This is a genomic window from Stenotrophomonas maltophilia (assembly GCF_039555535.1).
Classification (GTDB): Bacteria; Pseudomonadota; Gammaproteobacteria; order Xanthomonadales; family Xanthomonadaceae; genus Stenotrophomonas; species Stenotrophomonas maltophilia_Q.
On record NZ_CP154630.1, the window covers coordinates 3,945,910 to 4,000,847 of the forward strand.

56 protein-coding genes, 1 tRNA gene, 1 other RNA gene and 1 pseudogene (2 of these 59 only partly in view) are annotated in these 54,938 nt (G+C 67.4%); 31 read left to right on the forward strand and 28 right to left on the reverse strand.

Features of this window, described 5'->3' with window-relative positions; all coding sequences use genetic code 11:
• From selB to selD, 3 genes are all read left to right on the forward strand, one after another.
• Positions 1–1,928 carry the 3' portion of a selenocysteine-specific translation elongation factor gene (gene selB, locus AASM09_RS18185; RefSeq protein WP_049426706.1) on the forward strand. The gene continues 4 nt to the left of window position 1, outside the view, so 1,928 of the gene's 1,932 nt are visible here — the last part of the coding sequence; its start codon lies beyond the left edge, outside the window; its stop codon occupies positions 1,926–1,928.
• A gap of 24 nt (positions 1,929–1,952) precedes the next feature.
• Positions 1,953–2,048: transfer RNA gene (locus tag AASM09_RS18190), tRNA-Sec, on the forward strand.
• 26 nt (positions 2,049–2,074) lie between these two features.
• The gene (gene selD / locus AASM09_RS18195; protein WP_049426701.1) at positions 2,075–3,154 is read left to right on the forward strand and encodes a selenide, water dikinase SelD; all 1,080 of its coding nucleotides are present in this window, start codon (positions 2,075–2,077) and stop codon (positions 3,152–3,154) included.
• 57 nt (positions 3,155–3,211) lie between these two features.
• Here the strand turns inward: selD and AASM09_RS18200 are convergent, their stop codons facing one another.
• Positions 3,212–4,072 (reverse strand): YicC/YloC family endoribonuclease, encoded by an 861-nt coding sequence (locus AASM09_RS18200; RefSeq protein ID WP_049426700.1) that lies wholly within the window; start codon positions 4,070–4,072, stop codon positions 3,212–3,214.
• Positions 4,073–4,196: 124 nt separating this feature from the next.
• Between AASM09_RS18200 and rph the strand changes: the two genes are divergently transcribed.
• The 8 genes from rph (at position 4,197) to AASM09_RS18240 (ending at position 11,682) form a co-directional block, all read left to right on the forward strand.
• Entirely contained in the window at positions 4,197–4,922 is a 726-nt protein-coding gene (gene rph / locus AASM09_RS18205) for a ribonuclease PH (protein ID WP_049426699.1), read from the forward strand.
• Complete coding sequence (locus tag AASM09_RS18210) at positions 4,919–5,308, forward strand: VOC family protein (protein WP_049426698.1); 390 nt, start codon at positions 4,919–4,921, stop codon at positions 5,306–5,308. The genes rph and AASM09_RS18210 overlap by 4 nt, the downstream gene beginning before the upstream one ends.
• On the forward strand, positions 5,305–5,901 hold the full coding sequence (rdgB, locus tag AASM09_RS18215; protein WP_049426697.1) for an RdgB/HAM1 family non-canonical purine NTP pyrophosphatase: 597 nt from the start codon (positions 5,305–5,307) through the stop codon (positions 5,899–5,901). The genes AASM09_RS18210 and rdgB overlap by 4 nt, the downstream gene beginning before the upstream one ends.
• 58 nt (positions 5,902–5,959) lie before the next feature.
• A complete protein-coding gene (gene hemW, locus AASM09_RS18220) occupies positions 5,960–7,186 on the forward strand; it encodes a radical SAM family heme chaperone HemW (protein ID WP_049426696.1) in 1,227 nt (408 codons plus the stop codon).
• A 120-nt stretch (positions 7,187–7,306) separates the two neighbouring features.
• The gene (locus AASM09_RS18225; protein WP_049426695.1) at positions 7,307–9,583 is read left to right on the forward strand and encodes a DUF1631 family protein; all 2,277 of its coding nucleotides are present in this window, start codon (positions 7,307–7,309) and stop codon (positions 9,581–9,583) included.
• Positions 9,580–9,954, forward strand: a complete 375-nt coding sequence (locus AASM09_RS18230; RefSeq protein WP_049426705.1) for a PilZ domain-containing protein — start codon at positions 9,580–9,582, stop codon at positions 9,952–9,954. The genes AASM09_RS18225 and AASM09_RS18230 overlap by 4 nt, the downstream gene beginning before the upstream one ends.
• A 75-nt stretch (positions 9,955–10,029) precedes the next feature.
• Positions 10,030–11,361, forward strand: coding sequence for a Xaa-Pro dipeptidase (pepQ, locus tag AASM09_RS18235; protein WP_100443673.1), 1,332 nt, complete (start codon positions 10,030–10,032; stop codon positions 11,359–11,361).
• 57 nt (positions 11,362–11,418) lie between these two features.
• Complete coding sequence (locus AASM09_RS18240) at positions 11,419–11,682, forward strand: hypothetical protein (protein WP_157804705.1); 264 nt, start codon at positions 11,419–11,421, stop codon at positions 11,680–11,682.
• 244 nt (positions 11,683–11,926) lie between these two features.
• On the opposite strand, the gene AASM09_RS18245 is transcribed toward AASM09_RS18240, so the two are convergent.
• Together AASM09_RS18245 and AASM09_RS18250 are read right to left on the reverse strand one after the other, a co-directional pair.
• Positions 11,927–13,249, reverse strand: coding sequence for an aminopeptidase P N-terminal domain-containing protein (locus tag AASM09_RS18245; RefSeq protein WP_100443692.1), 1,323 nt, complete (start codon positions 13,247–13,249; stop codon positions 11,927–11,929).
• 5 nt (positions 13,250–13,254) lie between these two features.
• Entirely contained in the window at positions 13,255–13,803 is a 549-nt protein-coding gene (locus AASM09_RS18250) for a UPF0149 family protein (protein ID WP_049428299.1), read from the reverse strand.
• Positions 13,804–13,957: 154 nt separating this feature from the next.
• Here AASM09_RS18250 and AASM09_RS18255 point away from each other — a divergent pair, with 154 nt between their 5' ends.
• The 8 genes from AASM09_RS18255 (at position 13,958) to AASM09_RS18290 (ending at position 18,028) form a co-directional block, all read left to right on the forward strand.
• Entirely contained in the window at positions 13,958–14,179 is a 222-nt protein-coding gene (locus AASM09_RS18255) for a TIGR02449 family protein (protein ID WP_005410898.1), read from the forward strand.
• Positions 14,176–14,472, forward strand: a complete 297-nt coding sequence (locus AASM09_RS18260; protein ID WP_049428297.1) for a cell division protein ZapA — start codon at positions 14,176–14,178, stop codon at positions 14,470–14,472. Before AASM09_RS18255 ends, AASM09_RS18260 begins: the two co-directional genes overlap by 4 nt.
• A gap of 97 nt (positions 14,473–14,569) precedes the next feature.
• Positions 14,570–14,755, forward strand: a non-coding RNA gene (gene ssrS, locus AASM09_RS18265) — 6S RNA.
• A gap of 83 nt (positions 14,756–14,838) precedes the next feature.
• The gene (locus AASM09_RS18270; protein WP_049428294.1) at positions 14,839–15,432 is read left to right on the forward strand and encodes a 5-formyltetrahydrofolate cyclo-ligase; all 594 of its coding nucleotides are present in this window, start codon (positions 14,839–14,841) and stop codon (positions 15,430–15,432) included.
• Entirely contained in the window at positions 15,429–15,908 is a 480-nt protein-coding gene (locus AASM09_RS18275; RefSeq protein WP_100443674.1) for an EVE domain-containing protein, read from the forward strand. Before AASM09_RS18270 ends, AASM09_RS18275 begins: the two co-directional genes overlap by 4 nt.
• 23 nt (positions 15,909–15,931) lie before the next feature.
• Entirely contained in the window at positions 15,932–16,579 is a 648-nt protein-coding gene (gene rpiA, locus AASM09_RS18280) for a ribose-5-phosphate isomerase RpiA (protein ID WP_006389802.1), read from the forward strand.
• Positions 16,580–16,600: 21 nt separating this feature from the next.
• On the forward strand, positions 16,601–17,047 hold the full coding sequence (locus tag AASM09_RS18285; protein WP_049428291.1) for a DUF192 domain-containing protein: 447 nt from the start codon (positions 16,601–16,603) through the stop codon (positions 17,045–17,047).
• Positions 17,048–17,182: 135 nt separating this feature from the next.
• On the forward strand, positions 17,183–18,028 hold the full coding sequence (locus AASM09_RS18290; RefSeq protein WP_005410904.1) for a SirB1 family protein: 846 nt from the start codon (positions 17,183–17,185) through the stop codon (positions 18,026–18,028).
• A 78-nt stretch (positions 18,029–18,106) separates the two neighbouring features.
• Here AASM09_RS18290 and AASM09_RS18295 read toward each other — a convergent pair whose 3' ends face one another.
• Entirely contained in the window at positions 18,107–18,331 is a 225-nt protein-coding gene (locus AASM09_RS18295; protein WP_014038358.1) for a rubredoxin, read from the reverse strand.
• A gap of 34 nt (positions 18,332–18,365) precedes the next feature.
• Here AASM09_RS18295 and thiE point away from each other — a divergent pair, with 34 nt between their 5' ends.
• Both thiE and hemL read left to right on the forward strand, forming a co-directional pair.
• Complete coding sequence (gene thiE, locus AASM09_RS18300) at positions 18,366–18,992, forward strand: thiamine phosphate synthase (RefSeq protein WP_049428288.1); 627 nt, start codon at positions 18,366–18,368, stop codon at positions 18,990–18,992.
• A gap of 16 nt (positions 18,993–19,008) precedes the next feature.
• Positions 19,009–20,298 carry a glutamate-1-semialdehyde 2,1-aminomutase gene (gene hemL, locus AASM09_RS18305; RefSeq protein WP_049428286.1) on the forward strand — a complete coding sequence of 430 codons (1,290 nt, stop codon included), beginning with the start codon at positions 19,009–19,011 and terminating at the stop codon, positions 20,296–20,298.
• Positions 20,299–20,472: 174 nt separating this feature from the next.
• Here hemL and azu read toward each other — a convergent pair whose 3' ends face one another.
• Entirely contained in the window at positions 20,473–20,922 is a 450-nt protein-coding gene (gene azu, locus AASM09_RS18310) for an azurin (protein ID WP_049428283.1), read from the reverse strand.
• A 122-nt stretch (positions 20,923–21,044) separates the two neighbouring features.
• Between azu and AASM09_RS18315 the strand changes: the two genes are divergently transcribed.
• On the forward strand, positions 21,045–21,647 hold the full coding sequence (locus AASM09_RS18315; protein ID WP_049428280.1) for an HAD-IA family hydrolase: 603 nt from the start codon (positions 21,045–21,047) through the stop codon (positions 21,645–21,647).
• Between the two features lie 93 nt (positions 21,648–21,740).
• Here AASM09_RS18315 and AASM09_RS18320 read toward each other — a convergent pair whose 3' ends face one another.
• Positions 21,741–22,967: an acetylornithine transaminase gene (locus AASM09_RS18320; RefSeq protein ID WP_006467246.1), complete on the reverse strand. Its 1,227-nt coding sequence runs from the start codon at positions 22,965–22,967 to the stop codon at positions 21,741–21,743.
• A gap of 63 nt (positions 22,968–23,030) precedes the next feature.
• Between AASM09_RS18320 and AASM09_RS18325 the strand changes: the two genes are divergently transcribed.
• The gene (locus AASM09_RS18325) at positions 23,031–23,903 is read left to right on the forward strand and encodes an ion transporter (protein WP_049427291.1); all 873 of its coding nucleotides are present in this window, start codon (positions 23,031–23,033) and stop codon (positions 23,901–23,903) included.
• Between the two features lie 62 nt (positions 23,904–23,965).
• Here the strand turns inward: AASM09_RS18325 and AASM09_RS18330 are convergent, their stop codons facing one another.
• The 3 genes from AASM09_RS18330 to AASM09_RS18340 all read right to left on the reverse strand — a co-directional run bounded on the left by AASM09_RS18330 (position 23,966) and on the right by AASM09_RS18340 (position 26,853).
• A complete protein-coding gene (locus AASM09_RS18330; protein ID WP_049427307.1) occupies positions 23,966–24,931 on the reverse strand; it encodes a YiiG family protein in 966 nt (321 codons plus the stop codon).
• A 17-nt stretch (positions 24,932–24,948) separates the two neighbouring features.
• Positions 24,949–25,941: a YiiG family protein gene (locus AASM09_RS18335; protein WP_049427293.1), complete on the reverse strand. Its 993-nt coding sequence runs from the start codon at positions 25,939–25,941 to the stop codon at positions 24,949–24,951.
• 93 nt (positions 25,942–26,034) lie between these two features.
• Positions 26,035–26,853, reverse strand: coding sequence for an SDR family oxidoreductase (locus AASM09_RS18340; RefSeq protein ID WP_049427294.1), 819 nt, complete (start codon positions 26,851–26,853; stop codon positions 26,035–26,037).
• A 108-nt stretch (positions 26,854–26,961) separates the two neighbouring features.
• Here AASM09_RS18340 and AASM09_RS18345 point away from each other — a divergent pair, with 108 nt between their 5' ends.
• Positions 26,962–27,645: a hypothetical protein gene (locus AASM09_RS18345; protein WP_049427297.1), complete on the forward strand. Its 684-nt coding sequence runs from the start codon at positions 26,962–26,964 to the stop codon at positions 27,643–27,645.
• A 51-nt stretch (positions 27,646–27,696) separates the two neighbouring features.
• Here AASM09_RS18345 and AASM09_RS18350 read toward each other — a convergent pair whose 3' ends face one another.
• On the reverse strand, positions 27,697–28,185 hold the full coding sequence (locus AASM09_RS18350) for a DUF2867 domain-containing protein (RefSeq protein WP_219632240.1): 489 nt from the start codon (positions 28,183–28,185) through the stop codon (positions 27,697–27,699).
• A 14-nt stretch (positions 28,186–28,199) separates the two neighbouring features.
• Complete coding sequence (locus AASM09_RS18355; RefSeq protein ID WP_049427303.1) at positions 28,200–28,862, reverse strand: serine/threonine-protein kinase; 663 nt, start codon at positions 28,860–28,862, stop codon at positions 28,200–28,202.
• An 85-nt stretch (positions 28,863–28,947) separates the two neighbouring features.
• On the opposite strand from AASM09_RS18355, the gene AASM09_RS18360 reads away from it, so the two are divergent.
• Complete coding sequence (locus AASM09_RS18360) at positions 28,948–30,945, forward strand: bifunctional DedA family/phosphatase PAP2 family protein (RefSeq protein ID WP_100443675.1); 1,998 nt, start codon at positions 28,948–28,950, stop codon at positions 30,943–30,945.
• Between the two features lie 178 nt (positions 30,946–31,123).
• Here AASM09_RS18360 and AASM09_RS18365 read toward each other — a convergent pair whose 3' ends face one another.
• The 3 genes from AASM09_RS18365 to AASM09_RS18375 form a co-directional block, all read right to left on the reverse strand.
• A complete protein-coding gene (locus AASM09_RS18365) occupies positions 31,124–31,702 on the reverse strand; it encodes an LON peptidase substrate-binding domain-containing protein (protein WP_049429929.1) in 579 nt (192 codons plus the stop codon).
• Positions 31,699–33,063 (reverse strand): UDP-N-acetylmuramate:L-alanyl-gamma-D-glutamyl-meso-diaminopimelate ligase, encoded by a 1,365-nt coding sequence (mpl, locus tag AASM09_RS18370; protein ID WP_049429930.1) that lies wholly within the window; start codon positions 33,061–33,063, stop codon positions 31,699–31,701. The genes AASM09_RS18365 and mpl overlap by 4 nt, the downstream gene beginning before the upstream one ends.
• Before the next feature lie 327 nt (positions 33,064–33,390).
• Positions 33,391–33,954, reverse strand: coding sequence for an adenylate kinase (locus AASM09_RS18375; protein WP_014038375.1), 564 nt, complete (start codon positions 33,952–33,954; stop codon positions 33,391–33,393).
• Between the two features lie 136 nt (positions 33,955–34,090).
• Here AASM09_RS18375 and AASM09_RS18380 point away from each other — a divergent pair, with 136 nt between their 5' ends.
• Together AASM09_RS18380 and AASM09_RS18385 are read left to right on the forward strand one after the other, a co-directional pair.
• Positions 34,091–35,347: a 6-phosphofructokinase gene (locus AASM09_RS18380; RefSeq protein WP_343368557.1), complete on the forward strand. Its 1,257-nt coding sequence runs from the start codon at positions 34,091–34,093 to the stop codon at positions 35,345–35,347.
• 114 nt (positions 35,348–35,461) lie between these two features.
• Positions 35,462–35,851, forward strand: a complete 390-nt coding sequence (locus AASM09_RS18385; RefSeq protein ID WP_049429932.1) for a DUF488 domain-containing protein — start codon at positions 35,462–35,464, stop codon at positions 35,849–35,851.
• A gap of 72 nt (positions 35,852–35,923) precedes the next feature.
• On the opposite strand, the gene AASM09_RS18390 is transcribed toward AASM09_RS18385, so the two are convergent.
• A complete protein-coding gene (locus AASM09_RS18390) occupies positions 35,924–36,427 on the reverse strand; it encodes a hypothetical protein (RefSeq protein ID WP_049429933.1) in 504 nt (167 codons plus the stop codon).
• Positions 36,428–36,735: 308 nt separating this feature from the next.
• Between AASM09_RS18390 and AASM09_RS18395 the strand changes: the two genes are divergently transcribed.
• Positions 36,736–38,763, forward strand: coding sequence for a sodium-translocating pyrophosphatase (locus AASM09_RS18395; RefSeq protein ID WP_049429934.1), 2,028 nt, complete (start codon positions 36,736–36,738; stop codon positions 38,761–38,763).
• An 86-nt stretch (positions 38,764–38,849) separates the two neighbouring features.
• On the opposite strand, the gene AASM09_RS18400 is transcribed toward AASM09_RS18395, so the two are convergent.
• From AASM09_RS18400 to AASM09_RS18420, 5 genes are read right to left on the reverse strand one after another with little or no spacing between them, the layout of a single operon-like run.
• Entirely contained in the window at positions 38,850–39,569 is a 720-nt protein-coding gene (locus AASM09_RS18400; protein WP_049429935.1) for an energy transducer TonB, read from the reverse strand.
• Positions 39,566–39,991, reverse strand: coding sequence for a TonB system transport protein ExbD (gene exbD, locus AASM09_RS18405; protein ID WP_049429936.1), 426 nt, complete (start codon positions 39,989–39,991; stop codon positions 39,566–39,568). Before exbD ends, AASM09_RS18400 begins: the two co-directional genes overlap by 4 nt.
• Before the next feature lie 9 nt (positions 39,992–40,000).
• The gene (gene exbB, locus AASM09_RS18410) at positions 40,001–40,729 is read right to left on the reverse strand and encodes a tonB-system energizer ExbB (RefSeq protein WP_049429937.1); all 729 of its coding nucleotides are present in this window, start codon (positions 40,727–40,729) and stop codon (positions 40,001–40,003) included.
• Positions 40,716–41,183, reverse strand: coding sequence for a YbaN family protein (locus tag AASM09_RS18415; RefSeq protein WP_049429938.1), 468 nt, complete (start codon positions 41,181–41,183; stop codon positions 40,716–40,718). Before AASM09_RS18415 ends, exbB begins: the two co-directional genes overlap by 14 nt.
• A 31-nt stretch (positions 41,184–41,214) precedes the next feature.
• Positions 41,215–41,802: a biliverdin-producing heme oxygenase gene (locus AASM09_RS18420; RefSeq protein ID WP_049429939.1), complete on the reverse strand. Its 588-nt coding sequence runs from the start codon at positions 41,800–41,802 to the stop codon at positions 41,215–41,217.
• A 106-nt stretch (positions 41,803–41,908) separates the two neighbouring features.
• Between AASM09_RS18420 and AASM09_RS18425 the strand changes: the two genes are divergently transcribed.
• Positions 41,909–42,166 carry a DUF2789 domain-containing protein gene (locus tag AASM09_RS18425; protein ID WP_049429940.1) on the forward strand — a complete coding sequence of 86 codons (258 nt, stop codon included), beginning with the start codon at positions 41,909–41,911 and terminating at the stop codon, positions 42,164–42,166.
• A gap of 138 nt (positions 42,167–42,304) precedes the next feature.
• Here the strand turns inward: AASM09_RS18425 and AASM09_RS18430 are convergent, their stop codons facing one another.
• The 4 genes from AASM09_RS18430 to AASM09_RS18445 form a co-directional block, all read right to left on the reverse strand.
• The gene (locus tag AASM09_RS18430; protein ID WP_049429941.1) at positions 42,305–45,223 is read right to left on the reverse strand and encodes a TonB-dependent receptor; all 2,919 of its coding nucleotides are present in this window, start codon (positions 45,221–45,223) and stop codon (positions 42,305–42,307) included.
• 210 nt (positions 45,224–45,433) lie between these two features.
• Positions 45,434–46,366 carry a FecR family protein gene (locus tag AASM09_RS18435; protein ID WP_049429942.1) on the reverse strand — a complete coding sequence of 311 codons (933 nt, stop codon included), beginning with the start codon at positions 46,364–46,366 and terminating at the stop codon, positions 45,434–45,436.
• 104 nt (positions 46,367–46,470) lie between these two features.
• Entirely contained in the window at positions 46,471–46,971 is a 501-nt protein-coding gene (locus tag AASM09_RS18440) for an RNA polymerase sigma factor (protein WP_049429943.1), read from the reverse strand.
• A 72-nt stretch (positions 46,972–47,043) separates the two neighbouring features.
• On the reverse strand, positions 47,044–47,517 hold the full coding sequence (locus AASM09_RS18445) for a hypothetical protein (protein ID WP_049429944.1): 474 nt from the start codon (positions 47,515–47,517) through the stop codon (positions 47,044–47,046).
• 184 nt (positions 47,518–47,701) lie between these two features.
• On the opposite strand from AASM09_RS18445, the gene ppa reads away from it, so the two are divergent.
• Positions 47,702–48,238: an inorganic diphosphatase gene (gene ppa / locus AASM09_RS18450; RefSeq protein ID WP_005410935.1), complete on the forward strand. Its 537-nt coding sequence runs from the start codon at positions 47,702–47,704 to the stop codon at positions 48,236–48,238.
• A gap of 151 nt (positions 48,239–48,389) precedes the next feature.
• The gene (locus tag AASM09_RS18455) at positions 48,390–49,511 is read left to right on the forward strand and encodes an HDOD domain-containing protein (RefSeq protein WP_049429945.1); all 1,122 of its coding nucleotides are present in this window, start codon (positions 48,390–48,392) and stop codon (positions 49,509–49,511) included.
• A 56-nt stretch (positions 49,512–49,567) separates the two neighbouring features.
• Here the strand turns inward: AASM09_RS18455 and AASM09_RS18460 are convergent, their stop codons facing one another.
• From AASM09_RS18460 to AASM09_RS18475, 4 genes and pseudogenes are all read right to left on the reverse strand, one after another.
• The gene (locus AASM09_RS18460) at positions 49,568–49,774 is read right to left on the reverse strand and encodes a hypothetical protein (RefSeq protein ID WP_049429946.1); all 207 of its coding nucleotides are present in this window, start codon (positions 49,772–49,774) and stop codon (positions 49,568–49,570) included.
• Between the two features lie 179 nt (positions 49,775–49,953).
• Positions 49,954–52,917: a TonB-dependent receptor plug domain-containing protein gene (locus tag AASM09_RS18465; RefSeq protein ID WP_049429947.1), complete on the reverse strand. Its 2,964-nt coding sequence runs from the start codon at positions 52,915–52,917 to the stop codon at positions 49,954–49,956.
• 49 nt (positions 52,918–52,966) lie between these two features.
• On the reverse strand, positions 52,967–53,866 hold the full coding sequence (locus tag AASM09_RS18470; RefSeq protein WP_049429948.1) for a helix-turn-helix transcriptional regulator: 900 nt from the start codon (positions 53,864–53,866) through the stop codon (positions 52,967–52,969).
• A 114-nt stretch (positions 53,867–53,980) separates the two neighbouring features.
• Positions 53,981–54,938 (reverse strand): annotated as a pseudogene (locus AASM09_RS18475) (winged helix-turn-helix domain-containing protein); it runs 1,377 nt beyond the window's last position.

Below are 54,938 nucleotides of genomic sequence, written 5' to 3' on the forward strand. Positions count from 1 at the left end.
TCGTCGGCACCGCCGGGCATATCGACCATGGCAAGACCAGCCTGGTGCGGGCACTGACCGGCATCGAAACCGATCGCCTGCAGGAAGAGCGTACGCGCGGCATTTCCATCGAACTGGGCTACGCCTATGTTCCGGTGGAAGCCGCGGACGGCGAAGCCCCCGCAACCACGCTGGGCTTCGTTGATGTGCCCGGCCATGAGCGCTTCGTGCACACGATGGTGGCCGGTGCGACGGGCATCGATGTTGCCCTGCTGGTGATCGCCGCCGACGACGGCGTGATGCCGCAGACCCGTGAGCACCTGGCGATCCTGCAGCTTCTGGGCGTGGACCGCGGTGCGGTGGCCCTGACCAAGATCGACCGCGTGGATGCCGCGCGCCAGGCCCGGCTCGAGATCGAGATCGCTGCCCTGCTGGCCGGCACGCCGCTGCAGGATTCCCCTGTATTCACCTGCAACAGCACCGCACCCAACGATGCTGGCATCAACGCACTGCGTGCCCAGCTGCATGCCTGGGCCGCAGCCGATGCCAGCGCGCGGCAGGCCAGGCTGCGCGGCGAACTGTTCCGCATGCCGGTGGACCGCGTGTTCTCGCTGGCCGGCCACGGCACGCTGGTGACTGGCGCTGTGCACGGCGGCATCGCCACTGTTGGCGAGCACCTGCAGCTGATGCCAGGCGCCACCGACGTACGCGTGCGAAGCATCCACGCGCAGAACCAGGCCAGCGACCACGCGATGGCCGGGCAACGCTGCGCGTTGAACCTGGCCGCAATCGCCCGCGACGACATCCACCGCGGCGACTGGATCGCCGACCCGCGCGCACTGCTGGCCACCACCCGCGTTGATGTGCGCCTGCGGCTCTCCGCGCTGGCACCGCCGCTGCGCGACTGGGCGCCGCTGCATATCCACTGGGGCACGATGCACCGGCAGGCCCATGCAGTGCTGCTGGAAGATCGTGACCACGGCAATGGACAGCTCGTGCAGCTGGTGTTCGACGCGCCGGTATGCGCGATGTGCGGCGATCGCTTCATTGCCCGCGATTCGGCGGCAACCCGTACGCTGGGCGGCGGTGTGGTACTCGATCCGGATCCGCCACAACGGCGGCGGCGCAGCCCTGCACGCCTGGCGTGGCTGGTGGCGCTGGAACAGCTGGCCACCAGCGCAGATGTTGGCCCGCTGCTTCAGCAGGCGCCCTCCGGAATTCCATTGGCCGCGCTGCAGCGCTACTGCCGGCGCGCCGCCGAACAGATCGATCTTCCTGCAGGCGCGCAGCGCATCGCCACCCGCGACGCCACTGTGGTCATCCTCGCTGCGCACTGGCAGGTGCTGCGCGAACAGGTAATCGCCTCACTGCGTGGCTGGCATGAACGACGCCCTGACGAACCCGGTGTCGACAGCGGGCGCCTGCAGCGCAGCACCCTGCCTGCGCTGGCAACGAGCCTGTGGAACGCGCTGCTCCAGGACCTGCTGGACGACGGCAGCGTGCAGCGCGTGGGCGCCTGGTGGCGCCTGCCCGGCCATGACCACGCGCCACCGGAACGCGAGCGCCTGCTGCTCGAACGCGTGCTGCCGCAGCTGCATGACGGCGGTTTCGATCCGCCATGGGTGCGCACCCTGGCCGCCGGCTTCGGTCTGGTCGAAGACGAGGTCCGCGCCGCCCTGCGCCGCGCCGCAGCGCGCGGTGAACTGTTCCAGGTAGTACCGGACCTGTTCTATGCGCCGGCCCGCATTGCCGAGCTGGCCGCGATCGTCGCGCAGCTGTCGCAGGCCACCGGCACGGTGGATGCGGCCGCTTTCCGCGATGCCATCGGCCTGGGCCGCAAGCGCAGCATCCAGATCTTGGAGTTCTTCAATCGCGTTGGCTACACTCGACGCGTCGGTGACCAGCATCGGCCACGCGGCGATCTGCAATGGAACGCAGCCCGCGACTGAGTCGACCGGTACCGCGGTACTTTCGGAAGGCATGCGCATCCGGGCATGCGGCTGGGCTTCAAACCCAGTAGGGGGCGTCGATCGTTCCCTGGTAGGTTCGACTCCTGCTGCCTTCCGCCATTCGTGTTTCCGCAGGAGATGTCGGCATGGCCACGCACGCGCAGTCCCCCGCTCCTTCAACGGCCGATGCCCCGCAACGCCTGACCTCGCTGGCGCACGGCGGCGGCTGCGGCTGCAAGATCGCGCCGGGCGTACTGACGGAACTGCTGCGCGGCGCTCCAGCGCTTCCGGCACCAGCTGAACTGCTGGTCGGCCGCGAGACCAGCGACGATGCGGCGGTATACCGCCTTGATGACCACCAGGCGATCGTCGCCACCACCGATTTCTTCATGCCGATTGTCGACGACCCGTTCGACTTCGGCCGCATCGCCGCCACCAATGCGTTGTCGGACCTGTACGCGATGGGCGCACGGCCATTGTTCGCACTGGCCATCGTCGGCATGCCGATCAACACCCTGCCGCAGGACACCATCCGCAGCATCCTGCAGGGCGGCGAACGCGCCTGCGCCGATGCCGGCATCGTGGTGGCTGGTGGCCACAGCATCGATTCGGTGGAACCCATCTATGGCCTGGCCGCGATCGGCATGCTCGATCCACAGCGACTCAAGCGCAATGCCGATGCCCGCGCCGGCGACGTGCTGGTTCTGGGCAAGCCGTTGGGCGTGGGCGTGTATTCGTCAGCACTGAAAAAAGAAGTGCTGGATGCCGACGGCTACCAGCAGATGCTCGAGTCGACCACCCGACTTAACACCGTGGGCGTCCCGCTGGCCGCACTGGACGGCGTGCACGCGATGACCGACGTGACCGGTTTCGGCCTGCTCGGCCACCTGCTGGAAGTGTGCCGCGCCAGTGGTGTCGCTGCCGAGGTGGACAGTGCCCAGGTGCCGCTGCTGCCTCAGGCCCTGCAACTTCTGCAGCACGGCTGCGTGACCGGCGCGTCCCACCGCAACTGGGCCTCGTATGGCGCCGACGTGCGCTTCGCCGACGGGTTGCCAGCACACTGGCAGCCACTGCTGACCGACCCGCAGACCAGCGGCGGCCTGCTGGTGTCCTGTGCCCCGGAAGCAGTGGATGCGGTGCTGGCCTGTTTCCACGACGCAGGGTTCGGCCACGCGGCCGTGATCGGCGGCTTGAGCACTGGAACACCGGGCGTCAGCCTGCGCTGATGCGCGGGAACGACAAGGGCGCCCGAAGGCGCCCTTGTCGTTTCGCTGGGTGCAGCATCACTCGATGTTCTGCACCTGCTCGCGGATCTGGTCGATCAGCACCTTCAGTTCCACCGCCGCATTGGACGTGCGGCTGTCCACCGACTTCGAACCCAGCGTATTGGCTTCGCGGTTGAACTCCTGCAGCAGGAAGTCCAGGCGGCGGCCGACCGGCTCGCGCTGCTTGAGCACGCGGCGGATCTCGACGATGTGGCTGCCGAGGCGGTCCAGTTCTTCATCCACGTCCAGCTTCTGCAGCCACAGCACCAGCTCCTGCTCGGCACGGCCCGGGTCGACCGGGTGCGGCAGGTCAGCCAGGCGTGCGGCCAGCTTGGCGCGCTGGCCGTCGCGAATGGCCGGAATCAGGGTGCGCACTTCGGTGGCGATGCGTTCGATGCCGTCCACCCGCTCGCTGATGGCGGCGGACAGCTTTCCGCCTTCACGCTCGCGGGCCTCGACGAAGCCGTCCAGCACCTGGTCCAGCAGGGCCAGTGCCTCGGCCTGCAGGGCAGCGGCATCGGTGGCCTCGCCGCGGGTCACGCCCGGCAGCTGCAGCAGGTCGGTGAAGCTGACCTGCAGGTTGGGGAAATCCGAGGTCAGCCGGTGCGCCAGGCGTCCCAGCTGGCCCAGCAGGGCTTCATCCACCTGCAGGTTGGCCGCCGCTTCCGGCGCACGCAGGCGCATCACCAGATCCAGCTTGCCGCGGCTCAGGCGCGCGGCAATGCGCTCGCGCAGCTGCGGTTCCAGCGCCCGCAGTTCCTCGGGCAGGCGGGTGCCGACCTCCAGGAAGCGGTGGTTGACCGAGCGCAGCTCGCAGCCCAGCGTGCCCCACGGGGTGACCCGCTCGCCGCCGGCGTAGGCGGTCATGCTTCGAATCATGGATTGTGTCCGGTGCGTGCAAAGGGGGAATGGTACCCTAGCGCCCTCACCAGAGCCCCCTCGCCCGCCCCGTGAAGGCCGCGGGCGTGGCGGCGTACTCCCTCGCCACTACGGAACCCGCACCATGTCCGATTCCCGCCCCAGCGGCCGCCAGCCCGACCAGCTCCGCCCGGTCGTCATCCAACGCGGCTTCACCCGCCACGCCGAAGGTTCGGTGCTGGTGTGCTTCGGTGAAACCCGTGTGCTGTGCACCGCCAGCGTCGAGAACCGCGTGCCGGGCTTCCTGCGCGGCAAGGGCGAGGGTTGGGTCACCGCCGAGTACGGCATGCTGCCGCGCGCCACCCACACCCGCAGCGACCGTGAAGCGGCCCGTGGCAAGCAGGGGGGCCGCACGCTGGAGATCCAGCGCCTGATCGGCCGCAGCCTGCGCGCCTGCGTGGACCGCAACGCGCTGGGCGAACGCACCATCACCCTGGACTGCGACGTGCTGCAGGCCGACGGTGGCACCCGCACCGCCGCCATCACCGGCGCCTACGTGGCCCTGGTCGATGCGGTGAACGTGCTGATGAAGCGCGGCGACATCAAGCGCAACCCGATCCTGGGCGCGGTGGCCGCCGTGTCGGTGGGCGTGTACCGCGGCACCCCGGTGCTGGACCTGGACTACGCCGAAGACAGCGACTGCGACACCGACATGAACGTGGTGATGAACGACGGTGGCGGCTTCATCGAGCTGCAGGGCACCGCCGAAGGCCATGCCTTCCGCCGCGACGAACTGGACGCGCTGCTGGGCCTGGCCGAAAAGGGCGTGGCCGAACTGCTGGCCGCACAGCAGGCGGCGCTGTCGGCATGAACCGGCGCCTTGCCCTGACCACCCTGGTGGTGGCCGATTACGACGAAGCCATCGCCTGGTACACCGGCAAGCTCGGCTTCACGCTGCTGGAAGACATCGACCAGGGCCACAAGCGTTGGGTGGTGGTCGGCCCGACCGACGGCAGCGCCGCCGCCCTGCTGCTGGCGCGTGCCAGCGACGAGGAACAGCGCAGCCGCATCGGCAACCAGACCGGTGGCCGGGTAGCCTTCTTCCTCAACACCGACGACTTCCACCGCGACCACGCGGCGATGCTGGCCGCCGGCGTCGAGTTCCTGGAAGCGCCGCGCGAAGAACCCTATGCAACGGTTGCGGTGTTCCGCGATCTGTATGGCAACACCTGGGACCTGCTGGAGCCCCGTCAATGAAGAAACTGGTACTGGCCAGCCACAACGCCGGCAAGCTGGTGGAGATGCAGGAGATCCTTGCCGACCTGCCGCTGCAGATCACCTCGGCCGCCGAACTCGGCCTGGGTGACGTGGAAGAAACCGGCCTGACCTTCGTCGAGAACGCGCTGCTGAAGGCGCGCGCGGCCTGCGAAGCAACCGGCCTGCCGGCGCTGGCCGATGATTCGGGCCTGATCGTCGATGCCCTCGGCGGTGCGCCGGGCCTGTACAGCGCGCGCTATGCCGGCCACCCGACCAACGCGGCGGCCAACAATGCCAAGCTGCTGGAAGCGATGGCCGATATTCCCGATGGCCAGCGCAGCGCCCGCTTCTATGCGGTGATCGTGCTGCTGCGCCACGCCACCGACCCGCAGCCGCTGATCTGCGAAGGCCGCTGGGAGGGCCAGATCATCCGCGAGCTGCGCGGCACGAATGGTTTCGGCTACAACCCGGTGTTCATGGACACCACCCACGGCCTGACCGCCGCGGAAATGGAGCCGGCGCTGAAGAACGCCATCAGCCACCGCGCCCTCGCCCTGCAGCAGCTCAAGCAGCGGCTGGCGACCCTGTACTGACGCCCCACCTGATCGAACCAGGGAAGCCGGCCAGCGGCCGGCACTACCGAAGAAGCCCATGCCGCACGCCCACGACCACTGCAACCACCTGCCCGGCGAAGCCTGCTCCGCTGACCACGACAGCCCGCCGCGGCTGGTGCCGCCACCGCTGTCGCTGTACGTGCACCTGCCATGGTGCGTGCGCAAATGCCCGTACTGCGATTTCAATTCGCACCAGGCCAAGGGCGAGCTGCCGTTCGATGCCTACATCGATGCACTGCTGCGCGACCTGGACCAGGACCTGCCGCTGGTCTGGGGCCGGGTGGTGCACAGCGTATTCTTTGGCGGCGGTACACCCAGCCTGTTCCCGCCGGAAGCGATCGACCGCTTCCTGCAGCAGGCCAGCGCGCGCCTGCGTTTCGCGCCCAATGCCGAGATCACCCTGGAGACCAACCCGGGCACCGCCGAGCACGGCCGTTTCGACCGCTATCGCGCGGCCGGCGTGAACCGCCTCAGCTTCGGCATCCAGAGTTTCGACGACGCGATGCTCAAGCGCCTGGGCCGCATCCACGACAGTGGCGAAGCCGAGCGCGCGGTGAAGATGGCGCAGGACGCGGGCTACGACAACTTCAACATCGACCTGATGTACGCGCTGCCGGAACAGACCCTGGCCGGTGCAGAGGCCGACCTGGAGCGCGCCTTCGCGCTGCAGCCGGCGCACATCTCGCATTACCAGCTCACCCTCGAGCCGAACACGGTGTTCTTCGCACGGCCGCCGCAGGGCATTCCCGATGAAGACAACGCCTGGGACATGCAGGAGCACTGCCAGGCACTGCTCGCGCAGGCCGGTTTCGGCCAGTACGAAGTCAGCGCCTATGCGCGACCCGGCCGGCAGAGCGCGCACAACCTGAACTACTGGCGCTTCGGCGATTACCTGGGCATCGGTGCCGGTGCGCACGGCAAGATCAGTTCAGGCGCCGAAGAACACGTGCTGCGCCGCTGGAAGCTGAAGCACCCGCAGGCCTACCTGGACAGCGCGGGTACCCCGGCCTCGCTCGGTGGCGACGATGTGATCGCGCCGGAGCGCCTACCGTTCGAGTACATGCTGAACCTGCTGCGCCTGCACGAAGGTTTCAGCCTGCGCGATTTCGAGTCGCGCACCGGTCTGCCGTGCAGCGTGCTGGACGCACCACTGGCCGAGGCCGTCCAGCGTGGCTGGCTGCAGCTGGCGGATGGCCATGTGCAGCCGACCGAACTGGGTCGCCGCTTCACCAACGATGTGGTGAGCCTGTTCCTGGAGGATTGATCCTGCCGCCGGGCATGGTCCGGCGGATGCGGTTCACGTTCAGCGCTAAAGTAGCGCCGACATCGGCCGACACGGTAGATTCACCAGATCGATCCGCGGGAATCCGGGTACCGCTCGCAGATGTCAGCTGTCTTTTCCCCAACCCCTGCCGACAAAGCCCGCCTGGCTGCAGCCGACCTGCCGCCGCGGGTGCGCGAACTGCTGGGCGCGTTGATCGGCCTCTGCCGGCAGACCCTGGCCGCGCCTCTGATCCTGACCGTTGAAGCGCTGGAACAAGCGCTGCTGCACGACGCGGATCGCGCGCGCAATCCCATGCAGCAGGCGGACCTGATGGCCCAGCGCGGCCAGCTGCACGCCTTCGCCGGCCATTTCCCCGATCGCATGCTCGACGCAGTCGCCGAATCCCTGGCACGCCTGCGTGACCCTGCGGCGGCGGCGCCGGCGCTTTCCACGCCACCACCGCTGCCCGGCATGCTGGGCCTGTCCCTGGTCGCCGAACACGATGTCGACCGTGATCTGCTGCTGACCGAGATGGTGCGGCGTGAAACCCTGCGTTCAACCAACTCGCTGAACCTGCTGGGCCAGCGGTTGGGCGTACTCGCCGCTGCGCCGGCATTCGAGACCGACGCCCTGCCCCTTGCACCGCAGGCCTTGTGTGCAATGGTGCGCAGGCTGGCCGAACAGGACGGCCTCAGCACCGAAGTGCAGCTGGCGTTGTACCGCAGCTTCGAACGCCAGGTACTGGAGCGCCTGGGCGATGTACTTGATCGTGCCAATGCCCTGCTGTCCCAGCAGGGCGTCCTGCCCGGGCTGGTCTACACCCCTTACCTGGCACGTTCGGCGAGCACGCGGCGCATCATCACCCAGTCGGTGGGTGGTGGCCGCGCGACGCAGCCCGCCAAACGTACCGCAGCGCCGCTGACCGGCTGGAACGGGCCGGCTCCCTCCGGCTCGTGGTCGAACCTGCTGCAGGATGCGGTCAGCGACAGTGGTAGCGCCGGCTCGGCCATCCCCGGGCTGACCACCTCCGCCGGCAGCGCCTTGCACGAACTGCTGCAGCAGGCCCGGCAGGCCAGCGCAGCGCCCGCGCAGAGCGTCGCCGTGCCCAGCGCCGCCGTAGATGCCGTACTCGCGCGATTGCAGGCCCAGTCCAGTGCCGCCACCGGCGTTGCCGATCTGCAGGCGGCCGTTGTCGCCCAGCTCCGCAGCGAACATGGCGCACAGGCGCAGCTCGGCAGCCATGACCGTGACAACCTCGACCTGCTGCGCCTGCTGATGCAGCAGGTGCAGCAGCAGCAACGCCCAGACCCGGTGCCGGCGGCCCTGCTGGCACGCCTGCAGGTGCCACTGGCGCGCGCCGCCATGGCTGACCCCGGCTTCTTCGTGCGTGACGAGCATCCCGCCCGCGAACTGCTCAACCAGGTCGCCGAAGCCGGCGCCAGCTGGCTGGGCGATGATGATGTCGATCCACAGCTGCTGCAGCGCATGGCGCAGAGCGTGCAGGGCCTGCTGGGCCAGGACGTCCGTACCCCGGAAGCCTTCGCCACCGCCAACGAGGACGTGCAGCAGCACCAGCGTGCGGCGGTTCACCGCGCCGAGCTGGCCGAGCGCCGCCACGTCGAAGCCGCGCGCGGCAAGGAACGCCTGGAACTGGCCCGGCGCCAGGCCAATGCACAGATCGACCAGTGCTGTGATGCGCAGGCACCGCCGCGCTTCGTGCAGACGCTGCTGCGCCAGGCCTGGGCCGATGCCCTCACCCTGACCCGCCTGCGCCACGGCGATGATTCACCGCAATGGCAGGAGCGCCTGCAACAGACCCAGCGCATTGCAGCGGTGACCGCGCAGGCCGTGGATGCCCCCGGTGGCACCGATGCCGCGCTGGCCGCCGATGTGGAAGCCGCGCTGGTGCAGGTGGGCTACCACGCCGAGGAAGCCGCTGCGGTCGCGCGCAGGCTGGCCACGCCCGGCGGCGAGGATGACAGCACCTCGCGTACCGAGCTCAGTGCGCGCCTGAAGGCGCGCGCGCGGCTGGGAGAACAGGCCGGGCCCACCACCACGGCACCATCCAGCCCGCGCAACGCCGCCGAGGAAGCCGCTTACCAGCAGCTGTCCGCGCTGCCGTTCGGCAGCTGGTTCGACATCGACAATGGCGATGGCACGCTGCGCCGCCAGCGCCTGTCCTGGTACAGCCTGCTGACCGGCCATGCCCTGTTCGTCAATCCGCGCGGACAGAAGATCGCCGATACCGACCTGGATACGTTGGCCCGGCAGATCAGCGCGGGCCGCGCGCAGCTGGTCACCGAAGACAAGGGGCGGCTGGTTGATCGCGCGTGGCAGGCCAGCCTCGACGCACTGCGTGCACTGGCCGACGGCCACGCCGGGGAGACATCCGCATGAACACCCAACCGCCCCAGGACACCCGTCGCGCGCCACGCCGCCAGGTCTCGGACCTGGTACCGGTCACCGACCAGATGCGCGACTGCGTGGTGGGTCGCCTTGGCAACGTGTCCGAAACCGGCATGCTGATGCTGGCCAGTACGCCATTGCGCGAGGACGCGCTGTACCAGCTGCGTTTCCCGTTGCCGATGGGCGATGGCCGCCAGGAGGCCATCGACGTGGGCGTGCACCTGCTGTGGAGCGAGCCTGCGCACGCCCCTGGGCAGAGCTGGACCGGCTTCCGCTTCCTTACCCTGTCGCGCGAACATCGGCAGCTGCTGCGGCAGTGGGTAGGCGAGGACAGCGACGAGGGACCGGTTTCGACGGCCTGAGTGCCGGTTCCGGCACAGCGGTTTTCTGCGGTATGCGGCAGAATCTAGGGCCGTTTTCCGTGTCGAGCCACCGCAATGATCCAGCAAGACCCCGGCGCCCTGTATTCCGACCATCTGGCCGTGCTGTGCCGACGCGCCGAACAGGCGCTGGCCCGCGGCGGCTTCGACCACCTGGTGGTGCCCAGCGGCACCCTGCACTACCAGGTGTTCGACGACCGCGACTATCCGTACGCGGTAAATCCCCAGTTCAAGGCGTGGCTGCCGCTCACCCGCGTGCCCAACAGCTGGATCGTGTTCACCCCGGGCAAGCGCCCGGCGGTGATCTTCCACCAGCCCTTCGACTACTGGCACGTGGTGCCGGACGCGCCCAGCGGCTGGTGGGTGGAGCACTTCGATATCCACATCATCCGCAAGCCCGAAGAGGCGCTGGCCCTGCTGCCGGCCGATGCGGCGCGCTGCGCGATCCTGGCCGAGCCGCAGAGCGCGCTGGGTGCTTTCGTGCCGAACAACCCGGCGCCGGTGGTGAACTACCTCGAATGGCATCGTGGCAGCAAGACGCCGTATGAGATCGCGTTGATGCGCCAGGCGCAGGTGCTGGGCGTGCGCGGCCACCGTGCCGCCGAAGCCGCGTTCCGCAATGGCGCCGACGAATTCAGCATCCACATGGCTTATTGCCAGGCCGTCGGCCAGGATGCCAACGAACTGCCCTACGGCAACATCGTGGCCCTGAACGAGCACGCTGCGGTGCTGCACTACACCGAGCTGGGCCGCAAGGCACCGCAGCCGCTGCGCAGCTTCCTGATCGACGCCGGCGCCAGCGCGCACGGCTATGCCAGTGACATCACCCGCACGTACGCCGCGCACGGCCACGACGAATTCGCCGCGATGATCGCCGCCGTCGACGCCGCCCAGCAGCAGATGTGCGCAGCAGTTCGCCCGGGCTTCGACTACAAGCAGCTGCATGTGGATGCACATCTTTCGCTGATGGGCGTGCTGAAGGACTTCGGCGTGATCAAGGTCTCGCCGCAGACTGCGCTGGAAACCGGCGTCAGCGCCGCGTTCTTCCCGCACGGCATCGGTCACCTGATCGGCCTGCAGGTGCATGACGTGGCCGGCTTCGCCGCCAGCGACGAAGGTGGCCGCATCGAGCGCCCGGCCGGTCATCCCTACCTGCGCCTGACCCGCGTGCTGGAGCCGGGCATGGTGGTGACCATCGAACCGGGCCTGTACTTCATCGACATGCTGTTGAACGAAGTGAAGGATGCCGGCCATGGCGATGCGATCAACTGGGACCGCGTGGACTTCTTCCGCCCGTATGGCGGCATCCGCATCGAAGACGAAGTGCTGTGCACCGAGGGCGAGGCGGACAACCTGACGCGGCCGGAGTTTGCGGCGGCCAACGGCTGAGCCCCTCGTGGTTGGGCGCTGAATTCAAAATGCCGTGCTTGGCGGGGCGGGTGAGCCATGCAGGGGACGCTGCAAGTACGTCCCTGTAAGCTCGATGGCGCCATCCATGGCGCCAACGCCCCTGCATGGCCCACCCGCCCCACCTTTGACAGTTTCCTGCCGCGTCCAACCACGGAAAAGAAAAAAGAAAAGCAGAAGCGGATCGCTTGCTGCGCTCGCTCTGTGTCGACCAAGGTCGACACCTACCAACAGCCGCGCGAACCAACAACCGCAATTGCCAGTAGATCCACGCCATGCGTGGATGATTCATTCGATGTCTGACAGATGTGCCGACCAACGGTCGGCACCCACCAACAGCCGCGTGAACCTGTCGAAGGCGGGGCACTGTGGGTTTGCGGGGTGTGAGCCGCATGGATGCGGCGACCAAGCCCCCATGGACGGGTTTACGGCGTCCCCGCAAACCCACAGTGCCCCGCCATCCCACGGAATGCCCGCTGTTGCTGTTGCTTCGGATGTTGCCCTGGCTTGAAGCAGGTGCAGGGCTGCAAGCCCTGCCGATAACCCCTTACCCCGCCATCACCGCTTCGATCTCGTCGGCACTGCGCGCCAGCCCTTCGGTCAGCACCCGATGGCCGTCGCCGGTAATCAGCACGTCATCCTCGGTACGGATACCGATGCCGCGCCAGCGCGGTTCCACCGTCGTGTCATCCACGCCGATGTACAACCCCGGCTCGATGGTGAACGCCATGCCCGGCTCCAGCAAGCGCGAGTCGCCCGCCAGGCGGTAATCGCCCACGTCGTGCACGTCCATGCCGATCCAGTGCCCGGTCTTGTGCCGGTAGAAGCGCTGGTACAGGCCTTCGGACAGGTTCTTTTCCAACGTGCCCTTCAGCAGGCCCAGCCGCAGCAGGCCCTCGGTCAGGGTCTGCACTGCGGCGAGGTGGCCGGCCTCGTACGGCACGCCCGGCTTGGCCTGCGCCAGCGCCGCGGTCTGCGCCTCGCCCACCAGATCGTGCAGCGCGCGCTGCTCGGCACTGAAGCGGCCATTCACCGGGAAGGTGCGGGTGATGTCGCTGGCATAGCCGCGGTACTCGGCACCGGCATCGATCAGCACCAGCTCACCATCGCGCGAACGCGCGTTGTTGTCGCGGTAATGCAGGATGCAGCCGTTGCGGCCGGCGCCGACGATGCTGCAGTACGCAGGCACGGCATCGTTGGCGCGGAACACGCGCTCCAGCTCGGCCTGCAGTTCGTATTCGTGGATACCCGCCCTGGCCGCCCGCATCGCCGCCAGGTGCGCACGCACGCTGATCTGCGCGGCATGATGCATCAGCGCCACCTCCGCGCCGGACTTGAACAGGCGCTGCTCGTGCAGCAGGTGGCCCAGCTCCAGGAACTCATGAGGTGGCTGCGCGCCGTGGCGCACCTGCGAACGCACGCGGTTGACCCAGCCGATCAGTTTCAGGTCGAAGTCGGCATCGCGGCCGAAGTGGTAGTAGACGCGCGAGCGCCCTTCCAGCAGGCCCGGCAGGATGTCGTCCAGATCGTCGATCGGGTAGGCATCGTCCATGCCGTAGTGCGCCACCGCCCCTTCCTGGCCGGCACGGCTGCCATCCCAGGCCTCGCGCTCGGCATCGCGCTCGCGGCAGAACAGGATGGCTTCGCCGTGGCGGCGGCCCGGGATCAACACCAGCACCGCTTCCGGCTCCGGGAAACCACTCAGGTACTGGAAGTCCGAATCCTGCCGGAACGGGTAATGGGTATCGAGGCTGCGCACCTTCTCGGCCGCGGCCGGCAGCACCAGGATCGCGTCCTCGCCGGCCATGTCCATCAGCTGGCGGCGACGACGCTTGTATTCGCCGGCCGCGATGCCGGTGCGCTGCTTGATATCCATCAGTTCAGGCGCTGCCGATGGCGCGCGGCCAGCACCACGTCGCCGTGCAGCAGCAGCACCGCCACGCGGATGAACTCCTCGATCTCCGACAGGGCTTCGTCGTCATCATCGCCGCCGGCCTCGAAATCCTCGCTGGACGCACGCGCCAGGCTGGCCATGTCGGTCAGCGCTTCTTCGCCCTCTTCGGACAGGGCCGGGCGGCGGCCGCCGCTGCCCAGGCCGAAGCCGCCCAGGAACGAGCGGGTCCAGCTGAACATGGCATCGGCCTGCGCGGACACGTCGTCGGTGTCGGTCAACAACAGTTCGAAGGCGAAGTCGCGGTCTTCCAGCTGCTTGATGGTGGCCTGCAGCAGCTGCCCCAGCACGCTGCCGGCGGCCACCGGCGGCAGGTTGTCGTCGGCCAGCACGCGCGCCGGCCAGTCGTTGCCGGGGGCGCCGCCGGCGGCCAGCCAGCCGCACAGCGCGCCGTGCAGTTCGGCAGCGGTGGCGCCCAGGCCCAGTTCCTGGCTGGCGCGGGTAACGTCGTCGACGGAGGGAAGTTCGGTCATCGTGCGGCTCGTTCGGATAAGGAAACCCGGGACGCGCACGCGCGCGCCCGTGAGACCCGGTAGTGTAGCAACCCGACGGCATCCTCTCCGCAGCTGTCCAGCCTTGCTGCGACAACGCTTGACCGCCCTTACCCGGCTTGCCTATCGTGCCCGCATGGAACCCGCCGATCCCCTTGCCCAGCTGCAGGACTTCGCCGCCCGCGTGGAGGCGTTGCTTGAACGCAACCAGCGCCTGGCCGAGGAGAACCGCAGCCTGCGCCACCAGCAGGAACAGCTGGTGGCCGAGCGTTCCACGCTGCTGGCCAAGAACGAGCAGGCACGCTCGCGGGTGGAAGCAATGATCAGCCGGCTCAAATCCCTGGAGCAGCACACATGAGCGCCGAACCGGTCAGTGTCCGCATCCTCGATCGTGAATACACGGTGGGCGTCGGTGGCGATGAACGCGACAGCCTTATGGCGGCCGCGCGCCTGCTCGATGCGCGCATGCGCGAGATCCGCGGCAGCAACCGCATGGCCGCCGTCGATCGCGTTGCCGTGCTGGCCGCGCTGAACCTGGCCCACGAACTGCAGCAGCTGCGCGACGAGAACGCCCGCCAGGCGGTGGCCCTGCAGCAGACGCTGGCCGACCTGAACCGGCGCCTGGACCGCGCCATCGACAGCGGCGCCTGAAGATCGTGCACAACGCGTCTTCTCATATCTGAATTGGCACGGACTGTTGCCGACGAACGGCCTATCCAGATTCTGCTCGCTGGCTATAATGGCCACGCGTTCTCTGCGGTACTCGACGGCATGTGCAAACATTCGCCTTGTCCCTTAAGAACGACACCGGGAGCGCGACAGCGCCGGGAGTGCAGGTCCGCCTTGTAGCGGGAAGCCCGATGGTTCTCCAGCGTTCCCACTTGAGCCCCCGGGTTCAAGGTCGTTTCGCATGCATCGACATTGCGGAGAATGCAATATTCCAGCAAGGGCGGCGTCTTCGGGCGTCGCCCTTGTTCTTTGCGGCACAATGACGGCTGTTCCTTGCCGCACGCTGCCATGACCGACCCGCGCCAGGCCCTGCGCCACGACCTGCGGCAACGCCGCCGCGACCTTTCCGCCGCTGCGCGCATTGCCGCCGCCGAATCGCTTGCCGACGCCCTGCTCGCCCTGCCGTTCGCCCCGCGCGAAGGCGCCGTGGCCGGCTATTGGGCGCTGGATGGCGAAATCGCCCTTCACCGCTGGCAGCTGCAACTGCCCGAAGGCCTCACCTACTGCCTGCCGGTGCTGGCCGGTGAGGTGCTGCGCTTCGCACCGTGGCGGCCGGGGCAGCCGCTGACCAGCAACCGCTACGGCATTCCCGAACCGGACGTGGCGCTGGAAGACACCCTGGAACCGGCACAGATGGCGCTGGTAGTGACCCCGCTGGTGGGCTTCGACGCGCAGTGCCGCCGGCTGGGCATGGGGGGCGGCTGGTATGATCGCAGCTTCGCCTTCCGCCACGACCGGCCGGCGCCGCCCTGGCTGGTCGGTGCTGCGTTCGCGGTGCAGCAGGTCGAGGCCTTGCCGGTGGCGTCGTGGGACGTGCCGGTGGACGCGATCTGCACCGAAGACGGCACCCTGTTCCCCTCCGCTGCCCCCGTGAACGCATGACCGCCCGCAAGCGCTACTGGCTGATGAAGTCCGAACCGGACGCCTTCTCCATCGATGACCTGGCCAAGGTCAAGGTCGAACCCTGGAACGGGGTGCGCAACTACCAGGCGCGCAACTTCATGCGCGATGGCATGCAGGTGGGTGACGGCATCCTGTTCTACCACTCCAATACCAAGGTGCCCGGCATCGTCGGCCTCGCCACGGTGGCCAGCCCGGCCTACCCCGACGACACCCAGTTCGATCCGACGTCCGACTACCACGACCCCAAGAGCACGCGCGAAAACCCGCGCTGGATGCTGGTGGACGTGGGCTTCGACCGCAAGCTCAAGCAGGTGATCGCGCTGGACGAGATCAAGCTGCACGCTGATGAGCTCGGCGAAGGCTTCCCGCTGGTTGCCAAGGGCAACCGCCTGTCGGTGTTCCCGGTGACCGCTGCGCAGTGGAAGCTGCTGCTGTCGCTGGAAAAGAAATCCTGATTCCCTGCCTGAGAGTTCTTCCCATGTCCGAAGCCAAGCGCCTGGCCGCCGAGAAAGCCATCGAGTACGTTGAAGACGGCATGATCGTCGGTGTCGGCACCGGTTCCACCGTGGCCTATTTCATCGATGCGCTGGCCCGCATCCAGCACCGCATCAAGGGGGCCGTGTCCAGCTCCGAGCAGAGCACCGCGCGCCTGAAGCAGCACGGCATCGAGGTGATCGAGCTGAACCACAGCGGCAACCTGTCGCTGTACGTGGATGGCGCCGATGAGTGCGACGCTAACAAGTGCCTGATCAAGGGCGGCGGCGCCGCGCTGACCCGCGAGAAGATCATCGCCGAGGCCAGCGAGCGCTTCATCTGCATCGTCGACCCGAGCAAGCAGGTGCCGGTGCTGGGCAAGTTCCCGCTGCCGGTGGAAGTGATCCCGATGGCGCGCAGCCTGGTCGCCCGCCAGATCCGCGACATGACCGGCGGCCAGCCAACCTGGCGCGAAGGCGTGGTCACCGACAACGGCAACCAGATCCTGGACATCCACAACCTGCAGATCACCGATCCGGAAAAGCTGGAGCGCGAACTCAACCAGCTGCCGGGCGTGGTCTGCGTCGGCCTGTTCGCACGCCGCCGCGCCGATGTGGTGATCGTCGGTGGCGAGCCACCGGTCGTGCTCTGACCCTTTCGAAGGATCCTGACGATGTCGCTGTTGCGTTCGCTGCTGATGCTTCCGCTGCTGGCCCTGGCCGGCTGTGCCACCGACGCGGCCCGCCATTGGGTCGAACTGGATGGCGCCCGCTACCAGGTCGAGCTGGCCACCAACGATGAAACCCGCGCGCGCGGGCTGATGTTCCGCGACCAGATGGCGGCCGACCACGGCATGCTGTTCATCCACGACCGCGAGGAAATGCAGGCGTACTGGATGAAGAACACCAAGATCGCGCTCGACATCCTGTACTTCGACAGCGAGCGCAGGCTGGTCAGCCAGCAGCGCGACGTACCGCCGTGCTCGGCCGGCGACATGTGCCCGCCGTATCCCAGCGGTGGCCCGGCCCGGTACGTGCTCGAGCTCAACGCCGGCCAGGCCGAGAAGCTCAAGCTGAAGGACGGCACTGCGCTGACCTTCGGCCCGGGCATCGAAAAATAATGGTAGTGCCGGCCGCTGGCCGGCAATCCAACCTGACCGGGGTCAGATCCCTTTCGCAAGCGAAAGGGATCTGACCCCGGAATTTTTCACGCGACACCGCTTGAAACCGTCTGCAATTGCCGCCAGTCTGTGGCCATGCAGGACCGGATCACACTCCCCGACTGGGATGCACTGGCCGACCTCGAAGACGAGGCGCTGCCACTGTTGCCGACCGCGCTGCTGATCGCGCGCGATGAATACCCCGATCTGCAGCCGTCCACCTACGACGCGCTGATCCAGAGCCATGTCGACCACCTGCGCTCGGAAGTGGAGAGCATCGACAACAGCCCCTTGAAGATGGCGGCGATCAACCGCCACCTGTTCGACGAGCTGGGCTACAGCGGGGACCACGACGAGTATTACGACCCGCGCAACAGCTACCTCAACCAGGTGTTCGAGCGGCGCCTGGGCAACCCGATCTCGTTGGCGCTTGTGCAGATGGAAGTCGCGCGCCGGCTGGGCATCCCGCTGGATGGCGTGTCCTTCCCCGGGCACTTCCTGGTGCGCCTGCCGGTGGACGACGGCGTGCTGGTGATGGACCCGTTCAACGGCGGCCGACCACTGGACGTGGACGAACTGCGCGAACGCGCCAAATCACACCTGGGCGGGCAGATGCCCGATGACCAGGTGCTGGCGCAGATCCTTGACCCGGCGCCGGCGCGCGCGATCCTGATGCGCATGCTGCGTAACCTGCATGGCGTGTACGCCGAGGCCGGCGAGTGGGACCGCGCTGCACGCAGTGCCGATCGCCTGCTGAAGCTGGCCCCGGAGCAGGACGACGCGCTGCGGGATCGCGGCCTGGCCTATCTGCAGCTGGAATATCTGGCCGGTGCCCGCCACGACCTGGGGCAGTACCTGAAGCGCAATCCCGAGGCCAGCGATGCGCAGTGGCTGCGTGAGAAGCTGATCGACCTGGGCGGGCCGGTGCCGCGGCTGCATTGAGGGAGTCGGTGTGTGGACCAACGGTCCACACCCACCCCAACGGTCCGCACCCACAGAAGGGCCTGCAGGCCCTACCGGTCAATCGACTTCAACCATCTCGAAATCGGCCTTGGTCACCCCGCAATCGGGGCAGGTCCAGGTCTCGGGGATGTCCTCCCAGCGCGTCCCCGGCGCGATGCCCTCCTCCGGCAAGCCTTCCGCTTCGCTGTAAAGGAAGCCGCAGACCACGCACATCCAGGTGCGCAAGGTGGTGGGGGTGGCATCGCTCATCGGATAATCAGGGCTGGATTCACGGGCCGCCATTGTCCCATCGCGGCCCACGCACCGGTAGCCATCGATGACTTCTGCTTCCCCGGCGCCCCGCGGCGTCTACCTGATCACCCCGGACGAGCCCGATACCGCGCACCTGCTGGCCCGTACCGCGCCGCTGCTGGCCGCTGGCGGCACCTGGCTGCAGTACCGCAACAAGACCGCCAACGACGCGCTGCGGCAGGAACAGGCCACCGCCCTGCAGGCGCTGTGCGCGGAGCGCGGCGTGCCGCTGATCATCAACGACGACCCGGCGCTGGCCAAGGCCGTGGGCGCGGCCGGCGTGCACCTGGGCGGCACCGACGGTGACATCCCCAGCGCGCGCGCCCTGCTCGGCCCCGACGCCATCATCGGCGCCTCCTGCTACGACCAGTTGGCCAATGCCGAGAAGGCCGTGGCTGCCGGCGCCAGCTACGTGGCCTTCGGCGCGTTCTTCCCGACCACCACCAAGATCACCACCAGCCGCGCCCATACCGACCTGCTGCGGCAAAGCGCCGCACTGGGCGTGCCGCGGGTGGCGATCGGCGGGCTGACGCCGGACAATGTCGGTCCCATCATCGACGCCGGCGCCGATCTGGTGGCCGTGGTCAGCGGTATCTATGCCGCACCGGACCCGGTCGCGACCCAGCGCGCCTACCTCGCCCAGTTCGCGTAATGCCCAGGAAAGCCCCATGAACCACGACCAGTCCCACGCCCTGTTCTCCCGTGCCCAGCAGCTGCTGCCGGGCGGCGTCAATTCGCCGGTACGTGCGTTCACGTCGGTCGGCGGCGAGCCGTTCTTCGTCGAGCGCGCCGACGGCGCCTACCTGTACGACGTCGACGGCAACCGCTACATCGATTACGTCGGTTCCTGGGGCCCGATGATCGTCGGCCACAACCACCCGGCCGTGCGCCAGGCGGTGAAGAAGGCGATCGACAACGGCCTGTCGTTCGGCGCGCCGTGCGCGGCCGAAGTGACCATGGCCGAAACCATCACCCGCCTGGTGCCGTCGTGCGAGATGGTGCGCATGGTCAACTCCGGCACCGAAGCCACGCTGTCCGCGATCCGCCTGGCGCGCGGTGCGACCGGCCGCAACCGCATCGTCAAGTTCGAAGGCTGCTACCACGGCCACGGCGACTCGTTCCTGGTCAAGGCCGGCAGCGGCATGCTGACCCTGGGCGTACCGACCTCGCCTGGCGTGCCAGCCGGCCTGAGCGAACTGACCCTGACCCTGCCCTACAACGACTTCGAGGCTGCCACCGCGCTGTTCGAACAGCAGGGCCAGGACATCGCCGGCCTGATCATCGAACCGGTGGTCGGCAACGCCAACTGCATCCCGCCGCGCGACGGTTACCTGCAGCACCTGCGCGAACTGTGCACGAAGCATGGCGCGCTGCTGATCTTCGACGAAGTGATGACCGGATTCCGCGTCGCCCTCGGCGGTGCGCAGGCGCACTACGGCATCACCCCGGACCTGACCACCTTCGGCAAGATCATCGGCGGCGGCATGCCGGTGGGCGCCTATGGCGGTCGCCGCGAGCTGATGCAGCAGATTGCCCCGGCCGGCCCGATCTACCAGGCCGGCACGCTGAGCGGCAACCCGGTGGCAATGGCGGCTGGCCTGGCGATGCTGGAACTGATCCAGCAGCCGGGTTTCCACGCCGACCTGGCCGAACGCACCGCGCGCCTGTGCGCCGGCCTGGAAGCCGCCGCCGCCGAAGCCGGCGTGGCCGTGACCACCACCCGCGTGGGTGCGATGTTCGGCTTGTTCTTCACCAGTGAAAAGGTGGAAACCTATGCGCAGGCCACCGCCTGCGACATCCCGGCATTCAACCGATTCTTCCACGCCATGCTGGACCAGGGCGTGTTCCTGGCACCGTCGGCGTACGAGGCCGGCTTCCTGTCCAGCGCGCACGACGATGCGGTGATCGAGGCGACGCTGGCCGCCGCACGCGTGGCGTTCAAGGCTGCCAAGGGCTGAGCCCAGCTCTGGCAGGTGCCAACCTTGGTTGGCATTGCGGTGCACCGTATCCACGCACGGCGTGGATCTACTGCACTGCGTACGGCGATTTATCTGTAGAGCCGAGCCATGCTCGGCTCATCGCGCGCAGCGCGGAAAAGAACAGTCGAGCATGGCTCGACGCTACAAGCGGCATCAACCGAAGACGAACTTGCCCTTCATCATCGCGAAGTGGCCGGGGAACGAGCAGAAGAAGGTGTAGTCACCGCCCTTCTGCAGCCCCTGGGTGGAGAAGCGCACGCGCGTGCTCTCACCGCCACCGATCACCTTGGTGTGCGCCAGCACGCGCTTGTCGGCCTTCGGCAGGTAGCTGTCGGCCAGGGTCATGCGCATGCCGGCCATCGCCACCGGCTGGTAATCGGCGGTGCGGGTCAGTACCCAGTTGTGGCCCATGGCAGTGGCGGCCAGCTTGCCGGTGTGGCGCAGAGTCAAGTCCACGGCGGTGCAGTCGGCGGCGACCTTGATCTCGCGGCTGCTGAAGCTCATCTGGTCGGTGCTGTCGATGCTCACCGCACACACCCGTGCCATCGCCGACGGCGCCAGCATCAGCGCACCCAGTCCCACTGCCACCATCCAAGCCTTCATCGTTGCGTCTCCTGCAGGTTCAAGCGCCATTCTAGGCAGGCACCTGCAGCCATGTCTGCGACCGTCTGTCGCACGCGCACTCCAGGGTTTCCGCACATCGGCCACGATGGCATGCTCGGCCGATGCGGATCGATCTGTTGCTGCTGGATGTGGATGGCGTGCTGGTGCAGTACCAGCGCGCGCAGCGTGTACTGCACCTGGCGCAGGCGCTGGGGGTTCCGACGCAGGCCGTGCAGGCTGCGCTGTACGACAGCGGCCTGGAAGCCGCGCATGACAATGGTGCGCTGGATGGCCCGGCCTATCTCGCGCGATTGGGAGAGCTTCTGCACAGGACTGTCGACGTGGACACCTGGACAGCAGCGCGGCAAGCCGCCAGCCATCCGCAGCCCGCAGTACTGCAACGGCTGCAGGCCCTGCAGCTGCCGATGGCGGTGCTGACCAACAATGGCGCGCTGATGAAGCAGGCGTTGCCTTCCCTGCTGCCGGAGCTGTTCCCTGCCCTGCTGGGGCGCGTGTTCTGCAGCGCCGATTTCGGCCTGCGCAAACCGGCGCCGGAGGTGTTCCTGCGCACGCTGCAGATGCTCGACGCCGCGCCTGCGTACACGCTGTTCATCGATGACCTGTTCGCCAACGTACGCGGTGCACGCGCCGCCGGCCTACATGCAGAAACCGTGCACGATGGCCGTGGACTGGGCAAGGTGTTGAAGCGCTATCGGATTGCGTGAACCGCCGTAGAGCCGAGCCCATGCTCGGCTGCTGTTGCCTGGCATCGCGATGAGCCGAGCGTAGGCTCGGCTCTACAGATGCCTCTGCTGGCGTCAGCGCGCGGCAATGAACGCAGCAATCGCTGCGCGCAGGCGCTTCAGGCCTTCGGCCACTTCTTCGTCGGTGATGTTCAACGACGGCACGAAGCGAAGCACGTCCGGGCCGGCCTGCAGGGTCAGCAGGCCCTGCTCGGCGGCATGGTCGAGGATCGCTCCGGCCTGGCCAGCGAAGTCCTTGCTCAGCACCGCGCCCAGCATCAGGCCGCGGCCACGCACGTCGCTGAACACACCGAACTCGTCGTTGATGCGGGCGAAGCCATCGCGCAGCGCCTTCGACTGGCGGCTGACATTGGCCGCGATCTCCGCCGAGGCCAGCTTGCGCAGTGCCACGCGGGCGACCGCAGCGGCCAGCGGGTTGCCACCGAAGGTGGTGCCGTGCGCGCCGAACTGCATGGTCTCGGCTACCTTCGGGCCGGCCAGCATCGCGCCGATCGGGAAGCCACCGCCGAGTGCCTTGGCCAGGGTGACCATGTCCGGCACCACGTCGTCCTGCCAGTGCGCGAACAGCGTGCCGGTGCGGCCCATGCCGGCCTGGATCTCATCCAGCACCAGCAACGCGTTGTGCTGGTCGCACAGCTCGCGCACGCGCTTGAGGAAACCGGACTTGGCCGGCATCACGCCGCCCTCGCCCTGGATCGGCTCCAGCATCACTGCAGCCACATCGCCGGCGGCCATCGCGGTTTCCAACTGCACTTCATCGTTGAAATCGATGTAGCGGAAGCCGCCGGGCAGCGGCTCGTAGCCTTCCTGGTACTTCGGCTGGGCAGTGGCGGTCACCGCGCCCATGGTGCGGCCGTGGAAGCTGCCGCGGAAGGTGATGATCACCCGCTTGTCGGCCGGGCGGCCCTGGCTGGAGGCCCACTTGCGGACCATCTTGATCGCCACTTCATTGGCTTCGGCGCCGGAATTGCACAGGAACACGCGCTCGGCGAAGCGGCTGGCCTTCACCAGCTCCTCGGCCAGGTGCAGTGGCGGCGCGCTGTAGAACACGTTGCTGGTATGCCAGAGCTTGCCGGCCTGTTCGACCAGCGCGGCCACCAGGTCCGGGTCGTTGTGGCCCAGGCCGCACACGGCGATGCCGGCGGCCAGGTCGATGAACTCACGGCCCTGGCTGTCCCACACGCGGGCGCCCTGGCCTCGCTCCAGTACCACCTGGCGGGGCTTGTAGACCGGCAGGTAATAGTGCGAAAGGGAGATCAGCGGATCGGTCGCGGCGGTCATGGCAGTCGGCAGGATTCAGGAATCCCCATTCTCGCGCCGGAACCCCTGCGGCACAATGCGCCCATGCGACCGTTTTCCGCCCCCCAGCTGAACCCCGCCACCGAGACCGGCTGGCGCCGCCGGTGGTTCGACATCATCTACCGCCACGACACCCGCCCTTCGCGCAATTTCGACCTGATCCTGGTGGTGGCGATCGTCGCCAGCATCCTGGTGGTGATGATCGACAGCGTGCAGCACCTGCACGCCGAATGGTCCACCGGCCTGTACATCCTGGAATGGGGCTTCACGATCATCTTCACCGCCGAGTACCTGCTGCGGCTGGCGGTGGTCAAGCGCCCGCTGCGGTATGCGGTGAGCATCTGGGGCATCATCGACCTGCTGTCGATCCTGCCCGCCTACCTGTCGATGTTCATCCCCGGCGCGCAGAGCCTGCTGGTGGTGCGCGCACTGCGCATCCTGCGCGTGTTCCGCATCCTCAAGCTGACCCGCTACATCGAGGAAAGCGGCGTACTGATGACGTCGCTGTGGCGCAGCCGGCGCAAAGTGCTGGTGTTCCTGTTCACGGTGATCACCATCACCATCATCGCCGGCGCACTGATGTACGTGATCGAAGGCCCCGAGCATGGTTTCAGCAACATCCCGGCCAGCATGTACTGGGCGGTGGTAACCATGGCCACGGTCGGCTTCGGTGACATCGTGCCGCAGACCGTGCTTGGCCGCTTCGTCACCTCGGTGCTGATCCTGATCGGCTACAGCATCATCGCCGTGCCCACCGGCATCTACACCGCCGAACTGGCCAGCACGATGCGCGAGGCCGAGTTGGCCGCGCGCCGTGACGCACGTGGCTGCCCGCAGTGCGGATTGGAAGGCCACGAGCCGGATGCACGGCACTGCCGCAAGTGCGGCGGTGAGCTGCCGGACGCGTTCAGCCATTGAGGCACATGCCGGCCAGCGGCCGGCACTACCCCTTGGCGTTTACGCATGGATGCGCGCGCTGCTCATCGCATGCGGTTGCTGGTAGTTACCAGATCGTTGTAAGCGGCAAGGATCGTTGACTGCGCCCCTTCCGGGTCGGTGGTGAGCCAACTTCCTGACGCCTTCCGTTCTGCCGCCAGCGCTTCGGCGGTGATCGGCTTGTGCTGCTCCAGGCGCTCGACGCCACGTCCCGCGGTACGCACCAGCTTGTCCGCCGAACGCTGCACGTGGCCCCACATCGGGTCATCCTTGCCGACGCCACCGTTCTGGATCTCCGTCACCAGTGCCTGGAAGTCAGCCAGCTGCGCGCGCAACGCTGCAACGTCCGGCGCGTCGCTCTGGAACGCCATGGCCAGCTGCTTGCCATCGCCCAGCAGGCGAAGATGGTAGTAGGCCAGCGAACGCCCTTCGCTTTCCTCGATCTGCTTCAGCTGCGCGACCCGGCGATCGTTCTCGTTCTTTTCCAGCGCCACATCCATCGCTTCGCTGGCCCTGAAGAAATCGGCGTAGGCCTGCATCAACGGGGCATGCTGGCTGCGCATCCCTTCACCGCCATCACGGCGATAGTCCTCGCGGGTGAAGTAGCCATCGGCACGCTCGACCAGGGTGTTCAATGCCTGGAATGCCTGCTGATAGTCACGCGCGGGGCCATCCATCGGCAGTGCCGGGGTCTTCGCCAGCGCGTCGGTCAGGGGCTGGCCGCAGTACTCGACGCGGTGCGACAGCACCTTTCCGGGCGAACGCGGCTGCGCTTCCTTGCCGGTCGGGCCGGCTTCGGGGTCCTTCATCCAGCTGGTGTAGGCCTGGAAGCCCTCGTGGAAGGGCTGTTCAACGCCGTTGTAGCACTCGATGTAGGCGTTCACCTTCTCCAGGCCGGGGTCGGCCACCGGCAGCCCTGCCGATCTGTTGCAGCCGCTCAGGCCCGCCACAGCGCCGATCAGCAGCAGCGGCGCGATACGCAGACAGGACGTCGTCATGGTCTCTCGCATGAGTACTGGCGCGCCGGTCACTGGCGGTTGCTCTGGAAAACGAGCGAGTTGTATTCCTGCATCAGCTTGCTGGCCGAACCGCGCGGCGCCATCGACGGCGAATCAAGCATGCGTCGTTCGAAATCGGTGTAAGGCTTTTTCTCGCTGACGCGCTGCAGCCGCTCCTTGCCTTCGCGCCGGAAATTCTCGGCACCACGTTCGAAGCCTTCCCAGTCCGACTTGCCCGGCTCCTGGTCGGCAACCTTGGCGTGCGCTTCATCGGAGATGCGATTGAAGGCATCCAGGCGTTCGCGGGCCTTGGCCTGATCGAAATCATCTTCGCTCATCAGATCCATGAGGGCCTTGGCCTCCAGCATCATCGCCAGGCGGTAGTACTCGCGCGTGCGGCCCTCGGCCTGCTCCAGCGCCTTGAGCTGCTCGCGCTGGGCGGCATCGTTCTGATGCTCCAGCTCGGCATTGAAGGTTTCGCTGGCAGCCACGAAATCCTTGAAGGCGGCCATCAACGGCGCGTGCAGCTGCTTGCCCTTGGCAAACTGGTCGTCTTCGTAGTCCTGGCGATCGTAGTAGTCGTGCGCGTCCTTGCTGACCGGCACCAGCGCCTTCAGCGCCTGCTGGTAATGGCCTGCAGCAGCATCGAGTTCGGCCAGCGCCGGCTTGGCAGCGATCGCCTCGGTCACCGGGGCGTCGCACTGCTTCATGTCGTAGTCGCTGATCTCGAACGGGCCGTACACGTGCGTCTCACGCCCGGTCGGGCCAGCGTCGACATCCTTGATCCAGCGCGTGTAGGACTGGATGCTGCCGTGGGTCTTCGAATCCAGCGCGTTGAAGCAACCGATGTAGGCGTTGAGCTTGGCGGTCAACTGCTGCTGTGTATCGGACGAGGCCGCGCTGGCGTCCGGCGTGCCGGAGGAATCAGCGCCGCCCGCAGCTGCGGGGGCCTTGCCACCGCAGGCGGTCAGGATCAACGACAGCGAAGCGGCCAGCGCCGCGACGGAAAGAGTGCGTGACATGTGCTCACATCCTTGTTGGAAACGATTACAGCCGCGCATTCTAGCGCAGCAGGCCGAGCGTCGCAGCCCTCGGCCTCTTCCGGTAGTGCGATATCAATCCAGGAACAGATCCGGCAGCAACGGCCGCGACGGGTCCACCGCGTAGCCCGAAAGATCGGTGACGCCGGCCTGCGCCAGCACTTCATCATCGATCAGGAACTGGCCATGGAAACCGGCCGCTTCGCGCACCAGCACCGCATGCGCCGCGTCGGCCATGATCTGTGGCGTGCGGCAACCGGCCGCATCCACGCCCGGAATCATGTTGATCGCATCGGTGGCGATCACCGTGCGCGGCCACAGCGCGTTCACCGCCACGCCCTGCGGACCGAACTCCGCAGCCAGCCCCAGGGTGACGAAGCTCATGCCCATCTTTGCCAGCGTGTAGCCGGTGTGCGGTGCCCACCACTTCGGCTCCAGGCTCGGCGGTGGTGCCAGGGTGAGGATGTGGGGATTCGGCGCCTGCAGCAGGTACGGCAGGCAGGCCTGCGCGCACAGGAAACTGCCGCGCGCATTGACCTGCTGCATCAGGTCGAAGCGCTTCATCGGCGTATCCAGCGTGCCGCGCAGCCAGATCGCGCTGGCGTTGTTGATCAGGATGTCGATGCCACCGAAGGTATCGACCGTGGCCGCGACGGCCGCCTGCACCTGCTCTTCCTCGCGGATGTCGCACTTCAGCGCCAGGCCCTGCCCGCCTGCCGCCGTCACCGCTTCGGCAGCGGTGTGGATGGTGCCCGGCAGCTTCGGATTGGGCACCGACGACTTGGCCGCGATGGCCACATTGGCACCGTCGCGCGCAGCGCGCAGTGCGATGGCCAGGCCGATGCCACGCGAGGCACCGGTGATGAAAAGCGTTTTGCCCTGCAGACTGCCCACGTTCCACACTCCAGCGTATGCAATGAGCCGCTAGTATGCCGCGCCGACGCGGAGTTCACCCGGCCTTGACGATACTCGGGCCTCCAGCCAACGCACGAGGTTCACGCCATGCGCCGTTCCCGCCTGTTGCTGCCTGCCTTGGGGCTTGCCCTGCTGACTGCCTGCCAGGGCCGTTCGCCGGAACCCGGCAAGGAGACGCCCGCCGGTGACGCGCCCAGCGCGGAGAAGGCTGCCGCCGACGGAAAGATGCGCTGGAGCGAGGCCGTGGTCTGGGATGGCGATCTGAACGCATGCCGCCAGGGCGAGAATGCGGCCACCCGGGATTGCCTGCGCGATGCAATGCGAGCGGGCGGAGCGAGCGCCGAGGCGATCACCGCCGCCGAGCAACTGTCCAGCGCCGGGGAACTGGCGTATGTCACAGCGTGGCATGAGAACGAGGGGCTGGGCATTGCCACGGTCGAGTATCCCTTCCGGGCCAACACCAACGAAGGCACCCGCCTGGTCGACGCCAGCGGCAAGCGCATCGATGTGGATGCCGTGCAACTGGACGACACGCTGCGTGCCGACGCGACCGTGCAGGAGCTGCTGAAGGCGAACCCGCAGGCCACGCCGTTCGCGCCTGCGCAGTCGGCCGGAGCGACACCGCTGGAGGGCGGCGGCATCCGCCTGCTGTACCGCACGCCGCTGCGTGACTGCCACGCCTGCCCGGACGTGGGCCAGCTGCAGATCGCCTATGACTTCGATGCCAAGCGCAACTTCATCGGCCAGCAGGTGGTGCCGGCGACGCCGTAACCCGGAAACGCCGCGTGTCGCCGGGCCATGCCCGGCGGACGCAGCGACGCGTCATCGATAGGCCTGCACCTGCTTCTGCAGCAGATGCGGCACGATCAACCGGTGCACGGGCGCGACCGGCAGCATGTAAAGGCGGCCAAACGCGTTGTGCGTATGCACCACCGTCGCCACTTCCAGCACGTCGCCCTGCCATTGCAGGGCCAGCTGTACGCGCAGGTGGCGATCATCGTCTTCCAGCACGATGGCATCGTCATCCAGCGACTGCAGGGTGAAGATGCCCAGCCGCTGGCCGGGAGCCGGATCGACAGTATCCTGCACCGCCCGCAACGACCCCAGATGCTTCATGCCCAGCAAGCGCATGCCGTGGTTGCGCAGCGCCATCAAGCCATCGAACCAGCCCGGAATGGTCGCCGCCATGTCGCGGTAGGCCTGCAGTGCGGTACGCCCGTCGCGCCGGGTAGTGGCCTGGCATGCGTGCACGAAGTCGGCGCCGGGCAGCTGTGTGCGCAGCACGCTGCCCGCGCTCGGCGGGGCGCTCATCACCTGCGATGCACTCACGGCTTCGGTCCCTGCCCTTCGTTGTCTTCCCAGTGCAGGATGCGGCGGGTGACGAAGCGATAGACCGGTTTGCCGGTGGCGAACCACAGCTCACGCACCCACGAGGTGCGCTTGAGCACGCGCTTCTCCACCGGGGTGAGCGATTCACGGCAATACATGCGCTTGTGCTTGAGCAGGTGGCGCAGGTCCTCGCGCGCCAGCAGGCGCATCCAGCGCGAGCGCGGGTGGCCGATCACTGCCAGCTGGAAGTCGATCAGCGCCGGGCGGCCGTCTTCGGTGACCAGCCAGTTGGCCTCCTTGGCCAGATCGTTGTGGGCCACGCCGTTCCGATGCAGCTGCTGCAGCAGCCGGCGCGCGGAACGAAACCAGGCCAGGTCGCCGCGCGGCGGGCGCTGGTACATGGCATCGCCGGCCATGAAGCTGCGGTCGAGGTGGCGGCCATCCCATGCAAGCAACTGCGGCACGTCGGCCATGCCGTGAATATGGCGCAACGCGCGTGCTTCACGCCGCGCCAGCCACCACGCGGGCAGCCGCAGCCACAGCGGCGTAGCGCGCAGATCGCGGCGCACGAACGGGCCGTTGGGCCCTTCAACCAGAAGGATCCGGCCGAAACTGTCGGCCTTCAAGGCACGGTGGGGAGCGTCTGGCGTATGCGGCATGACCCCATTCTAGGCGATGGCGCCGGTTGCAAACGGTCACGAAGCGGCTGGGAACCAGTCACGTTCACGCCCCTATAATCGGGCAATGGACTCTTCATGGATCGACGCCACCCTCGCGTGGATTGCCGCTCACCCCGTGCTGGCGGGCGCCGTTATCTTCCTCATTGCCTTCTGCGATGCGGTGATCATTCTCGGCGCCATCGTGCCGGCCCTGCCGCTGCTGTTCGCGGTGGGTGTGTTCATCGGCCTGGGCCAGATCTCCGGGCCGTACGCGGTGGCGGCAGCGGCGCTGGGTGCGTTCGCCGGTGATGGCATCAGCTACTGGATCGGCCGCCGCTGGGGCGATCGTCTGCGCGGCATCTGGCCGTTCAGCCGCTACCCGCAGCTGCTCGACCGCGGCGAAAACCTGTTCCGCCGCAATGCGTTCAAGAGCATCCTGGTGGCGCGCTATGTCGGCGCGATCCGCCCGTTCGTACCGGCCATCGCCGGCATGATGAAGATGCCCGCCAGCCGCTACGTGCAGGCCAGCGGCATCGCCAGCATTTCCTGGGCCGTGCTGTTCCTGGCCCCGGGCTGGATCCTCGGCGAAGCGTATGACGCGGTGGCTGCCGTGGCAGGGCGGCTGGTGGTGGTGGTAGGCCTGCTGGCGGTGATCCTTGGCCTGGTCTGGGCCATCGTGCTGTACGGCTACCGCTGGTCGGCCGCACGCATGGACAACTGGCTGGCACGCTTGCTGGACTGGTCCAACCGCCACCCGACGCTGGGCCGCTACACCGTGGGCGTGCTGGACCCGAAGCGCCGCGAATCGGTGCCGCTGGCGATGCTGGCGTTGATGCTGCTGTTGCTGGGCTGGGGCTGGTTCGCGCTGCTGACCGTGGTGGTCGCGCATGGCGAACCGCTGGCGATCGACCTGCTGGTGCACCAGGCCATGCTGGCACTGCGCAATCCGCTGGCCGACTACCCGATGGCCGCGCTGGCGTCGCTGGGGGCGTGGCAGGTACTGCTGCCGGCCACGGCTGCAGCGATGGGCTACCTGATCTGGCGCCGGCGCTGGATGGCCGCCGCACACTGGCTGGCGGCACTGGCCTTCGGCCTGGCGCTGACCATGCTGCTCGGCGCCACCGTCGATGTGGTGCGCCCGGTCGATGCCAGCAGTGGCTTCGGCTTCCCGTCGGTGTCGGTGACCATGGCCACCATCACCTTCGGCTTCTTCGCGGTGCTGATCGCACGCGAGATGCCCGGCCGCACCCGCGTCTGGCCGTACCTGATCTCGGGCATCGTGGTCAGCCTGATCGGATTCTCGCGCCTGTACCTGGGCGCGCACTGGCTGAGCGATGTGATCGGCGGCATGCTGTTCGGCACGTTCTGGCTGCTGGTGCTGGGCATCGCCTATCGCCGCCGCTTCAACCGCTCGTTCTGGGTGAAGCCGGTGGCGTGGCTGTTCTACGGCGTCTTCGCCGTGGCAGCGATGTGGTACGCGCCGCGCAACATCCCGGTGAAGCTGGAACGCTTCGAACCCACCCTGCCGGCACCGCAGGCGATGGACATGCAGGCCTGGTGGCAGCGCGACTGGGTGCAGCTGCCGGCGCGTCGCAACGAGTTCGACGACGATCAGCGCTGGCCGCTGGACGTGCAGGTGGCCGGTCCGTTGGCACCGTTGCAGGCACAGCTGGAAGCGCGTGGCTGGAAGCGGCAGGACCAGGCTGGCTGGCAGCAGGCGCTGCTGATGCTGGACAAGAACACCGGTGCCGATGAACTGCCGGTGCTGCCGGCAACCCTGGATACGCGCGTGGAAGCGCTGTTGATGGTGCGCCAGGGCGCGAAGCCGGATGAGCGCTATGTACTGCGGCTGTGGCCAGCACCGGCCCAGCTGCAGCCTGGCAACACGCCGCTTTGGCTGGGCAGCGCGCAGACCCTGCGTTACGAACGCCACTTCGAGTGGATCGGCATGTGGCACCCGCTGCGTGGCGTCGACCCGGCATTGAATGCCGTGAAGGAAGCCGTGCAGGACCTGCCGCAGCGCGAGGACGTGCACAGCGAAACCGGGTTGCCGGTGCTGCGGTTGAAGACTACAACGCCCTGACCGGTACCGGTGCGCGATCACCCACTGTAGAGCCGAGCCCATGCTCGGCTGCGCTTCCCACGATCCAACAAGCCGAGCATAGGCTCGGCGCTACAGTAGATCCACGCCATGCCTGGATGGGGATTCCACGGATACCCCAGCGTGTGCCCCAAGGTGCACATCCACCCGAGGATGGCTTCTACGGCATCCAGCCCAGCAACTGCTGCAGACGCTGGTGCGGATCATCCAGCTGCAGCAGCTGCAACCGCTGCTGCTCGCTCAGCGGCAGCAGCTCGGCCAGCCGCCAGCCGACCCAGCTGGCCTGGTCCAGCAACGCCGGATTGGCCGGCGCATAGGCCTCACCGGCCTGCTCGATGATGTGCCCCAGCACCGTGGCCAGCAGTGCATGCTGCGGCCGCAGTTCGTCATCGGGGTCTTCCTCGCACCAGCGCACATCGGCCACCACCAGCCCGTTGTCGCGCACGCGGGTGCGCTCGACATGGAAACGGCGGGTGCCGCGCAGGCGCAACTGCAGCACACCGTCGGCGCCGACATCGAAGTCTTCGATGCGCACCTGCACGCCATAGGCCGCCGGTGTTGCCGGGGCTCCCACTTCCTGGCCGTCGAGGATCAGGCAGACACCGAAGCCTTCGCCACTGCGGCCGCTGTCGCGCACCAGATCAAGGTAGCGCCGCTCGAACACGCGCAGGCCCACCGCCGCACCCGGTACCAGCGTGGTGTGCAGCGGAAACAGCGGCAGCGAACCGTCGACGCTCATCGGGCCTGCAGCGCGGCGAGGAAGCGGCGCGGTGCGCCGTCGAAGCCACCATTGGACATGAACACCACGTGGTCGCCGCGGCGCGCGCTGGTCTGCAGCTGCGCCAGCAGCGCGTCGGTATCCGGCACCGCGTGCGCTTCACCACGCACCGCGGCGATCACAGCGGCGGCATCCCAGGCCAGTTCCGGGCGGTGCAGGAACACCACGTCATCGGCCAGTGCCAGCGAAGGCGCCAGCGCCTGCGCATGTGCGCCCAGCCGCATCGAATTGCTGCGCGGCTCCATGGCAACCACGATACGCGCATCGCCGACCTTGGCACGCAGACCTTCCAGCGTGGTGGCGATCGCGGTCGGGTGATGGGCGAAATCGTCGTAGACGGTGATGCCCTCGTGGCTGCCGATCACTTCCATGCGGCGTTTGACGCTGCGGAAGCGCGCCAGCGCCGGGATCACCTCGGCCGGTGCCACGCCCACCGCATGCGCGGCGGCCAGCGCGGCCAGGCCGTTGAGCACGTTGTGCCGGCCCAGCAGCGACCACTGCACATCACCCAGCGCCTGCCCGCGGTGGTACACGCGGAACGCGCTGCCATCGGCAACCAGCAGTTCCGCATGCCATTCCAGGGTCGGGTCGAAACCGAAGCGCTCGACCGGGGTCCAGCACCCCATCGCCAGCACCTCGGCCACGTGCTGGTCCTCGCCGTTGACGATCAGGCGGCCACGCGCCGGCACCGTGCGCACCAGATGGTGGAACTGGCGCTGGATCGCCGCCACATCGGGGAAGATGTCGGCATGGTCGTATTCAAGGTTGTTGAGGATGGCCACCAGCGGCCGGTAGTGCACGAACTTGCTGCGCTTGTCGAAGAAGGCAGTGTCGTACTCATCGGCTTCGACCACGAATTCGCGGCCCTGGCCCAGGCGCGCGGAAACGCCGAAATCCTCGGCCACGCCGCCGATCAGGAAGCCCGGCGAACGCCCGGCGCTTTCCAGCAGCCAGGTGAGGATGGTGGTGGTGGTGGTCTTGCCATGGGTACCGGCCACGGCCAGGGTGTCGCGGCCCGGCAGTACCTGTTCAGAAAGCCATTGCGCGCCCGAAATGTAGCGCTGGCCGGCGTCGAGCACGGCCTCCACGGCCGCATTGCCGCGCGAGAGCGCGTTGCCGATCACCACTTCATCGGTTCCGGCCGGCACGCTGTCGGCGCGATAGCCCTGGTCCAGGGTGATGCCCAGCTGTTCCAGCTGGGTCGACATCGGCGGATAGATGGCCTGGTCGCTGCCACTGACCGTATGGCCGAGTTCCCGCGCCAGGGCGGCCACGCCGCCCATGAAGGTGCCGGCGATTGCAAGGATATGTACGCTGCTCATGACCGGGGATTGTGACCGATGACGGCTGTATAGGGCCAATGTCCGCCCCCGGGTAAGACAAGTCCTACACGGGATGTGAGAAAACTCCAATCTTCTGTCAGGGAATTCCCGATAGCGATGTTCTGTGAACCCGGACACAATTCGAACTGCCAGCCGCAGTACCCGAACCGGTCCTACTCCCCAAGAGGCCATCCCCAAGGGAGCTCATGCTGCGGGGCCCTGAGCAAGCCCTCTGCTGGCGCCTATGAAACGACACAGGCCTGATCCTCGCGGACCAGGCCTGTGTTTTTTCGCCCGAAGGGCCGGCAGCGGGCCGGCCCCGCCGGATCAGGCCTTGATCGCCGCCAGGATGCGGGCTTCGATCTCGTCCAGTTCGCCGACGCCGTCGACGCGGGCCAGGGTGCCACGGCCGGCGTAGAAGTCGACCACCGGGGCGGTCTGGTCGTTGTAAACCTGCAGGCGCTGGCGCACCGCTTCCGGATTGTCGTCGGCACGACCCTGTTCCTTGGCGCGACCGGCGATGCGGTCGACCAGCAGCTCGGTGGCCACGTCCAGCTGCACCACGGCATCCAGCGGCTGGCCGATCTTGGCCAGCAGGCCGTCCATCGCATTGGCCTGGGCCACATTGCGCGGATAGCCATCGAGGATGAAGCCCTTGGCGACATCGGCCTGGGTCAGGCGCGACTCCAGCATGCCCAGCAGGATGTCATCCGACACCAGGTTGCCGGCATCCATCACCGTCTTGGCCTGCTTGCCCAGCTCCGTGCCCGCGGCGATTTCCGCGCGCAGCATGTCACCGGTCGAAATGTGGGCGATCCCCAGCTTTTCCTTCAGGCGCGTCGCCTGTGTCCCCTTGCCCGAACCGGGCGGTCCCAACAGAACCAATCGCATTGACCTGACTCCAACGTGTTGAAAACAAAGAAGGTTCGCGTCCCGGACGGACCGGTATCGCTGCACCGCAATAGCGCCACTTTACCGCATCCGGGTAATGTCCCTGCAATGTCCTTTCCCCCGAGCAGGTAGACGCATGCGCAACGGTACTCTCCTCTACGCCCAATCCGGTGGTGTCACCGCCGTCATCAACGCCACGGCGGCGGCGGTGATCGAGCAGGCCCGGACCAAGGGCATCAAGGTGCTGGCCGCGCGCAACGGCATCCTCGGCGCGCTGCGCGAGGAACTGATCGACACCAGCAAGGAGAGCGCTGCGGCCATCCGCGCCCTCGCCCATACCCCGGGCGGCGCCTTCGGCTCGTGCCGGGTCAAGCTGAAATCGCTGGACGCCGACCGCGCCCGCTACGACCGCCTGCTGGAGGTGCTGCGTGCGCACGACGTGCGCTGGTTCCTCTACAACGGCGGCAACGACTCGGCCGATACCGCGCTGAAGGTCTCGCAGCTGGCCAAGGCCTCCGGCTACGACCTGACCTGCATCGGTGTGCCCAAGACCATCGACAACGATCTGGCAGTGACCGACACCTGCCCCGGCTTCGGCTCGGCGGCCAAGTACACCGCCGTGTCGGTGCACGAGGCGGCGCTGGACGTGGCGGCGATGGCCGAGACCTCCACCCGTGTCTTCATCTACGAGGCGATGGGCCGTCACGCCGGCTGGCTGGCTGCGGCCGCCGGCCTGGCCGGCAATGGCGAAGACGAAGCCCCGCACATCATCCTGCTGCCCGAGCGCGCCTACGACGAGACTGCGTTCCTGGCCAAGGTGAAGGCGGTGGTCGAGCGCGTCGGCTACTGCGTGGTGGTGGCATCGGAAGGCATCGCCACCGCCGACGGCCGCTTCGTCGCCGACGCTGGCGGCGGCAAGGACTCGTTCGGCCACTCGCAGCTGGGGGGCGTGGCCGCGCACCTGGCCGGCCGGGTCAAGGACCAGCTGGGCCTGAAGGTCCATTGGGCGCTGCCCGATTACCTGCAGCGCTCGGCCCGCCACCTGGCCAGCAGGACCGACTGGGAGCAGGCGCAGGCGGTCGGCAAGGCCGCGGTGCAGCTGGCGCTGAAGGGCCAGAACGGCGTGATGCCGGTGATCGTGCGCAGCAGCGACGCTCCCTACCGCTGGAAGATCGAAGCGGCGCCACTGTCGAAGATCGCCAACCGCGAGAAGAAGATGCCGGCCGGCTTCATCCGCCGCGATGGCTTCGGCATCACGGCCAAAGCGCGTGCCTACCTGTCGCCGCTGATCAAGGGTGAAGCCCCGCTGCCCTACGGTGCCGATGGCCTGCCGAAGTACGTCACGCTGAAGAACGTGGCGGTGAAGCAGAAGCTGCCGCCGTTCGAGGGCTGACCCGAAAAAGGGGACGGAGGGGATTAAGTCGTATCTGCCCTCTGCCCCCTTCAGCGCCAGCAAAACGTCGAATACGACTTAATCCCCTCCGTCCCCTTTTCGTGGAGGAACATGATGGCACTGCGTGTTGTTCGACTCGGTACGCCGCGCGCCGCTGGCGAGGGCCTGCGCATCGGCACGGTGCGCAGGCCGCCACGTGGCGTGCCGCGCAGCGAGTTCGCCCGGCAGGACTGGTATGACGTCTGGTTCCCGACACTGTCACCCAGCGCGGAACTGGTGAAGCAGGCGCATGAGGCGAAGACGGCCGCCGACTGGAATGCGTTCTTCCGCCACTACAAGGCGGAGATGAAGGCGCCGGATGCGTCCCACTCGCTGGACCTGCTGGCTGCGATGTCGCAGAACAGCGACCTCAGCGTCGGGTGCTACTGCGAGGATGAGGCGCACTGCCAGCGCAAGGCGCTGCGCGAGCTGCTGGTGGCGCGTGGGGCGACGCTGGCAGAGTGACGATTGCAGGGTTGCCGGCCAGCGGCCGGCACTACCCGCGGATGACCGCGTGGGTACACCGCCCACGCAATTTCAATTGCAGGCCTTGCCTTCCACCTGCAACTGCGCCGCAAACATCGTCACCTGCGGAATCTGGCCGGCCGCCGCCTGCTTCTTCGCCTCTTCCAGGTAGATGCGCGACTGGCCCTGCCCGTCCAGCTCGACCTTGTTGCTCGACGGCAGCCGCCACACGCGCACCACCGCCTGCTGCGCCGGGCACGCAGCGCTGGGCACACGGATCACATCATTGAGCTTCCAGCCCTTGTCGGCACTCGGCTGGGCCTTGGTGTAGTCGACGAAGCGCGCGCGCGGCTGGCATTGTTCGCTCGTACGCACCGCAGAGAAGCGATACGGTTCGGCGGCCTGGCCGGTGAATGCACCTTCCAGGCGCGCACAGGCCTCGGGGATCTGCCGCAGCGTATGCACCACGCCTACCGCCTGTGGTGCACCCACGGCGCGCTGCAGTTCCGGGGTTTCCGCCGCGAAGGCCGGCAGCGCCGGGACCAGGGCGGCGAGCATCAACAGGGAAAGGCGCATGGGGTATCTCCTTCAGGACTGTGCGCAGGCTTGCAGAGATTGGCTTAACGGGGTGCAAAGGCCGTTGGCTCGCGAATCATGCCCAGGGCCCGACGGCATGCGCCGCGGCTCCCAGGCGCCAGTCGAGCATGGCTCGACTCTACAAGTGGCGGCACGCATACTGCGGGCACCAGGGAATGCTGAACACCGCCATACGTCGGACGACCGCCAAGGTCGGTACGGGTTGGTTCCAGGCTGCAGCCCGTCGTCCCCCTCGTGGTGCCGTTCATCGCCACTGGATGCCTACATCCATTCTGCGGAGGGGTCTAATGCTGGAACGTCACGGGCTGTCATTGGCGCTGGGCTGCGCCATCCTCGCAATCCTGTTCGGAATCGTCTCGGCGCGCTGGATCCTGCGCCAACCCACTGGCAATGAACGCATGGTCGCGATCGCCACCGCGATCCAGGAAGGCGCGCGTGCCTATCTCAACCGCCAGTACCTGACCATCGGCGTGGCCGGCGTGGTGCTGTTCGTGCTGGTCGGGGTGTTCCTCAGCTGGTACACCGCGATTGGTTTCGCGGTTGGCGCAGTGCTGTCCGGTGCCGCCGGCTACATCGGCATGAACGTCTCGGTACGCGCCAACGTACGCACTGCCGAAGCTGCACGCCACGGCATCAGCGCCGCCATGGACGTCGCCTTCCGCGGCGGTGCGATCACCGGCATGCTGGTGGTCGGGCTGGGCCTGCTGGGTGTGGCCGGCTATTACGCGCTGCTGCTGCGCATGGGCCTGCCGATGGAGCAGGCGCTGCACGCGCTGGTCGGCCTGGCCTTCGGTTCGTCGCTGATCTCGATCTTCGCGCGCTTGGGCGGTGGCATCTTCACCAAGGGCGCCGACGTCGGCGCCGACCTGGTCGGCAAGGTCGAAGCCGGCATTCCCGAGGACGATCCGCGCAACCCGGCGGTGATCGCGGACAACGTCGGTGACAACGTCGGCGACTGCGCCGGCATGGCTGCCGACCTGTTCGAGACCTATGCGGTGACCGTGATCGCCACCATGCTGCTGGGCAGCCTGATGCTGGCCGAAGCTGGTGCCAATGCGGTGCTGTACCCGCTGGTGCTGGGCGGCGTATCGATCATCGCTTCGATCATTGGTGCGCTGTTCGTCAAGGTGAAGCCTGGCGGCTCGATCATGGGCGCGCTGTACAAGGGCGTGATCGTCTCCGGCGTGCTGGCCGCGATCGCGTTCTACCCGATCACCACCGGGCTGATGGCCGACAACGTGCACGGGCCGATGGCGCTGTACGGCTGCGCGCTGATCGGCCTGGTGCTGACCGGCCTGATCGTGTGGATCACCGAGTACTACACCGGCACCCAGTACAAGCCGGTGCAGCATGTGGCCCAGGCCTCGACCACCGGCCACGGCACCAACATCATCGCCGGCCTCGGCATCTCGATGAAGTCCACCGCGCTGCCGGTGGTGGCCGTGTGTGCGGCAATCTGGGGCGCGTTCGCACTGGGTGGGCTGTACGGCATCGCCATCGCCGCCACCGCGATGCTGTCGATGGCCGGCATGATCGTTGCCCTGGATGCCTATGGGCCGATCACCGACAACGCCGGCGGCATCGCCGAGATGGCCGAACTGCCCTCGGAGATCCGCGACATCACCGACCCGCTCGATGCCGTGGGCAACACCACCAAGGCGGTGACCAAGGGCTATGCGATCGGCTCGGCGGCGCTGGCCGCGCTGGTGCTGTTCGCGGACTACACGCACAACCTGCAGGCCGCACATCCCGGGCAGGAATTCCGCTTCGACCTCAGCGACCACACGGTGATCATCGGCCTGCTGATCGGCGGCCTGATTCCGTACCTGTTCGGTGCGATGGCGATGGAAGCAGTCGGTCGTGCGGCCGGCGCGGTGGTGGAAGAAGTGCGGCGCCAGTTCCGCGAGATCCCCGGCATCATGCAGGGCACCGGCAAGCCGCAGTACGACAAAGCGGTGGACATGCTGACCCGCTCGGCGATCCGCGAAATGATCGTGCCCTCGCTGCTGCCGGTGGCGGTGCCGGTGGTGGTCGGCCTGCTGCTGGGACCGCGCGCGCTGGGCGGGCTGCTGATCGGCACGATCGTGACCGGCCTGTTCGTGGCCATTTCGATGACCACCGGCGGCGGCGCCTGGGACAACGCCAAGAAGTACATCGAGGATGGCCATTTCGGCGGCAAGGGCAGCGAAGCGCACAAGGCCGCGGTGACCGGCGATACCGTCGGTGACCCGTACAAGGACACCGCGGGGCCGGCGATCAATCCGCTGATCAAGATCATCAACATCGTGGCGCTGCTGCTGGTGCCGCTGCTGTAAAGGCCTTCTGTAGGGCCGAGCCCATGCTCGGCTCAACGGCTTCGCGGGATCGGAGAACAGCCGAGCATCGGCTCGGCTCTACAAGGTCAACGCCCGCGCAGGAAGAACGACACCGGCACCATCACTTCCACCGGGTCGCCGGCCACTTCGGCCGGCGGCGCCGGTACCGGGCTGGCGCGCTGCACGGTATCCAGCGTCTCCTGGTCGAGCAGTTCGAAGCCGCTGCCGCGGCCCAGCTTCAATCCGGATACCGCACCATCGCGGGCGACGGCAAAACGCACGTACACCACGCCCTGCTGGCGCAGTCGTTCGGCCTGGCGCGGATAGCGCCGGTGCTTCTGCAGATGCCCCAGCAGGCGGCCTTCCCAGGTCGCCTCGGCACGACTGCGTTCGCCGGCCGTGGTCTGCGGCGCGGTATAGCGTGCGGCCGCATCGGCGGCGACCTGCGGCGGTGCGCTGGTCTGCGCGACATTGGCGTCGGCAGTATCCGGCGAGGGCGCCGGCTCAGGTGTGCGCGGCGGCGGCAGGTCACCCTGCGGCTGCACCGGTGCCTTCGGCTGCTCGCGTAGCGCCGGCTTCGGCGCCTGCCGCTGCTGTTGCTGCTGCAGGGACCCGGTTGCCACCTCGCGCCGCGGCACCGGGGGCGCCTGTGCCATCGGCGCCAACTCCAGCATCAACGCCGCGGGCGCCGCTACGGTAGCCACCGCCGGTGCGCACGCCGCCCACCAGCAGGCCACGCCAATCAGCAGCGCATGCACCAGCAGTACGATCGCCAGGCTGGTCGCCCAGCGCCGCAGTCCGCTCATCGCGCGCCCTGCTCCAGTCCAACCAGTGCCACCTTCAGGTAGCCCGCAGCACGCAGCGCATCCAGTGTTGCCATCAATTCACCGTAAGGCACGCGGGTATCGGCGCGCAGGAACAGGCGTTGCGCGGTGTCGCCGTGGGTGGCTACCTGCAGCGCAGCGGCCAGCCCGTCGCGTGCCACCGCCTGCTCGCCGACACGCAGCGACAGATCGGCCTGCACTGTGACGTACACCGGTGCCTGTTCCGGCGGCGTGGCACTGGCACTGCTGGCCGGCAGCTGCACCGGTACCGACACGGTGGCCAGCGGTGCCGCCACCATGAAGATGATCAACAGCACCAGCATCACATCGATGAAGGGCGTGACGTTGATCTCGTGCGCTTCTTCCGGCGTGTCGTCGCGGTCGGACGCGGTCCTGATCGCCATCGCCGCGCCTCAGTGCACCGCACGCAGCGGCGTCGCTGCGCTGCGCGAAGCGGCACGATCGAGATCGCGCGAGACCAGCTGCTGCACGGCCGCCGACAGATCGCCAAGCAGCCCCCGCAAGCCGACCAGCACGCGGCTGAAGTGGTTGTAGACCAGTACCGCCGGAATCGCGGCGACCAGGCCGAGCGCGGTGGCCAGCAGCGCCTCGGCGATGCCGGGCGCGACCACCGCCAGATTGGTGGTGTTGCTGTGGGCGATGCCGATGAAGCTGTTCATGATGCCCCACACCGTGCCGAACAGGCCCACGAACGGCGCCACCGCACCGATGCTGGCGAGCACGCCGATACCGCGCCGCTGCACGCGTGCGGTTTCCAGCTCGATGCGATCCAACCGCGACGCCACGCGTTCCTTGGTGCCGTCGCGGCTGTCCAGCTCCTGCGACAGGCGCAGTTCGGTGCGTGCGGCGTCCAGCATCGCCAGTGCGGTGCCTTGCTGCAGGCTTGCCGCTTCGCTCTGCGCCGGCAGCTGTGCAGACTGCAGCAACAGCGCGCGCGCCGCCCGCAGCTGCCGCGCTTGCCGGGCCAGTTCCCAGCCCTTGGCCAGCAGCACGGTCCACGTGGCCAGCGACGCCAACGCCAGCGCGATCATCACGGCCTTCACCACCACATCGGCGGCCAGGTACATGCCCCACGGCGTCAGTGCGGGGGCAGCCACGGGGGCCAGGTCAGCAGGCAGCATCGTCTCGGGTTCCATCTGTATCGGGGGGCACGGCACGGCGGCGGGCCGCGCGCGGATCGTTGGCGTCGTCCACTTCCACCAGCGGCGTGGGTTCAATGCGTGGTGCGGGTCGACTGAGCACATAGCCGGCACTGACCGCGAAGAACAGTCCCACGCCCAGCAACAGGCGCCACGACGGATGCGCGCCCCAGCAGAACATCGCGAAGCCGACCGCCATGCCGGCGCTGGCAAAGGCCTTGCCCTTGCGCGACACCGCGCCCTGCTCGCGCCACAGCCGAAGTGATGGGCCGTAGCGCGGATGCGACAGCAGGCGCTGCTCGAACTTCGGCGAGCTGCGCGCGAAGCAACCCACGGCCAGGATCAGGAAAATGGTGGTCGGCATCACCGGCAGCAACGCGCCAATCACCCCGAGGCCGACCATCAGCCAGCCCAGCGCGAACCAGAGCCAGCGCATCAGCGCTGCACCCGCGGGTGGCGGGCGTTCATCAGGCGAATTCCACTTCAACGTGCCCGTGCACGCTGCGGAACGCGGCATCGGCAGCGTCGATCACCTGCTGCTCCTGCTCGGCGCTCAGCGGCACCGCGTCCAGCGCGGCGGTGAACTCGCGCCAGTGACGGGCGGCGCCATCCGGATGCGCGGCCAGGTGGCGGGCACCGAAGTCACGGTCCAGCCCGAGCTTGGCCGCCATCTTGTACAGGATGGTACCGCCCAGGTTGGAGCCTTCGGCCACGTACAGCCAGCCCAGCGCGGCCGGCAACGCGAGATCCGACGGCAGCGCGGCGATGTCCGCCCCCGGCAGGGTCTGCTCCAGGTCCTGCAGGTCACGTGCCACCTGGGTCAGGCGGCGGCGCTCGCCGAGATCGGGCAGCAGTGCGTCCAGTGCAGGGTTGGCGTACAGCGCGTCGATGCTGCGGTGGAAGCGGTACTGCACGCGCAGGAAACGGGCGAAGTTGCTGCGGTCGGCGAAGATGTCGCCGGCCATGATGCGCTTGTCCAGGGCGCCGTGGCTGTCGCGGGTGGCAGCCTTGAGCCGCAGGCTGCGGCTGTCTTCAGGGGCAATGTGTGCGTTCATGGGGGATGCCAAAGGGGTCGTCGTGCTGTAGACGTTCGCCGCGGGGCTTTCCCCAAGCTCGTCTGCGCCGATAATGAGGCATCCCTTCTTCCCGCAGGAACCGACGATGATCACCACCGAACCGCGCATGACCAACCTGTTCCTGCAACTGGGCCTGGATGCCAGTGCCGAGGGCATCGCCCGCTTCATCCGCGAGCACCAGCTGGCCACCGATGTGGATGTGGTCGAGGCACCGTACTGGAACGATGCCCAGCGCCAGTTCCTGTCTGAATCGCTGCAGGCCGATGCGGCGTGGAGCACCGTGGTGGATGAGCTGAACGAGTCGCTGCACGAAGATGCAGTGAAGGCCGCGACCGGGCTGTAAGCGTTCGCCGGGCATGGCCCGGCGCTACCGATTACGCGGCACTGTAGATCCACGCCATGCGTGGATGGCCGGACCCGATGGGGTCAGAGCCCTTTCCGCAGGAAAAGGATCCGACCCCGCTGGCAGATCACCCGTGGATCAGTACTTCCAGGTCAACGCCAGGCGCGCGGTGCGGCCCGGGGCCGGCATCACGCCCAGGGCGAGCGGGTCCAGGTAGTAGCGGTCGGTCAGGTTGTCCACGCCCGCTTCCACCGACCACTGGTCATTGAAGTTCCAGCTGGCGAACAGGTCGACCAGCGTGGTCGGCCGGTACAGCTGCTGGATCGCCGAGAGGCCAACGTTCCATTCCTTGTCCAGCTTGCTGATCGGGCCGGCGTTGTGGATCACACGGGTACCGAAGGTCAGGCGCTCGTCGAACAGGCGCGAGCCCAGGGTCAGGTTGACCATGTAGCGAGGCGGGTTCTGCGTGTTTGTGTACGAACCCTCGAAGCCGCCATCCACGCAGTCCGGCGTGCCGGCCAGCTCCGCGTTCCTGCGCTGCACGCCATAGGCGCGGCGCTCGGCGGCGATGTCCGGCGCGCAGGTCTTGGCCTTGAAGTAGTAGTGCGCGGACAGATCGGCGAACACCTTGCCGCTGTCATAGCTGGACTGGAACTCCAAGCCCGACACCTTGAACTGGTCGACATTGCGGATCAGGCCCGCCGACAGCGTGCGGTAGTCGCGGGTGATCAGATCGTCGATGCGGGTATCGAAGTAGGCCAGCTTCAGCGCCAGGCGATCACCGGCAGTGAACAGGTCGTAGCGGATGGTGCTCGCGCCGATTTCCCAACTGCGCGCGCGCTCCGGCTTCAGCTCGCCCACCGGCTTGGCGGCAGTGAACAGGCCCAGCGTGGTCTCGAACAGGCTCGGCAGCTTGGTGCCCTCGGCGTACTTCACGTAGACCATGGTGTCTTCGCTGAAGCGGTAGGCGACGCTGGCGGTCGGCGAGAACGCGTTGTCGCGACGGCGGATCGGCTGCGACCAGGTCCAGCTGACCGGCACTTCCAGATCCTGCGGCTTGCCGGCGTCATAGAAGTTCCAGCCCGCGATGTCGGCCACGGTGCCCTTCTTGTACGGCGACGCCAGCAGCGAGGCCTGGGTGAAATTGCCGTTGGCGTCCGGATACCAGTTCAGCAGCGCGATGCGCTTGGCACGCCACGACGGCAGCGCCGGGTTGCCATTGAGCAGTTCGGTATAGCGGTACCGGCCCTGCACCTCGTAGGCATCCGGCGTTGCCAGGCGGTTGCGGTCGTGCACATCCACCCGGTTCCAGCGGCCACCGGCCAGCAGCTCCCAGTGTTCGTCGGGCTGCCACTTCAGCGACGCCACGGCACTGTATTCCTTGCGCTCGGCGTTGCGCAGGAAGCGGTTGTTGACCAGGTCATCGTGCATGACCGGGCCGGAGCTGCCTGGTGCAATGTCCTCATCGCTGTAGGACAGGCCGTAGTCCAGCGTGAACGCCCCGGCACGGGTGTCGAACTTCGACGTGTTGCTTGCATCCAGGTTCAGGCGCTTCTGCCGCAGCGGGTTGCGATACGCATCCTTGTAACCGGGGTCACCGCTGAAGCTCGGGGCGTCATACCACTCGGTGCGGCGGTCGAAGTACCACGGGGTGATGCCGGTCAGGCTGTTGTACATCACGCTGTCGGTATCGGTGTACGCAGCATTGACACGCAGGTCGACCAGATCGCTGTCCGGGTTGAAGCGGTAGCGCAGGTTGTAGCTGTCCATGTCGACATGGCCCGGGTCCCACTGCGGAATGCGATCGCGGTCGACGCGGATGATCTGCGAGGCCATGATCTCGCCAGCGGTGCCTTCGTAGCGACGGTAACCGGCTTCCAGCGTCTGCGCGTCATCGATGCGCCAGGTGCCTTTGAGCAGCGCCGACTTCGAGCGCGACGAGGTGTTGAACACTTCGGTACGCGGCGGATTCAGCGGCGCCAGCGTGCGACGGGTCTGCGGGAAATCATCGTAGCCGTGCTTGCCGGAGAAGTAGTTGCCGTTGTCACGGTAGGCATAGGCGGCGACCAGATCGAAGCGGTCCCAGTGGCCGGCGCCGGCCACGTTGAAGAACTGGCTGCCGGTAGCGCTGCGGTCGCTGCGCGGCGCGGCGCTGTAGGCCGGCAGGTTGTTGGCGCTGCCATTGGCCAGGCCGCCACGCACGCGCACGCCGAAGTCGCGCCCCTCGCGCAGCACGTCACCGATCTTCAGCGTCTCCATTTCGACCACGCCGCCAATGCCACCGGAGGCGTTGGCCTGCAGGCTCGGGCCCTTGGTGATGGTCAGGCTGGAGATCAGGTCCGGGTCGAGATAGGTGCGCTGCGACTGGCCGGCATAGCCACGGTAGGTGTCCATGCTGGACTGGCCACCGTCGATGATCACCGGCACGCGGCCCTGGCCCTGGATACCACGGATGTTGACGTCGAACCCATTGCCCACGCGCGGGTCACCGGCGGTGACGCCGGCCACGCCCTTGACGATGTCGCCGTTGGAGGTGCCGCGGAAACGCTCCAGCTGCGTGCGGTTGAGCGTGGTGGTGGAACCGACGCTGCGATAGCTGTCGAGCAGCCGCGCTTCGTCACTGCCTGCGCCGCCGTCGACACGGTCGCCGGCCACGCTGAGCGTATCGGTGACGATCACACCGCTGTCGGCCTGGACCGGCGTTGCCGCTTCCAGGGTCACCGCATCGGCACTGACCCGGCGCATCGCCAGCCCGCTGCCCTGCAGCAGCTGCTGCAGCGCCTCGTTGGCCGACAGGCTGCCGTTGACTGCGCGCGAGGTCACTCCCTGGGCGAGGGTGGCCGGATACACCACCTGCACGCCGGACTGGCGCATGAAGCTGCGCAGTGCTTCGTCCAGCGGCTGCGCCGGAATGTCAAAGCGCTGCACGGCAGCGTGATTGCCGGTGGCGCTCTGTGCCAGCACGGACGGTGCGGCGCTGGCCAGGCCGGCGGCCAGCAGGGCGATGCACAGGCGGGACGGGCGCGGCACGCGGCCCAGGCGGTGGGAGTCGAACATGGGGAACCTGTCAGGTAATCGGTGCCGCAGGCGCGGCGTCATCCGCAACACAGGCGGACACGGCGACGTACGTGGCGGCGGCGGGTACGTTCGCGGGGTAAGACGGGTGGCGCGGCAGGAACCCCAAGAGGGATTTGCGATCGCGGTGGGTGCCGACCGTTGACCGGCACAATGGGATCACCGCGACGATCATCCACGCATGGCGTGGATCTACTGGACGATGGCGACGCCGAATGGAAGGCGGGTAACCTGCAATCCCGCCGTTGCCGCCAACGCGTCCAGCGCCTGTTCCGGGCGATCGATGCGCAGCGCGGCACTGACCGCCGGCAGCCGCGACAGATCGCCGCGCACGAAGGTCGGGCCGGCACGGTAACGCCCCACCCACTGCACGGCGTCGGCGACGCTGGCCTGCTCCAGCAGCAGTTCGCCCTGCCGCCACGCGCCGACACTGTCGGCAGCCACGTCCTGCAGGCGCGTCACGCCACTGTGTTCGCCATAGATGGCACGCTGGCCCACCCGCAGATACGTCCAACCACCGTCAACCGGGCTGGCCACGCGCACCCTGCCCTGTCCGACCTGGGTTTCCACCTGGTCGCTGTCGCGTGCGACGGAGAACGCGGTCGAGATGTCCTCGACCACGCCATTGCCCGCACGCACGCTGAAACGCCGCTGCGCATCCGGGCTGACCTCGAACCAGGCGCGCCCGCGCAGCAGCTCGATCTGGCGTGCATCCGCATCGAACCGCACGGCGATCGCGCTGTCCGCATCCAGCACCGCCCGGCTGCCATCGGGCAGCCGCACGTCCTGCACGACATGCGTACTACGGTGATCGGCCTGCAGGCGCAACGAGGCTTCCGGCCATGCCACCAGCATCGCCAGCGCGGCCGCCGCAGCCATCGCCCATCGCAGCCGCTTTGGGGGCCGGCGTTCGACGCGCCCGGCCTGCGGCCGCGGCCCGACACTGCGCCACAACGCGCGCTCGTGTTCGAAGGCGCGACGGTGCCCAGGCTGCTGGAGCCAGTGTTCGAACTCATCCATGCGCACATCGCTGATATCGCCTGCGGCCAGCCAAGCGATCCAGCCCCGGGCCTGTTCGGCCAGGGCATCGTCATTGGCGGCGGGCAGCATGTTCGGCGGGCTCATCGGCTGGCAGACAGGCGCATTCAAGCGCGGGCGGGGGAACTAGACCGCATCCTCGGTCCAGTGATCAAGACGTTTCAGCGCGGGCCAGCCCCAAGCCGGGGTGATCATCGGCCGCTGCGCGCCCAGGCCAGGCGTTGCAACGCGGTGCGTACATGGTTCTCGACCGTGGTCACCGACACGCCCAGGCGGCGTGCGATCTCGGCCTGGGTCAGGCCCTGCAGGCGGTTGAGCCGGAAGATGGTGCGGGTCGGCTCCGGCAGGTGTCCCGCCGCGTCAAGCACCCGCTGCAGCTCGTCCTGGGCCATCGCCTGTTCCTCGGTCGAGATCACCTCGTCCGGCCCCCACAGGTAATGGTCGGCCAGCAGGCGGTTGCGCCGGGTCGATTCGCGGCCATGGTCGGTCGCCAGGTTGGCGGCCAGCCGGTAGAGATAGGCGCGCGGGTTGTCGATGGCCTGGCTGTCGTCAACCCTGCGGGCCTTGAACCACACGGCCTGGATCACGTCCTCGGCGCCATTGTCGCCCCCGAGGATGCGCTGCACCCGGCGCAGCAGCGCAGGCCGCTCGCGGATCAGCAGTTCAGTGAGGGAGGCGGCATTGGAGGACATGCGCGGAACCGGGACGACAGGCGGAAGGCGCCGCGCATGCTACTCCGTTAATGAGAATCAGTCACGTTCGCATCAGTGGATGCAGCCGGTCAGCCCGTCATAGACGCTCTCCGACGTGCCGGGCAAGGGATCGTGCAGCGGATTGCGGGCCGCCAGCGCCGCGTGGAAGTCCTCCACCGGAGTGCCGGGCACCAGCGGCAGCCGGCACAGCCAGGTCGGCTGCCGGGCCACGATCGCACCGTCATGCCGCGACACGGCCAGGTCACTGGCGGCAAATGCCCAGAGGCACTCATGCACCGTGCCGCGCACCGCGTCCACCGAACACCGCAGGCGCAGCGCACGGATGTCGCTGTACTCACCCTCGCAGAAGGTGTCTCCGCAGATCCTGTCGAAGCCATGCTGCAGACGGCCTTCCAAGGCAAAGAAGCGATCCCAGTTGGCTTCCTGCCGCGGGTAATCGATCAGGTCGACGTAGGGGAAGGCCTGGGCTGCGGGGGCCATCAGCAGCGCGCAGAACAGGCCGGAAGACAGGGCAGGAAGTCTCATGCGGCAACTCCTCGGGAAGGTGCATCCAGCCTGCGCCCCCATGCCTGCCGGCCCCATCGGTCCATCCCGGCCAGCAGCGTCGGCCCCTGCCTCGACCTGCCGTCAGCCCCCTCCCCTGCACAGCGCCCGGCAAAGGCATAAAATGGGGGGCTATCCGTCTACATCCCCCACCTGGAGCACGACCATGGGTCTGGAACTCGTCTCGCCCGGCAAGAACCCGCCGGAAGAAATCAACGTCATCATCGAGATCCCGAAGGACTCGGAGCCGGTGAAGTACGAAGTGGACAAGGAAACCGGCGCGATCTTCGTCGACCGCATCCTGTCCACCCCGATGCGCTACCCCTGCAACTACGGCTACGTGCCGAGCACCCTGTGCGGCGACGGCGACCCGGCCGACGTGCTGGTGGTGCTGCCGCTGCCGCTGGTGCCGGGCTCGGTCGTGCGCTGCCGTCCGGTCGGCGTGCTGAAGATGAGCGATGAGGCAGGCAGCGACGAGAAGATCCTGGCCGTGCCGGTGTCGAAGATCTTCAGTGGCTACGCCCACGTTGAAGACATCGCGCAGGTCTCGAGCCACTGGCTGGAGCGCATCGGCCACTTCTTCGAGCACTACAAGGACCTGGAGAAGGGCAAGTGGGTCAAGCTCGATGGCTGGGGCGGCGCCGCCGAGGCCAAGCAGATCCTGATCGAGGCGCACCAGCGCCATCTCGACAGCAAGGCCTGAGCCTGAACCGGATCGCTCCGGCATGCCGTGCCGGAGCGATGCGGGTCACGTTTCATGATGACGGCACATCACTCTTGCCGTCGTATTAGGTAAATTGCGTCACTTCACACGTCATCGACATCCATCGTCGAGACAGCCAGGGGAATGTGTCGTGCGTATTCTGCTTGTTGGGGATGCAGCCAGCCTGCCGGCTGAGCTGACCGAATTCATTGCCGATCTTGGGGAAGACTGGCAGCCGCTGACCGCCACCGATGGCCAGGCCGCGATGACCGCGGTTGCCACGCAGGGCGTGGACGCGGTGATTGTCTGCCCGCAGCTGCCGGACCTCAATGCCACCACGCTGCTCGGCCAGATCCGGACCCTGCGTCCGGAAACCATCCGCATCGCGCTGGTGGACGCCCAGCATGGCAACCGGCCGCCGCCGGCACGCCTGATCGGCGTTGCCCATCGCTTCCTGCCGTTGCCACTGGCGCCGGAAGTGCTTCTGGAAGCGCTGACCAGCCTGGAAGAGCTGCGCGAAGTGCTGGACAGCCCGCGCCTGCGCGATGCCATCGGCCGCATCGAGAAACTGCCGTCGCCGCCGCACCTGTACCTGAGCCTGACCCAGGCGCTGGAGCATGACGACGATGCCGACAGCGCAGACGTCGCCAAGCTTGTGGCTGCCGATCCGGCCATCGCCGCCAAGGTGCTGCAGCTGTCGAATTCGGCGTTCTTCAGCCAGGGCCGCACCATCGCCGACCTGCGCACCGCAGTGACCCGGCTGGGCCTGGCAACACTGCGCGACCTGGTACTGGCCAGCGAAGTGTTCTCGGCGCCGACGCTGTCGACCGCCGAACGCAACTCGCTGCAGCAGCGCGCCCTGCTCGCCTCGCGGCTGGCCGCACGCCTGCTGCCCGAATCCAGTGCCGAACTGGGCGCAACCGCGGCACTGCTGGCCGACATCGGCCTGCTGCTGCCCGGCGTACGCAACGAGCGCACCGAGCCGTCGCTGGCCGGCGATACCCGTCCGGGCCACGCCGAAGCCGGTGCCTACCTGTTGGGGCTGTGGGGCCTGCCGATGCCGATCATCGAAGCCGTGGCGTTCCACCTGCAGCCGCAGCGCGCCAACACGCGCAGCTTCTGGGTGACCGGTGCGGTGCATGTGGCGCTTGCGCTGGTCAACGGCGATCCGGTGGATGAGGACTACCTGCAGCGCGCGGGCGTGCTCAACAAACTGCCGCAGTGGCGCGAACATGCCAACAGCCTGATGGGGCTCACGCCCAGCGAAGCCTGACCACACCGGCAATGCATGCGATGAAGGCGCGCCCGCAAGGACGCGCCTTCGTTGCATCAGGGCTGCGCGCAGTGGTCGTACACGCAGCGTTCGAAGAGAAGCTGGCAGTACGCCGCATCTTCGCCGGCCTTGATGCAGTCGCTGCGCACTTCGGCGCAATAGCGTCCATTGGCACACACCAGCGGGCCGGCCGACACACTACCGGCCAGGCTCAGGACGGCAAGAACTGCAGCAGCGAACATCCGTGGCATCGCATTTTTCATTTCGCGCTCTCCTTGGTCCGGAATGGACCTCCGCGACCGTACCAGCGGTCCAATTGCGACAAGCGTGACCCCTGTCGCTGAACCGCCCGATTCAGAGTTTCCCGACCCGGCTCTGCCAAACGCAAAGAGGACGGGCCTTGCGGCCCGCCCTCCTCGTCTTGCCTTCAGGCTTCGATGGATCAGAAGCGCTGGTTGTACTGGATGAACAGGAAGCGGTCGTAATCCAGCATCGGGTCCAGCTGCACGGCACTGGCGTTGGTCACCGCGTAGGTGATCGGCGGAGTCTTGCCGAACACGTTGCGGGCACCGACGGTCACGCTGCCGTTCCACGGGGCCTGCCAGGTGGCCGAGATGTCGTGATAGACGATTGCGCCCTTCTTGTTGGCACCCAGGCCACCGCTCCAGCCACCGTTCTCGGTGTAGTAATCCGGCTGGTTGCACTCCAGGCCATTTTCCTGGTCGTAGCAGAAGTCGCGGAAGCCGCCGTAGTAACGCATGGTCCAGGTGGCCGACAGGTCGCCCTTGGTCCAGGTAGTCGCCAGGGTGCCGCGGACACGCGGGTAGTTCCAATAGCCTGCGTAGTCATCCCATGCAGCACCCTTGGTGGCCTGCTGACGGAAGCTGGTCAGGTAGTTGGTGTCCAGGTTGAACGACAGGGTACCGAAGCTGTATTCCGGCATACGGTAGCGGACGCCGAAGTTGTAGCCTTCGGTTTCCAGCGAGCCCAGATTGGCGTTGCCGCGGCTCAGGCCGGTGACCTGCTGGCCATTGGCAACGTCGCCACGGCTGTACTGGTCACAGAAGGCCTGCACACCGTTCTGGTAGCACTGGTTCAGCACGTAGTTCGCCGACAGCGCGGTGATCACGTTGTCCACGGTGATCTTGTACCAGTCCAGCGAGACGTTCAGGCCGCTGACGAAGCTCGGGCTCCACACCAGGCCCGCGGTGCGGGTCTTGCTGGTTTCCGGCTGCAGCTTGTCGTTGCCCACGCCCGAGTTGAACGGGTTGTTACCCTGGGTGTCACGGGCACTGATCGGACGACCAGCAGCGTCGGTCTGACGGAAGTCGGACGCCAGGCCTTCAGCACCGCAACGGGCGGCAACGGCCGGGTTGCTGCGCTGGCCGAACACGGCATCACACGGATCGGTGAACTTGTCGAAGGTCTGCGAACCACCACCGAAGGTGTCGTCCAGGGTCGGGGCACGGAAGCCCTCGCCGTAGGTCGCACGCACCAGCAGGTCGTCGATCGGCTTCCAGGTCACGCTGAACTTGCTGTTGACCGTGTTGCCGAACTTGTCGTAGTCCGAGTAGCGGCTGGCGACATCCAGCGACAGCTCCTTGGCACCCGGCAGGTCACGCAGCAGCGGCACCATCAGTTCCAGGTAGAACTCGTTGGTCTTGTACTTGCCTTCGGTCGGCTGCGCGGCCAGCTCGGTGGTGTAACCCGAGGAGGACAGTGCGTCCGGATGATCGTAGCCCGACACTTCGCGATGCTCGTAACCGGCAGCGAAGGCGAACTCGCCCGCATCGCCCGGCATGTCGAACAGCGAACCGGTGATGTTGGCGAAGTACTGCTTGCTCTTGCTCTGGCCGGTCGAGTTCAGCAGGGTGTTGATGTACTTCAGCGCATCCGGGGTCGCGGCGCTGGCGCCGCCCAGCAGGTCGAACGGGACGCAGCTGCCCGGGCTGGTGCCCAGCGCGATCGGGTTGGCAGCGGTGCCGCACTGGGCGACGCCGTTGGCGTTGATGAACGACGGGCCGAGGGCATTCTTCAGGGCCAGCAGGTTGATGTTGCCCGAGCTGGTCTGGGTCACGTCGAACTGGTTGTAGTTGATGCCCACATCCCAGTCGAACGGACGGTTGTTGAAGTCGAAGTTGCCTTCCAGGGCCGCGTCGAAGTGCAGCGACTTGACGTTGTTCTGGGTGATGCGCGGCAGTTCGAAGATACGACGGCCCCAGCCACCGATGTCAACGCCGGCGCCCGGGTTGGCCCAGTTGCCCAGCGGGTTGTAGATGCTGTCCTTGCTGATCGCCACTGGGAACTGCGGCTGCGAGGTGCCGGTCAGCGGGTAGCCGGCGATCTGGCGCTTGGAATCGCGCTCGGAGTACATCGCCGTCGACTTCAGACGCAGGTTGTCGTTGATGTCGTAGCTGGCCGAGGTGAACATGGTCTTCGACTCAGCGCCCTGGTTCAGCATCATCTGCTGCGAGGCGTTGTAGTAGTCGTCCAGACCAATCAGGTGGTAGTTGTTGAAGTTGTTCGACGGCTGGCCAACGCCGACCGGGGTGTCCCACGAACCGGTGTGGTTGACCACCCAGGTGTTCGGGACCCACTTGCCAGCCTTGTTGTATTCGCCAGCACCGGCGGTGCCTTCGGCACGCGGATCGGTGAAACGGCCCCACGGGCCAGCCGGGCTCAGACCGTCTTCCTTGTGGCCCTGGCCATAGGAGTACTGGGTCAGGCCACGATCCTTGGCCCACACCGGATCTTCCTTGATGTAGTTCGCGCCGAACACGATCGAGGAGCGCTCGCCGCTGGCACCCAGGGTCAGGCTGTACTGGGTCTTGGAACCGTCGCCGTGGCTGTTCTGGCCATAGTAGGCACTGGCCTCGGCGCCGTCGAAGTTCTTGCGCAGGATGATGTTGACCACGCCGGAGATGGCGTCGGAACCGTAGATCGCCGAGGCGCCGTCCTTCAGGACTTCAATGCGCTCGATCAGCGAGGTCGGGATGGTCGACATGTCGGTGAAGCCGGCCAGGCTGGTGCTCCAGCGCTTGCCGTTGACCAGCACCAGCGTGCGCTGCTCACCCAGGTTGTACAGGCTGACGTACTGGCCGCCCTGTTCCGGGTTGGACGCCAGCACGGCCGCCTTGCTGAAGGTCTGGGTGCCTGCCACGGACAGGTTCTGCAGCAGGTCGCCGACGCTGACCAGGCCCGAACGCTGGATGTCCTCATGGCTTACGGTGAGGACCGGCTGGGAGGTTTCCACATCCACCGAGCGGATGCGGGAGCCGGTGACTTCCAGGCGATCAAGGGTGGTCGGGGCACTGGCTTCCTGTGCGGAAGCAAATGCCGGTGCCAGCGCCAGCGCAATGCCGGCGGGCAGCAGGCCCAGCCGCACGGCAGGGGTGCGAACGTTCATCAATCTCTCCAAGGTACGTGTTAGTAGCGTGTTAAAACGCTCCAGCACGTTACGATTGCGTTGCGATGCTGTATTTGCGCGACCCAACCGGAGACTTTGCAGAATGTGGCGGGAGCAAGCCACCGTTCTCCCTGAACCGGGAAGCAGACTGCCCGTAGCGGGCGCGGAAGGCCCTGGCGAAGCTGCAGCAGTTGTCGAATCCGCTGGCTGCAGCGACCTCGCCCACCATCATGTCGGTGTCGCGCAGCAGATCGGCGGCCCGCTCGAGGCGCAACCGTGCCGAAAGCGACTGGGGGCTCTCTTCATACAGGCTCTGGAAGGTCTTGGAGAGGTACCAGCTGGAGAAGTTGGTCAGCTCGGCGAGTTCGCCGATCCGCACTACGCGGTGGCTGTTGCCCTCCAGATAGAGACGGGCACGCTGCATGCGGCCGAACACCTGGCGCTTGCGGCTGCGCGAGCGACCGGGGCAGCGCTGTACGTTGTCGGCCAGGTCACGCTGCAGGCCGGCCAGATGCAACAGCAGCGGGCGCAGCGCCTGCGCAGGCAGGCCGCTGTCGAGCGCATCGCGCCACAGGCGCAGGGCAACGCGGGCGTCGCCGCGGCTCATGCGACCGCGACCGGCATACAGGCCGCAATCGGCCATCTCGGACAGCACCCGCATCGCCTCCGCATTCAGGCTGAGGCCCACGCACAGTCCGTTACGGCCGGCCTGCACCAGCGGGCGCGACTCCTTCTCGAAGGCGATCCACTCACCATGGCGCAGGCGGAAACGCCCTTCCTTGGCTTCCACCCAGGAACTGCCCCGGACCTGAAGCCAGACCGTGAAGCTTGACCCTGCCGTCTGCAGGCTGCCGAGCCGGGCCACGCCCATGCAGGTCGGCGCGAGATCGTCGAGCGCCTTGTCGAGGGAGACGGTTTGGCCACGATCGGCCAGCGAGAGTTGACGCATGGGGCACCACGGGTTTGCCTGATACAGGCTTCCGTTTTGCCTAATCAGGCGTCAGCCCGTCAGGAAAATCCGCCGAGATCGCCACGAATTCGCGGCGAGAACTCCACGAAGAAATCACGAAGAGATATTTTTCTTCAGGATCAATGACTTGAGAAATGCCGGGAACAGTGCTGGCGTCGACCGGGGCAGCTGCATGACGCCGATGTCGGCACCATCGCTGACCGCCAGGGCGACGTACAGATCCCGGCCATCGGCGCTGGCACTGATACCGTTGCCCGCGCTGAGCCGCTGCCGGTCCAGGCAGCGCTCGGGGGCTTCGGTCCCGGCCTGGATATGGATCAAGGTCGTACCGCACTCGGTCGAGTTGCCGAGATACCCGATGCCGCCGGTGCCTGCCACCGTCCAGGTGCGATAGCGCCAGCGGCTGGGCCTGTCTTCACTGACCTGCTGCACGCTGGCCGGGGACAGCGCCGCATCCACCGACCACAGGCCACCGGACGCCAGGCGGGTGAACAGCACGCGGCCATCGCCCCGATCGAAACGTGCCTGGGAGACGCCGTCGATGCTGGCCAGGCGGCGCCAGGGGGTCACGCTGCGATCGAACAGGCTCAACCGGGTGCGCTGCTCTGCATCGCGCTCGACCACCAGCAGCTGTTCCGGGGTTGCCCCGTACAGGGCCTGCAGGGGCTGATCCACCGGAACCGGCAACGACTGCAGGTGTTCGTCGCGCGGGGCGATCTCGTAGACCACCGTACGCCCATGCTCATCGCGCCCGACCACCAGCAGCTGGCGGCTGTCGGCCGACCAGTCCGGCGCCTGCCGCCCCTCCGGGCGCAGGCCCTCGATCGGCCGCAGTGAATCGGGCCGCTGCATGTCCGCCCACCAAAGCGCGAAACTGCCGGAACGATCGGAGGTGAAGACCAGTTGGCGACCGTCGGGCGCCGCCATCGGCTGCCCGTCACGCCCGCTGGACGCAAACAGCCGCTCGGCGCTGCCACCGGCCATCGGCACCTTGAACACGCCGAACTGGGCACGGCGGTGAACGAAAGCCAGCACGTCGCCGTGGCGTGAC

Bases quoted from the DNA above. Each gene is read 5' to 3' on its own strand.
- AASM09_RS18230 (WP_049426705.1), top strand. From the start codon at position 9,580: ATGAACACCCAACCGCCCCAGGACACCCGTCGCGCGCCACGCCGCCAG.
- AASM09_RS18425 (WP_049429940.1), top strand. From the start codon at position 41,909: ATGATCACCACCGAACCGCGCATGACCAACCTGTTCCTGCAACTGGGC.
- AASM09_RS18460 (WP_049429946.1), bottom strand. From the start codon at position 49,774: ATGAAAAATGCGATGCCACGGATGTTCGCTGCTGCAGTTCTTGCCGTC.
- AASM09_RS18210 (WP_049426698.1), top strand. From the start codon at position 4,919: ATGAACCGGCGCCTTGCCCTGACCACCCTGGTGGTGGCCGATTACGAC.
- thiE (WP_049428288.1), top strand. From the start codon at position 18,366: ATGACTTCTGCTTCCCCGGCGCCCCGCGGCGTCTACCTGATCACCCCG.
- exbB (WP_049429937.1), bottom strand. From the start codon at position 40,729: ATGCTGCCTGCTGACCTGGCCCCCGTGGCTGCCCCCGCACTGACGCCG.
- azu (WP_049428283.1), bottom strand. From the start codon at position 20,922: ATGAAGGCTTGGATGGTGGCAGTGGGACTGGGTGCGCTGATGCTGGCG.
- AASM09_RS18200 (WP_049426700.1), bottom strand. From the start codon at position 4,072: ATGATTCGAAGCATGACCGCCTACGCCGGCGGCGAGCGGGTCACCCCG.
- AASM09_RS18380 (WP_343368557.1), top strand. From the start codon at position 34,091: ATGCGCAACGGTACTCTCCTCTACGCCCAATCCGGTGGTGTCACCGCC.
- AASM09_RS18360 (WP_100443675.1), top strand. From the start codon at position 28,948: ATGGACTCTTCATGGATCGACGCCACCCTCGCGTGGATTGCCGCTCAC.
- AASM09_RS18400 (WP_049429935.1), bottom strand. From the start codon at position 39,569: ATGAGCGGACTGCGGCGCTGGGCGACCAGCCTGGCGATCGTACTGCTG.
- AASM09_RS18320 (WP_006467246.1), bottom strand. From the start codon at position 22,967: ATGACCGCCGCGACCGATCCGCTGATCTCCCTTTCGCACTATTACCTG.
- ppa (WP_005410935.1), top strand. From the start codon at position 47,702: ATGGGTCTGGAACTCGTCTCGCCCGGCAAGAACCCGCCGGAAGAAATC.
- AASM09_RS18435 (WP_049429942.1), bottom strand. From the start codon at position 46,366: ATGAGCCCGCCGAACATGCTGCCCGCCGCCAATGACGATGCCCTGGCC.
- AASM09_RS18290 (WP_005410904.1), top strand. From the start codon at position 17,183: ATGCAGGACCGGATCACACTCCCCGACTGGGATGCACTGGCCGACCTC.
- AASM09_RS18365 (WP_049429929.1), bottom strand. From the start codon at position 31,702: ATGAGCGTCGACGGTTCGCTGCCGCTGTTTCCGCTGCACACCACGCTG.
- AASM09_RS18325 (WP_049427291.1), top strand. From the start codon at position 23,031: ATGCGACCGTTTTCCGCCCCCCAGCTGAACCCCGCCACCGAGACCGGC.
- AASM09_RS18445 (WP_049429944.1), bottom strand. From the start codon at position 47,517: ATGAGACTTCCTGCCCTGTCTTCCGGCCTGTTCTGCGCGCTGCTGATG.
- AASM09_RS18385 (WP_049429932.1), top strand. From the start codon at position 35,462: ATGGCACTGCGTGTTGTTCGACTCGGTACGCCGCGCGCCGCTGGCGAG.
- AASM09_RS18355 (WP_049427303.1), bottom strand. From the start codon at position 28,862: ATGCCGCATACGCCAGACGCTCCCCACCGTGCCTTGAAGGCCGACAGT.
- AASM09_RS18330 (WP_049427307.1), bottom strand. From the start codon at position 24,931: ATGCGAGAGACCATGACGACGTCCTGTCTGCGTATCGCGCCGCTGCTG.
- AASM09_RS18470 (WP_049429948.1), bottom strand. From the start codon at position 53,866: ATGCGTCAACTCTCGCTGGCCGATCGTGGCCAAACCGTCTCCCTCGAC.
- AASM09_RS18315 (WP_049428280.1), top strand. From the start codon at position 21,045: ATGCGGATCGATCTGTTGCTGCTGGATGTGGATGGCGTGCTGGTGCAG.
- AASM09_RS18375 (WP_014038375.1), bottom strand. From the start codon at position 33,954: ATGCGATTGGTTCTGTTGGGACCGCCCGGTTCGGGCAAGGGGACACAG.
- AASM09_RS18415 (WP_049429938.1), bottom strand. From the start codon at position 41,183: ATGCGCTGGCTCTGGTTCGCGCTGGGCTGGCTGATGGTCGGCCTCGGG.
- AASM09_RS18465 (WP_049429947.1), bottom strand. From the start codon at position 52,917: ATGAACGTTCGCACCCCTGCCGTGCGGCTGGGCCTGCTGCCCGCCGGC.
- mpl (WP_049429930.1), bottom strand. From the start codon at position 33,063: ATGAGCAGCGTACATATCCTTGCAATCGCCGGCACCTTCATGGGCGGC.
- AASM09_RS18250 (WP_049428299.1), bottom strand. From the start codon at position 13,803: ATGACCGAACTTCCCTCCGTCGACGACGTTACCCGCGCCAGCCAGGAA.
- AASM09_RS18350 (WP_219632240.1), bottom strand. From the start codon at position 28,185: ATGAGCGCCCCGCCGAGCGCGGGCAGCGTGCTGCGCACACAGCTGCCC.
- rpiA (WP_006389802.1), top strand. From the start codon at position 15,932: ATGTCCGAAGCCAAGCGCCTGGCCGCCGAGAAAGCCATCGAGTACGTT.
- AASM09_RS18395 (WP_049429934.1), top strand. From the start codon at position 36,736: ATGCTGGAACGTCACGGGCTGTCATTGGCGCTGGGCTGCGCCATCCTC.
- AASM09_RS18390 (WP_049429933.1), bottom strand. From the start codon at position 36,427: ATGCGCCTTTCCCTGTTGATGCTCGCCGCCCTGGTCCCGGCGCTGCCG.
- AASM09_RS18430 (WP_049429941.1), bottom strand. From the start codon at position 45,223: ATGTTCGACTCCCACCGCCTGGGCCGCGTGCCGCGCCCGTCCCGCCTG.
- AASM09_RS18225 (WP_049426695.1), top strand. From the start codon at position 7,307: ATGTCAGCTGTCTTTTCCCCAACCCCTGCCGACAAAGCCCGCCTGGCT.
- AASM09_RS18345 (WP_049427297.1), top strand. From the start codon at position 26,962: ATGCGCCGTTCCCGCCTGTTGCTGCCTGCCTTGGGGCTTGCCCTGCTG.
- AASM09_RS18260 (WP_049428297.1), top strand. From the start codon at position 14,176: ATGAGCGCCGAACCGGTCAGTGTCCGCATCCTCGATCGTGAATACACG.
- AASM09_RS18275 (WP_100443674.1), top strand. From the start codon at position 15,429: ATGACCGCCCGCAAGCGCTACTGGCTGATGAAGTCCGAACCGGACGCC.
- AASM09_RS18285 (WP_049428291.1), top strand. From the start codon at position 16,601: ATGTCGCTGTTGCGTTCGCTGCTGATGCTTCCGCTGCTGGCCCTGGCC.
- hemL (WP_049428286.1), top strand. From the start codon at position 19,009: ATGAACCACGACCAGTCCCACGCCCTGTTCTCCCGTGCCCAGCAGCTG.
- exbD (WP_049429936.1), bottom strand. From the start codon at position 39,991: ATGGCGATCAGGACCGCGTCCGACCGCGACGACACGCCGGAAGAAGCG.
- AASM09_RS18255 (WP_005410898.1), top strand. From the start codon at position 13,958: ATGGAACCCGCCGATCCCCTTGCCCAGCTGCAGGACTTCGCCGCCCGC.
- AASM09_RS18295 (WP_014038358.1), bottom strand. From the start codon at position 18,331: ATGGCGGCCCGTGAATCCAGCCCTGATTATCCGATGAGCGATGCCACC.
- hemW (WP_049426696.1), top strand. From the start codon at position 5,960: ATGCCGCACGCCCACGACCACTGCAACCACCTGCCCGGCGAAGCCTGC.
- AASM09_RS18240 (WP_157804705.1), top strand. From the start codon at position 11,419: ATGCAGGGGACGCTGCAAGTACGTCCCTGTAAGCTCGATGGCGCCATC.
- selD (WP_049426701.1), top strand. From the start codon at position 2,075: ATGGCCACGCACGCGCAGTCCCCCGCTCCTTCAACGGCCGATGCCCCG.
- rdgB (WP_049426697.1), top strand. From the start codon at position 5,305: ATGAAGAAACTGGTACTGGCCAGCCACAACGCCGGCAAGCTGGTGGAG.
- AASM09_RS18270 (WP_049428294.1), top strand. From the start codon at position 14,839: ATGACCGACCCGCGCCAGGCCCTGCGCCACGACCTGCGGCAACGCCGC.
- pepQ (WP_100443673.1), top strand. From the start codon at position 10,030: ATGATCCAGCAAGACCCCGGCGCCCTGTATTCCGACCATCTGGCCGTG.
- AASM09_RS18335 (WP_049427293.1), bottom strand. From the start codon at position 25,941: ATGTCACGCACTCTTTCCGTCGCGGCGCTGGCCGCTTCGCTGTCGTTG.
- AASM09_RS18420 (WP_049429939.1), bottom strand. From the start codon at position 41,802: ATGAACGCACACATTGCCCCTGAAGACAGCCGCAGCCTGCGGCTCAAG.
- AASM09_RS18440 (WP_049429943.1), bottom strand. From the start codon at position 46,971: ATGTCCTCCAATGCCGCCTCCCTCACTGAACTGCTGATCCGCGAGCGG.
- rph (WP_049426699.1), top strand. From the start codon at position 4,197: ATGTCCGATTCCCGCCCCAGCGGCCGCCAGCCCGACCAGCTCCGCCCG.